Origin of the sequence: Bradyrhizobium sp. UNPA324 (assembly GCF_006658635.1) — a bacterium.
Taxonomy (GTDB): Bacteria; Pseudomonadota; Alphaproteobacteria; order Rhizobiales; family Xanthobacteraceae; genus Bradyrhizobium; species Bradyrhizobium nanningense.
The window spans coordinates 6650302-6707972 of record NZ_LFJD01000004.1 but is presented as its reverse complement, the minus strand read 5'-3'; the positions used below and the strand labels follow the sequence as shown (position 1 = coordinate 6707972).

Genomic DNA, 57671 nt, shown 5'->3' with positions numbered 1-57671 from the left:
CGGCCGCGTTCCTCGCCGTGCCGATGTACCGGACCATGGGCAATTACGGCCTGCTCAACAATCACTGGTCGCTGATCCTGGCCATGGTGACGATCGCCTCGCCTTACGCGATCTGGGTGCTCAAGCAGGCCTCCGACAAGCTGCCGGTCGAACTGGATGAGGCCGCCGTGATGGACGGCGCGACGACGCTGCAGATCTTCCGCCTGGTCTATCTGCCGCTGATGATGCCCTCGCTGGTCGCAATCGGCACCTATGCGGTGCTGCTGGCCTGGAACGAATATCTCTACGCGTTCCTGCTGCTCTCCAACGATCACGAGATCACTCTCCCGGTCGCGCTCGGCAACTTCCTTGCCGCCGACGATTCGCCCTGGGAGCTGTTGATGACCACCGGCTTCATCTACGCACTGCCGCCGGCCGCGGTCTATTACGCCTTCCGCCGCTACATGGTGGGCGGGCTCACCGCGGGTGCGGTGAAGTCGTAGCCTTCTCTTCGTCATTGCGGGCGAAGCGAAGCAATCCAGACTACCTCTGCAGAGGCAGACTGGATTGATCTTTGTCGCAAGAGTTCCTCGCAATGACAGCAAGGGCTACAACGGTGCCGCGCTCTCGCCCTGCGAACTCGACAGTTTCGAGGCGAGCGAGGCGATGACGATGACGACAGCGATCAGGGCGATCACCAGCGTGCAGATCGCGTTGATCTCCGGCTTCACCCCCAAACGCACCTCGGAGTAGATCCGGATCGGCAGCGTCGCCGAGCCGGGCCCGGTGGTGAAGCTCGCGATCACGAGGTCATCGAGCGACAGGGTGAAGGCCAGCATCCAGCCGGCGACGATCGCGGGGGCGATCAGCGGCAACGTCACGGACACGAATGCGCGGACCGGGTCGCAGCCGAGGTCCATCGCCGCCTCCTCCAGCGAACGATCGAGCGAGCCGAGCCGCGACTGCACGACCACGGCGACGAAGCACATCGTCAGCGTGGTGTGCGCGATCGTCACGGTCCAGAAACCGCGCTCGGCGTTCAGGGCGACGAACAGCAGCAGCAGCGACAGACCAGTGATCACCTCCGGCATCACCAGTGGCGCATAGAGCATTCCGGAGAACAGCGTACGGCCGCGGAAGCGTTCGCCACGCGACAGCGCGACGGCGGCGAGCGTGCCGAGCAGCGTGGCAATGGTCGCGGAGGCGACCGCGACCCGCAGGCTCATCCAGGCCGCCTCGATCATGGCGCGGTCATTGAAGAACGCGTGATACCAGCGCAGCGACCAACCGCCCCACACCGTCACCAGACGCGAGGCGTTGAAGGAATAGATGACGAGAATGAGGATCGGCAGATAAAGGAACGCCAGTCCCAGCGCGAGCGAGGCGATGTTGAAGCGGGAGAGACGGGAGACCTTGCGCATTGTCTCAGCGCCCCAGTTCCAGTTGCCGCCTCTGCAGCCGCTCGTACAGCAACAGCGGCACCAGCAGCACGACCAGCAGCACGATGGCCGCGGCAGAGGCGACCGGCCAGTCCTTGTTGGTGAAGAATTCGAGCCACAAGGTCTGGCCGATCATCAGCGAATTGGAGCCGGCCAGAAGGTCCGGAATGACGAATTCGCCGACGATGGGAATGAAGCACAGCAGCACGCCGGCGCCGACGCCGGGCAGCGACAGCGGGAAGGTGACGAGCCAGAACACCTGCCACGGCGGCGCACCGAGATCGGCGGCTGCCTCCTCCAGCGCCGGCTCCATCTTGGCGAGCGTGGCGTAGAGCGGCAGGATCATGAACGGCAAATAGGAATAGACGATGCCGATATACATCGCGCTGTCGGTGGAGAGCCAGACCACGGGCTGGCTGACCAGATGCAGTGCCAGCAGGATCTGGTTGAGCAGGCCGTCGTGCTGCAGAATGTTGATCCAGGCATAGATGCGGATCAGGAACGAGGTCCAGAACGGCACGATCACCAGCACCATCACCACCGCCTGCCAACTCTTCGGCAGCCGCGCCATGCCATAGGCGATGGGATAGCCGATCAGCAGCAACAGCGCAGTCGCCGTGACGGCGACGGTAAGGCTGCGCACATAAGCAAACACATAGATATCGTCGGAGGCGAGCAGCCTGAAATTGTCGAACGACAGCGCAGCAAGGGCCGCCTTGAGCGCGTCCCATCCCGCCGTCACGTCGAACACCGGATCGTAGGGCGGCTGTGCGATCGCGGTTTGCGACAGGCTGATCTTCAAGACGAAGGCGAACGGCACCAGGAAGAACAGCACCATCCAGACATACGGCGCGATCGCGGCAAAGCGCGCTGGCCTTGCGAAGATGCGGCGGGCGCTCATGATTGCAGCACCACGCAATCATCGGGCGAGAACCAGGCGACGATTTGCTGGTCCACGCTGTAGGCGTCGACATCCAGCCGCGCGCTGTTGGCGACGGACGCCTGCACCGTTCCGCCGGTTTCGAGCTTCACCTTGTAGGTGGTGCTGCCACCGAGATAGCAGACGTCGGCGATCACGCCATCGAGCCGGTTGATCGCCGTCTCATAGCCGGCCTCGCTCACCGGGCCGCGCCGCGACAGCTTGACCTTCTCGGGGCGGATCGCGACCGCCAATTTTCCCGCGCCGACCGGCTCGCGCGGCTCAGCCACCACCAGCGGCCCCGCATCGCGCGTGCCAATGACCAGGCGATGACCATCGCGCAATTTGGTCTCGCCGTCGAATACATTGACGTCGCCGACGAACTCCGCGATCCAGCGCGAGCGCGGCGCCTCGTAGAGTTCGCGGGGGCTCGCGACCTGGGCGAGCTTGCCGGCGTTCATCACACCGATCCGGCTCGCCATCGTCATCGCCTCCTCCTGGTCGTGGGTGACGATGATGAAGGTCGTGCCGAGCCGACGCTGCAATTCCATCAATTCGCCTTGCGTGCTCTCGCGCAGCTTCTTGTCGAGCGCCGCAAGCGGCTCGTCGAGCAGCAAGAGCTGCGGCCGCCGTGCCAGCGCGCGAGCCAGCGCCACGCGCTGGCGCTGGCCGCCGGAGAGCTGGTCGGGCTTGCGCTTCTCCAGCCCTTCGAGCTTCACCAGTGCGACCATCTCGGCTACCCGTGTGGCGATGTCGGCACGCGCCATGCCGGCGCGCTTCAGGCCAAAGGCGATGTTGTCGCGCACGGAGAGATGCGGAAACAGCGCGTAGTTCTGGAACATCATGTTGATCGGCCGCTCATGCGGCAAGGCCTGCGCGATGTCCTTATCCCCGAGCAGGATGCGCCCCTCGTCCGGCGCCTCGAAGCCGGCGAGCATGCGCAGCAGCGTGGTCTTGCCACAGCCGCTCGGGCCGAGGAGCGCGAAAAATTCGCCGGCCCTGATGTCGAGCGAGACACCATCCACGGCGCGGAACGTCCCGAACGTCTTGGCGACGCCCTCGATGCGCAGCAGCGGCTGGCCGGGGGCTGCTTCTCGATCGGCCGCACCTGTCGCGGCGTGCGTTTTGGGCAATTCGTCGGTCATGTTCCCTGCCAACCCCAATTCCGCCGCACGCTAGCGGCCGATCGGCTTTTGCTCAACCGGGTCGGGATGGATCGTTCACACCCGCCATGAACGCGGCGAGCGTGTCGCGATCCGCCGCAGACATCGTCAGGCCAAGCTTGGAGCGGCGCCAGAGGATGTCCTCGGGAAAGCGCGCCCATTCGCAGGCCATCAGGTAGCGCACCTCGGCGCCGGTCAGTTCGGGGCCGAAGGCCGGGCCGAGTTCGTCGCGGGTCTTGGCCTCGCCAAGCACGGCCGAGAGCCGCGAGCCATAGGCCGCGACCAGGCGCCGGGCCTCCCCCTCCGAGAGAAAGCGCCAGCGCTCGCGCGCAAGGTCGACTTGGGTGTCGAAACGGTCCCAGGCGAAATCGCCGCCGGGCAGCGCCGCGCCAGCGGTCCAGCGCGGCGACATCGGATAGAACGGCGTCAACCTCGTCACGGCCCGCTCCGCCCGGAGGCGCGAGGTCGTGACGTCGCCGCCGAACATCGTGATCAGCGGCGCCTTGCGCCGGCGCGCGTGGAACAGCGTCGTGCCGTCGCCTCGCCGTGCGGACGCAGGCGTCAAATTGACGCCGGAGACGGTCCGGATCACGTCGGCCGGGGCGACACGCTCGCGGAAATAGCGACTGGCCGCCTCGCAGAGATAGCTGATATCGGCCCCTCGCATCGCGACGATGGCGGGATCGCCGGTGAAGTCATGCGTGACCGTTCCGATCAGCGTGAACTGCCGCTCGAAGGGAGATGCGAAGATCAGTCGTCCGTCGCTGTTCTGAAAGACGTAGACGTTGTCCGAATCGAACAGCTTGGGCACGATGATCTGGCTCATCTGCATGGCCGCTGCGGCGGGCTGCGGCTGGCGCAGCACCGTCTCCGCGACCATCGAGGCCCACGCCCCGGTGGTGTTGGCCAGCGCCCGGGCCGTGATCGTGCGGCGATGGCCGCGATCGACCATCGCTAGCCGCCATGTGTCGGTCCGATCGGCACGGACGCAGCGCGCACCGGTCCGGATCGCAGCGCCGCGTTCGGCCGCGTCCAGCGCCGTGAGCACCACCAGGCGGGAATCGTCGACGACGCAGTCCGAATATTCGAAGGCCGTGCCGAACGGCCGCTTCAGCGCGTTGCCGACCGGATGATGGGTGATGTCGATGGTCGCAGATCCAGGCAGACCGCTCCGGCTGGTGAGGCTATCATAGAGGAACAGGCCGGCGCGCAGCAGCCAGGGTGGACGCTCGTCGGAATGCGCCGGGATCACGAAGCGCATCGGCCGGACCACATGCGGCGCAATCCGGAGCCAGATCCGGCGCTCGGCCAGGGCCCGGCGCACCCGCCAGAACCCTCGCCGCTCCAGCACCGACAAATCGCCGTGGATCAGCCGCGGTGTCGCCGAGGACGCCGCGCCGCCGAGATCGCCCTGCTCGAACAGGACGACCCGCAGACCGCGGCCGGCTGCATCGCGCGCGAGGCTGACACCGTTCAGACCACCGCCGATGATCGCAAGGTCGTAATCCGCCATGAGGCCGTCGAGAAGGAGCGAAGCGCCCCATCATCACTAAAGCATGATCCGGAAAAGTGCGCAGCGGTTTTCCGAAAAGATCATGCTTGAACAACAACCTAAAGCGCGATGACGATTCATCCTAATCGCGTCGCGCTTTAGAGCCATTTCCGTTCCGATGAAATCGGAACGGGGCTCTCGATTCATATTCTGACGCGTTTTCTTGACGCGGACCGGTGTCCACTTCGCTCGAAAACGCTCTAGCCGGTCTTGAGCGCAAGCTCCATGACCTCGGCGCGACCGACGAGACCGGCATACTTCCCGATCGGCAGCGGCTTACCGAGCAGATAGCCCTGAACGCCGTCGCAGCCCTCCTTGGCGAGGAAGGCGAGCTGCTCGACCGTCTCGACGCCCTCGGCGATGATCGACATTTCGAGGCCGTGGCCGAGATCGATCACCGCACGGACGATCGCAGCCGATTGCGGGTTGCGGCCGAGATTGATGATGAAGGCCCGGTCGATCTTGATCTTGTCGAACGGGAACGCCTGGAGGTAGCTCAGCGAGGAGTAGCCGCTGCCGAAATCGTCCATGGAGATGCGCACGCCGAGCGCCTTCAGGCGACGCAGCAGCGCGAGGCCCCGGTCGAAATCTTCGATCAGCACGCCCTCGGTGATTTCCAGCTCGAGCCGGCCGGGTGCAAGGCCGGTCTCGATCAGGATCGAATGGACGAGGCCCACCACGTCGCCGTGCATGAACTGCGCCGGCGACAGATTGACCGCGACCTGGAGCGGCTTCGGCCAGGACGCCGCCTCGCGGCAGGTCTCGCGCAGGATCCACTCGCCCATCTCGACGATCAGGCCGCTCTCCTCGGCGATCGGGATGAATTCGGCCGGCGAGACCTGGCCGCGCACCGGATGCTGCCAGCGGCACAATGCCTCGAAGCCGATGATCTCGCTCTCGGCAACGCTGTGGCCGGCGACGCCTTGCGGCTGGAAGGCGAGCGAGAGCTCGCCGTTCTTGATCGCCATCGACAAATCCTGGTGCAGCACGCGGCGATCGCGGATCTGCTGATCCATCTCCGGCTGGTAGAGGCTGATCGTGCCGCGGGACTTCTGCTTGGCGCGGAACAGCGCCGCACCGGCATTGGCGAGCAGCGAGGCGCCGTCAGTGCCGTTGTGCGGGAACACCGCCATGCCGGTGGTGGCGCCGGCGCGGACCGCCCGGCCGTCGATCTGGAATTCCTTCGCGACGGCTTCGCCGAGATGCTGCGCCAGCGCGAGGCCGGAATCCGGCTGCTTGCCGTCGATGATGAGGCCGAATTCGTCGCCGGACAGGCGCGCGACCACGCCGCCGCGGGCGGAGTCCTGAAGCCGCTGGGCCACCTCGATCAGGAGCTTGTCGCCGAGTGCATGGCCGAAGACGTCGTTGACCTCCTTGAGGCCGTCGAGGTCGACGCACAGGACGGCGAACTCCTCGTCGGTACCTTCGCAGGCCTCGATCATCTGGGTCAGCGCCTGAAGGAACGCGGCACGGTTCGGCAGATCGGTGAGGCCGTCGTGATAGGCCATGTGCGCCATGCGCGATTCGGTCTGCCTGCGGTCGGTGACGTCCTCGTGGGTCTTGATCAGATATTGCGGCTCGCCGGCATCGCCGAGCACGGTGGCGCGGCGGGTCAGGAACAGTCGCAGGCCATCCTTGGTCGAGATCGGATGTTCCTCGGTGATCATCCCGCGTTTCTTGATCGCGGCCTCGTCGCGCGCGATGATCAGCTTGGCTTCCTTGGGGTTGAAGATATCTGACGCGGTCAGGCCCGTGGCTTCCTCGCGCCGGCGATTGAGGATCGTCTCCGCGCTGCGATTGGCGAGCAGATAGCGCCCATCCTTGACCTGCTCGACGATCAGCGCCACCGGGATGTTGTCGACCACCAGTTCGAGGAACTTCTTGGTGCTCTCCAGCTCCTTCGACAGCGAGCGGCGGTCGGTGATGTCCTCGAACACGAGCATCAGAAATTCGGGCTTGTTGCTCTCGTTGCGGACCACGATCCGGATCGAGGCGACCATGCGCCGCTCGCCGCCGCGATCGACCTCGAATTCGTTGCGGAACTGGCCGTCCGGCGAATCGAGTGCTGCCCGGTCGGTCGCCTCGATGCTACCAGCCGAGGCGGGTTCGAACAGCTCGCGCGCATTCTTGCCGACGACGTGGTCGCGCGAGAAGCCCCAGAACCGCTCATAGGCGCTGTTGGCGAAGATATAGCGGCCATCCTCGATGTTTTTCGCGGCCACGCAGGCCGGGACGTTGTCCAGCAGCGTTTCGAGGAATTGCTTGGTCGAGGCGAGCTGTCGCGAGAGCTTGCGCTGCTCGCTGACGTCGAGATGCGTCGCCACCGAACCGCCGTTGGGCAGCACGAAATATTTCACCAGGATGGCCCGCCCGTCCGGCAGTTCGGTGATCAGGCCGTTGGTGCTGGCCGCCTTCTCGTAGAACTCGTCGTCGGAGGCGACGCCGAGCACCCCGCGCTTGCGTCGCAGCTCGAGCAGCTCATGGCCGCTCATGTTGGCCCAGACATCCGAGCGCGTCAGGCCGTAAATCTCGAGATAGCGGTCATTGCAGAAGATGATGCGGCGCTGCGAATCCGTCATCACCACGCCCTGATTGAGATTGTTCATGGCGGAGGAGACGAAGGCATTGCGCCGCAGCTGCAAGCGCCGGGTCCGGCGCAACGAGGAATGGATCCACAGCGCGATCGCGGCGAGGAAGGCACAGACGACGATGCCCGCGATCAGGGCTTCCCAGACCACGTTGGGATCGAGCTCACCAAGAAAGCTCGGCGCGGCAAGGCCGTCCGACAGCGCAAAGGCGCGCGCGGGCGCAACCGTGCCGGCCAGACACACAACGGCCTGCACAGCAATCGGAAGCGTGCTGCCCTCGTGCCAGTTCTTCTCAGCCATCAGCCACCCGCGATTTCAACGTCGGATTGTCTGGCTTCACGGGTTTGGATCGGGTAAACGCCTGTACGCGCAACAGAAAAATGTGACGTGAAATACGCCAATTGCCCTGACATGATAAATTCTTCCTTAACGGAAAACGGCCGGGCGCCATTCTTCCCGGGCCTGATGCCACCGGCGCTCCCAGCGGACATGCTGCACAACCATGGATAGGGTCGATTGCGTCGTCATCGGAGCTGGCGTGGTCGGGCTCGCGGTGGCCCGAAAGCTGGCGCAGGCCGGGCGCGAGGTCATCGTGCTCGAGGAGGCCGAGGCGATCGGCACCATCACCTCCTCGCGCAACAGCGAGGTGATCCATGCCGGCATCTACTACCGCGCCGGGAGCTGGATGGCGCGCATGTGCGTCGACGGCAAGCACGCGCTCTACCGCTACTGTGCCGAGCGCGGCATCCCGCACAAGAATTGCGGCAAGCTGATCGTCGCGACCAGCCCGCAGGAGACCGCGAAGCTGCAATCGATCAAGGCGCATGCCGAGGCCAATGGCGTGCTCGACATGCAGCTGCTGGCGGGCGAGGCGGCACGCGCGCTGGAGCCGGCGCTGGCTTGCGATGCCGCGCTGCTGTCGCCCTCAACGGGCATCATCGACAGCCACGCCTACATGCTCTCGCTGCGGGGCGAAGCCGAGGCATCAGGCGCGGCTTTCGCGTTTCACACCCCGCTGATCCGCGCCAAGGCGGCCGGCGGCGCCATCGAGATCGAGGCCGGCGGCGAGGCGCCAATGACGCTGCAATGCAGCCTCCTCGTCAACGCCGCGGGGCTCTCGGCGACGAAGGTGGCGCGCAACATCGACGGCATGCCGCTGGACCGAATTCCGCCGGCCTATCTCGCCAAGGGAAATTACTTCAGCTGCAATGCCAAGGCGCCGTTCTCGCGCCTGATCTACCCGGTGCCCGAACCTGGCGGGCTCGGGGTGCATCTGACGCTGGACATGGCAGGCCAGGCGCGCTTCGGCCCCGACGTCGAGTGGATCGAGACGATCAACTATGAGGTCGATCCGTCGCGCGCCGAGCGCTTCTATCCGGCGATCCGCAAATATTGGCCGACGCTGCCTGACGGCGCGTTGATGCCGAGCTATTCGGGGATCCGGCCGAAGATCGTGCCGCCCGCGGTGGCAACGCAGGACTTCTTGATGCAGGGGCCACGCGATCACGGCGTCGCGGGCCTGGTCAACCTGTTCGGCATCGAATCGCCCGGACTGACGTCATCGCTGGCGATCGCAGATCACGTCGCCGAGCTCGCAGACGTCTAAAACCGCGCAAACATCTTTGCACGGTGCGCCCTGTAGCAGGGATGAGCGCAAAGGCTCCCATCCCTGCGGATAAGGGTTCGATCAACTCTACACTGTTACGGGGGTTGCTAGTGGAGCGTGTCGCCGTGCTTCAGACGCTCGATCTGGTCCTTGACCATCAACTTCCGGCGCTTCAACTCAACAATTTGCAGGTCGTCTGTTGAAAGGTGCACGAGAGCGTCGTGCAATTCGTTTTCGAGAAGTTTGTGCTTCCGTTCCAATTCAACGAGATGTGCCTGAATTGTCATTCGAAACCTCCTCGGTAGGGTTGAACCTTAGGATTCGATCCGGACAATGAAGTCTACATCACCGATTCGTTCTGTCGATGGGTATCCGTCGTCGCAGCTTCATTTTTGAAAATTCATATGTAACGAAGCGTGAGTAAAGGAACCACGCGGGAAAAATCCATGATATCAATGCGCTCGCGCAACCCATCAGCGCCCCCCGCAGAAATATGTTGCGGGAGATCGGCGAGCGAGGGTCGCAGATCGCTTGCGGTCACGCCGCGCAAGGGCGATAATTTCCACAGGGCATCCACAGCCTTAGTCTCACGCCTTATCGGTTTTCGGCCACCGCAGACATGACCAATGAAGATGAGCGTGAGCTCGAAGCCGAGCTCACCCGGTTGCAGCAGGAACACCGAGATCTCGATGCGGCGATCGATGCACTGCATCAATCGCCCGCGCCCGACCTGTTGCGGTTGCAGCGGTTGAAGAAGCGCAAGCTGTTGTTGCGCGACCGCATCGCCTTCATCGAAGACCAGATTACCCCTGATATCATCGCTTGATCCGTGAGCTGCTTGGCGCGGCGGTTCGCGCATGAATCCGCTTGACTCGAAAAGAACAAAATAGGAACATTTGGGCACCCCAACCGCCCCAGGAAACGCCCCAGGACAACTGAAGGAACAATGCAGATGTCGACAGCCGCCCTTCTCGACAACAGCCATTATGAGGAGGCCTGCGACCAGGCCATCGCGATGTGCGACGGCAATCTGCGCAGCACCATCAAGGCGCTGATCATGGCCAACGAATATCTGGAAGCCGAACTCGAGGAATTGCAGGCGGCGATCTCCGCCGGCTGCATTCCGGAAACCTCGCGCAGCAAGATGCGGAGCAAGAGCAGCGCCGCCTGAGTTTCAAAGCGCGATGGAGATCGCGCTTTTATTTCGTGCATGATCTTGTCGGAAAACCGCTTCACACTTTTCCGGATCATGCTCCATCGGAGCAACGCCATGTCGGATGTGACCTATTACGTTGCAATGCCCTTCTTGATCGACGCCGACGGCTCGCCTGTCGCCGGCGCCGCGGAAGAATGCCAGAGTTCGACGGCCGCGTTGCGGCGCGCCGAGGCCTTGTCGCGCGGCGCAGGCCACATCGGTGCGGTCGCGTTCAGCCGCAGCGGCGATCCCATGACCGGCGAATTCGGTGACGCCACGCTGCTGCGCAAATTCGGCAACGTGCCGGAAGATCTCGCCACGCTGTAAGAATCAGCTGCCGACCAGCCAGATCCGCGGCTCGTGCCGCCGGTGCGCCTTGCGCACATACATGGCGGCATCCGCCTCCTCGAGGGCGCGGGCCGCATCGGAATGCGGTCCCAACGACGCGACGCCGGCGGAGGCGCCCGCGGTGACGTGCTGGCCGCGAAAGACGAAGGACAATTCGTCGATTGCCTGTTCGAAGGCGGCGGCCTTCGCCTTGGCATCGGTCTCGCTCAGATTCCACAGCAGCAGCGCGAACTCGTCGCCGCCGAGCCGGCCGACCACGTCGGAGGCACGGACCTGCCTCGCCAGTGTGGCGACAATCGCCTTGAGCACCTCGTCGCCGGCGGCATGACCGAATGAATCGTTGATCGGCTTCAACCGATCGACGTCGAGCACGATCAGCGCCCCGCTGGCGCGGTAGCGCTTCATGTAGGCGATGGCGCGCGCGAGCTCGCGCTCGAAGCCGCGCCGGTTGGGAATCTCGAGCAGGAAATCGGTATCGGCCGCAGCTTCCAGCTCCGCGACCCGGCGCTGTGCATGCTTGAGCTTGGTCCGCAAGCCCCGGATCGTGGCTTTGACGGTTGCCTTGGCTCCATCATCGCCGGACGCCCCGCGCCGCGGCGGCTTCGCCGGACGCCTGGTCAGCCGCTTCGGGGCGGCTTTGGAACGGCCGGCGCTGTTCTTCCGGCCCGCTTTGGCCTTCGCAGCGCTCGCCCTTTTTGGTTTCTTCATGGGCATCCTGCTCAATGAAGGCTTGCGGGGATTCACCAAGACAGGATAGTGGATTCCCTTCTCCTTGCCACCGCCTTGCGAGCCGCCGGCCGGAACCGTTAATCTGGCCTATCCTTCTGTTTTTCGGGCACAATTAACGTCATGACCGCGCCGATCGCCATCATCATGGGAAGCCAGTCGGACTGGGACACGATGCGGCACGCCGCCGACACGCTTGCTGCGCTCGGCATTGCAGCCGACAGCCGCATCGTTTCGGCCCACCGCACCCCCGACCGGCTGTTTGCTTTCGCCAAGGGCGCCAAGGCCGCGGGGTACAAGGTCATCATCGCCGGCGCTGGAGGCGCTGCGCATCTGCCCGGCATGGCGGCGGCGCTGACCGAACTGCCGGTATTCGGCGTTCCCGTCGAATCCAAGACACTCAGGGGCCTCGATTCGCTCTATTCGATCGTCCAGATGCCGGCCGGCATCCCGGTCGGCACCCTCGCCATCGGCAAGGCCGGCGCGACCAACGCCGCGCTGCTGGCAGCGTCCGTCCTGGCATTGTCCGACCCGGCCTTGTCCGATCGCCTCGCCGCCTGGCGCAAGGCTCAGACCGAGGCGGTCGCCGAGCGCCCGGAGGACAAGGCGTGACCGACAGCAGGCACGTGAAGCTGAAGCCCGGTGACACCATCGGAATCCTCGGCGGCGGACAATTGGGCCGGATGCTGGCGATGGCTGCGGCGCGGCTCGGCCTGCGCTGCCAGGTGTTCTCGCCCGATCCGGACTCGCCGGCCTTCGACGTCGTCTTGAACGCGACCTGCGCCGAATATGCCGATGTCGAAGCGCTCGAGCTGTTCGCGGGCGACGTCGACGTCATCACCTACGAATTCGAGAACGTGCCCTCGGCCGCTGCGATGGTGCTGGACGCGCGCCGCCCGGTGCTGCCCAATCGCAAGATCCTTGAGACCACCCAGGACAGGCTCGCCGAGAAGGATTTTGTCACGCGCCTCGGGATCGGCACCGCAGCCTACGCCGACGTCACCTCCGTCGCCTCGTTGCGCGAGGCGATCGCCAGGATCGGCCTTCCGGCCGTGCTCAAGACCCGCCGCTTCGGTTATGACGGCAAGGGCCAGGCCATCATCCGCGAGGGCGACGACATCGCCAAGGTGTGGACCAGCCTCGCCACCAAATCGGCGATCCTGGAAGCCTTCGTGCCGTTCGAGCGCGAGATCTCCGTGATCGCCGCTCGCTCGGTCACAGGCGAGGTCGAGTGTTTCGACGTCACCGAGAACGAGCACCGCGACCACATCCTGAAGATATCCCGCGCGCCGGCGCCGATCCCGGCTGCGCTTGCCGAGGAAGCGCGCAGCATTGCCGGAAAGATCGCGAGCGCGCTCGACTATGTCGGCGTGCTCGCCGTCGAGATGTTCGTGCTCGCCAATGGCACGGGACCGAAGGTGCTGGTCAACGAGATCGCCCCGCGCGTGCATAATTCCGGGCACTGGACGCTCGATGGCGCGTCGGTCTCGCAGTTCGAGCAGCACATCCGCGCCATCGCCGGCTGGCCGCTCGGCAAGCCGGTCCGGCACGGCGAGGTCGTCACCATGACCAACCTGATCGGCGACGAGATCAACGACTACGAGAAGTGGCTGTCTGTGCCGGGCGCGACCGTGCACATCTATGGCAAGGGGGCGCCGCGTCCCGGCCGCAAGATGGGCCACGTCACCGAAATCGGGCCGTCGCAAGGCAGGTGAACCAGAGCAAGTGAGGGGACCGCAGCAATCGCTGCGATCCCGCTTGGCAATCTGTTGACGCGTTTTCTAGACGCGAACCGGTATCCGCTTCGCTCGAAAACGCTCTCTACGCCGTCTTCACGCCGGCGACGATTCCTGCGGGCTCCTCGCTGAGCCAGCGATAGATCGCCCCGCCCAGCGCACCGCCGATCAGCGGTGCGACCCAGAACAGCCAAAGCTGCGCTGTCGCCCAGCCGCCGACGAACAGCGCAGGGCCCGTGCTGCGCGCCGGGTTCACCGACGTGTTGGTGACGGGGATGCTGACGAGATGAATCATCACCAGCGCGAGCCCGATCGCGAGCGGTGCGAAGCCTGCGGGCGCGCGGCCATGCGTGGCGCCCATGATGATGAACAGGAACATCATGGTCATCACCACCTCGGTGAGGAAGCACACGATCATGCTGTACTGGCCGGGCGAGTGCGCATCATAGCCGTTGGATGCGAAGCCCTTGCTGACGTCGAATCCGGGAGCCCCGCTCGCGATGACATAGAGGAGCCATGCAGCCACGATCGCACCAGCCACTTGGGCGATCACGTAGGGCAGGATCTGCCCGGCGGGGAAACGGCCGCCGGCAGCAAGACCGACGGTGACCGCGGGGTTGAGATGGCAACCCGAGATATGGCCGATCGCATAGGCCATGGTGACCACGCTGAGCCCGAACGCGAGGGAGACACCGACCAGGCCGATTCCGACCTGCGGAAAGCCGGCGGCGATCACCGCGCTCCCGCAACCTGCGAATGTGAGCCAAAAGGTCCCAATGGCTTCGGCAGCGTATTTCTTGATATCCATGTGCAGTCCCCTGCTTTCAAGATTCCGGAACAAAGCTCCGGAAACGGCCCCACCATTGGCGTCAAATCTCCCAAATCAGGGCCGCACGGAGATATTTTGCCTCATTTAATGGCTGAACTTGGCCCGAATTCCCGCTTGGCCGGTGGACATCCAGGGTTTTGTCTGGTACATCCGCGCCCTCAAGGTTAAGGGCTTGCGCGTTTCGCCATCCCCTTCGTCTTACCAGAATTCAAATCCGATCCACTGAAGAGGATGCCGCGTGCAGGTTCTCGTTCGCGATAACAATGTCGATCAAGCCCTCAAGGCGCTGAAGAAGAAGATGCAGCGCGAGGGTATTTTCCGCGAGATGAAGCTCCGCGGTCACTACGAAAAGCCCTCCGAGAAGAAGGCCCGCGAAAAGGCCGAAGCCGTGCGCCGCGCGCGCAAGCTGGCCCGCAAGAAGCTGCAGCGCGAAGGCCTGCTGCCGATGAAGCCGAAGCCGGTGTTCGGTGCCGGTCCCGGCGGTGATCGCGGCGGTCGTGGTGGCCCGGGTGCAGGTCCGCGCGGACCGCGCTGATCTACCGGATCTTGCAAGACTTCAGTTTCCGATGACGCGGGCCACTGGCCCGCGTTATTGTTTGTGAGCGGTGCCTTCTGGGACGGGCACGACCGGTGCGGCACGAGCGCGAGCGAACCGTAGATGGCCTCCCCTTTTCCCGAGCGCGGCTTGGCGCGGCGACGCCAGATCTGGTGGCCGTTCGCGCTGGCTTTGATGGGGATTGCGCTATGCGGCTGCTCCTTCGATCTGGGATCGTTGATGCCGGAGAAGGACAAGCCGCAGGAGGCACCCAAGGAAGCCGCGCCCGCTGAGAGCGCGGTGAGCGCCGCCAACGTCACCGAAGCTCAGGCTCACACCGCAAAGGCGCAATCCCTGGCGAAGTCAGGCGAGACCGCGGCAGCGCTCGAGGAGTTCAATCGCGCCGTCGGGCTCGATCCCTACAATGCCCAGGCGCTCTATGGCCGCGCGCTGATCTATCAGAGCAAGAACCAGCACGACTTCGCGATCGCCGATTTCAGCGCTGCGAGCGGGCTCAACCCGCAGAAGGTCGAGCCGCTGCTCGGCCGCGCCACCAGCTATCTCGCGCTCGGCAAGGTCAAGGAGGCCGCAGCCGATCTGGATGAGGCCTCCGAGGCGGATCCGCACAACGCGCAGGTCTGGACCACGCGCGGACAGGCCTATGAACGGCTGGGCGACAAGGCCAAGGCGGCGGCGTCCTACACCAGGGCCGTCTCGCTTCGTCCACGCGACGACACCGCACGCAGCGGCCTCGCCCGCGTCGGCGGCTGACGGCTTGGGCGCAGGCAGCTACTGTCGTCTTAGTCGGGGGTGGCGCTCTTCGGCAGCACGGAGTGGAACATCGACTTCATGCCCGACAGCATCTCGTCGGCCACATTGGTCTTCTTCGGCCGCGGCATGGAGGCACCGGCATCGGCGCGCAGGTCGAGGGGCGGCGCAATCACCGGCACGGGAATATCAGCCGGCGGCGTTATCCGATTCGGATCATCGTTGCCGACCGAGGCGGTGTAGGGCGGATTGGCCGACGAGGAGCCATTATTGCCATAGGCCTCAGGTGAGGGCGTCGACACCGTAATCGGCGGCGGCAGCGGGCGGACCGCGGACGGCTCCATATTGATGACCCGCGGGGCCTCCGGCGCGCGGGAGGCTTCCCGCACCGCAGGCTCGGCTGACCTCTCGGCTGACTTGGCCTCTGACGGCCGAACCTCGGCCGGCTTGGTTTCGGAAGATCTGGCCTCGACGGACTTGCCTTCAGACGACTTGCCTTCAGACGACTTGCCCTCAGGCGTCTTGCGCAGGCGCTCGATCGCGGCACGCACGAGATCGTTGGCATCCGGGGTCGCAGCCGGCGCCGAATTGGCCTCTGCCACCGGGGCAGCGGGAGCGGGTACACCCGCGGCAGGGGTCGACGTCGGCGTAGCCTTGGCGGCCGCCTTCTCGCGCGCCGACGGCTTGCCACGCGGGCTCGCTTCGGCCGGTGTCACGTCCGCAGCCTTGTGCTCGACGGCCGGCTGATCGGCGGCCTTCTCAGCCGCCGGCTTGTCCGTCACGCTCTTCTCGGAGATGCCTTTCGCCTTGACGCCGGGCGCCGGGAGATTGGCGACATCGGCGGGCTTGCCGTTCTTGCCGGCCTCGGCAGGAGCCACAACGGCCGCAGGGGTATCAGCCGCCGGCTTGGCGTTGATGTAGTGGTTAACGATGTACGCCCCGATGATCGTCGCGAGCACCGAGGGGAAAATATCCATTGAAATTTTAGCGAGGTATTTCAGCATTCCGGCCACTCCCCGCGCGATCTGATGCGGGAACTTTGGGGCATTGTAAGGGATCAACTGCGACGGATCGATGGCAAGTGGTAGGGTCGGATTTACGGCTTTAGCTCGATCTCAAGGAACACGATCTCGGTTGAGGTTTCGTTAAGTACGTCATGTTGGACGCCCGCCTTGCGGAAATAGGATTTCCCGGCCGCAAGCTGCGCCTTGGACCGCTCGCCGCCGGGGGCCACGATGGTCATCTCCCCCGCCACGACGGGAACAATCACGTAGTCCATGCCGTGGGTGGTGATGCCCCGTGGCGCTGCCCGGACCGAGGCGCCACTCGGTCACCCGCACCTCCTCGTTATCGACCTGAACCTCGGATCTGGCGGCAAGCATCGGGAACTCTCCTGGGGCGCGACCCGGACCCTGTAGGGCCGCGGACGCGCAAAGTGGGTCAGGGCACGAAAACCATGAACACGTAGACGGCAAATACCACCATATGGACCAGCCCGAACAGGACGTTTGTTCTGCCCGTGCCGAAGGTCAGCATGCTCAGGAAGAAGGTCAGGAGCAAAAGCACGCTGCCCTGGGCGCTGAGGCCGAGTTCGAGCTCCTTGTCGAGCGCGTAGGTGGCGACGCCGACGGCCGGGATCGTCAGCCCGATGGTGGCGAGCGACGAGCCGAGCGCGAGGTTGATGCTCTTCTGCAGGTCGTTCTTGCGGGCCGCAGCTACGGCCGCAACGCCTTCCGGCATCAGGATCAGGAGCGCGACCAGAAGGCCGGCATAGGCCGGAGGCGCGCCGATCTTGACCGCAACGGCATCGACCACCAGCGAGAACTTCTTGGCGAGCAGCACCACCGCCAGCAGCGCAATCAGCAGCAGCACGACGCTGAGCACGAACATCCCGCCCGGCAGGTGCAGCTCTCCGCTGTCCCCGTCCGCCCGTTCATGGACGAAGTAATCCTTGTGCAGGACCGTCTGGGTGTAGAGAAATACCCCGTACAGCGCGAGCGTGACCACGTCGACGAAACCGAGTTGCGCTGCCGAATAGACCGGCCCGGGCGTGCTGGTCGTGTAGTTCGGCATGATCAGCGTGATGGTCGCCAGCGCGAACAGGACGCTGAGATAGACGTTGGCGCCGGAGAGCTGAAAACCCTGCTCGCGATAGCGCAGGCCGCCGATGAAGATGCAGAGCCCGACGAGGCCATTGCAGACGATCATGACCACGGCGAACACCGTGTCGCGCGCCAGTTCCGGCGCGGGCTTGTCACCCAGCATGATCGTGGTGATCAGCGCCACCTCGATGATGGTCACCGAGAGCGTCAGCACCAGCGTGCCGTAGGGCTCGCCGACCCGTTCGGCGATCACTTCGGCATGATGAACCGCAGCGAACACCGTGCCGAACAGGATGACGAGCAGCACGGTCGCGAAGACGAGCCCGCTCAGCGAGAGCGTGAACACGTAGTTCGTCGCGCTGACGGCTGCGAACAACAGCACGGCCAGCGCCGGAAAGATCCAGGCCGACCGGGGCATCGGATTATGCGCGCTCATCCACCGGCTCCAATCGTTTCAGCCGAGCAGTAGCAAATCGGCCGGCAGATTCAATGCCAGCGCAGGATCGGCGCGACCGGCAGCAAGGTCAGCAGCAGGAACAGCGGGATCAGCACGGCACCGGCCCGCAGGAGATAACCGAAGAAGCTCGGCATCTCGATGCCGTTCTCGCTGGCGATGCTGCTCACCATGAAGTTCGGCGCGTTGCCGATATAGGTCAGCGCTCCCATGTAGACCGCTCCCATCGAGATGGAAGCGAGCGTGCCCGACATCTCGTGCATCAGCGTTTGGGCATCGCCGCCGGCGAGCTGGAAAAACAACAGATAGGTCGGCGCATTGTCGAGGAACGCCGACATCAATCCGGTAAACCAGAAATAGGCGACCTCGCGCGGCGTGCCGTCCGGTGCCGTCACGGCTGCCAATAGCCCCGCGAAGGCGCCGTGGTGACCGGCGTTGAGCATGGCAATGACCGGAATGATGGCGACGAAGATGCCCGCGAACAGCTTTGCGACCTCGCGGATCGGCTCCCAGGTGAAGCCGTTGGCCAGCCTGTGCTCGTCCGGCGTCAGCCACACTGACAGCGCCGCAATGGCCAGCAGCGCCAAATTGCGCGCGATATCCTCCAGCTCGAGCTTCGTTCCGAGAACATCGAAGGCAATGCCGGGCTTCCACATCGCCGACATCAGCAGGCTCGCGACGATGGCAGCTATCAGCGCGAGATTGACGAGGCCGCGGATGCGGACCGGCTTGGCGGGGCCGGCCTCCCCGAGCAAAGGCTCGCTGCGGAAGCGCCAGACGTCGATGGCGGCGAAGATCGCGAGCAGCAATCCGGCCACGAGCGCGGTCTGCAGCCAGATGGTCCGTGTGGTCCAGAAGAAGTCGATGCCGTGCAGGAAGCCGACGAACAGCGGAGGATCGCCGAGCGGGCTCAACGCGCCGCCGACATTGGCAACCAGGATGATGAAGAAGACGATGACATGGGCGTTGTGGCGCCGCGGCCGGTTGGCTCGGATCAGTGGACGAATCAGGATCATCGCGGCCCCCGTGGTGCCGACGATGCTCGCACCCAGCGTGCCGAGCGCGAGGATGCCAACATTGGTCGCCGGCGTGGCCTTGATGTCGCCGGTAATGAGAATGCCGCCGGCCACGACATAGAGCGAGAACAGCAGCACGATGAAGCCGAGATATTCGGCGAGCATGGCGTGAACGAGCGCCGCCAGCGTCGCCATGCTGCCGGCAAAGATCACGAGCGCGACGAGCGCCGCCAGCGACCAGGCAGCGGCGATCTTGCCGTAATGATGGTGCCAGATCTTCGGAAGCAACAGCGGCCCCAGCGCGATCGACAGCAACAGGCCGGCAAAGGGCAGCGCATAGGGCCAGCGCATCGCCGCACCATCGAGCCCGGTTGCGGCCCATGCCTGCTGCGGCAACAAGGTGAGGATGGCGACGAGGCAGACGCCCCGGAGCCGCATGACAGGTCGTTTAATATCCAATGAAGCGCCTTGCCGTTTCGACCGCACCGAAACTATCGAGATTGTCATGTCCGCCGCCCGCAAAGCGAACGAACTGCTTCGGTTCATGCGCGAGCGCGAACAGACGCTCCCCGAACAGGATCGAAATGGCAAGATCATTGGTGCCATGCATCACCAACAGCGGCACCGTGACGCGTGCGATCCGTTCGTCGGAGCGAAACTGGTCGCGCATGAGAAGGCGCACCGGCACGTACCGGAATGCCAATGCGGCAATGTCGGCCGTCGAGGTGTACGGCGCCTCCAGGACCAATTTGCCGATGGCGTGTTCGGTGGCGAGCCCGACCGCCACGCCCGTCCCGAGCGAAAAGCCCCAGGCGACGATTCGTTCCGCCTCGTAGCGGGTGGTGGTGAAGGCGTAGGCAGCGGCGGCATCGCGCAGCAAGCCCTGCTCGCTCGGCGCGCCGCTCGAGCCGGCATAGCCGCGATAGGACAGCGCGACGAGGCCGGTGCCGTCAGCAATCATCGCCTTGAAGCGGCTGACACGACCGGCAAGAAAGTCGCCATTGCCCGGGAAGTACAGGATCACGGGACGGCCGGCCCTTGCCGGCACGTGCCAGGCGATGACCTTCTCGCCGTCCGATGTGGGTCAGGACGTGCTCCTCCGCCTCGGGACAATCCGCCGCATCAGGAGAGGTCCGCCTGGCAGTCGGTATGGGGAACAGCATCTCGCGCTGCCGGACATACAGCACGACGAGCCCGGCGAGATAAACGGTCGCGAGCAGGACGATGGTCCATTTGGCGATGGTGATCATTGCGCGGCCGGCCCCGGTTTGAACTCAGGACTTGCGACGGCTCCGCAGCAATTTCATGACGTCAGGCCGAAGGCTTGCCGGTACGTCGCGACAGCCGCACGCCGCCTTGTGGGCGGCGTGCCATTTGAGGCGCTGCTCGCGCGTCGCCTTGGGCGGCATGCGATGGGACCGGTGCCACTCCTTGTTCAGGGCCACGGTCCGCTTCTTCCGCGCGCTACATCGCCTTGACGATGTTCTCGGTGACCTTCTTGGCGTCGCCGAGCAGCATCATGGTGTTGTCGCGATAGAACAGCGGATTGTCGATACCGGCATAACCGGAGGCGAGCGAGCGCTTGATGAACATCACCGTGCCGGCCTTCCAGACCTGCAGCACGGGCATGCCGTAGATCGGCGAGGTCTTGTCCTCTTCGGCCGCGGGGTTGGTGACGTCGTTGGCGCCGATCACGAAGGCGATGTCGGCCTGCGCGAATTCGGAGTTGATATCCTCGAGCTCGAACACCTCGTCATAGGGCACGTTGGCCTCCGCCAGCAGCACGTTCATGTGGCCGGGCATACGGCCTGCCACCGGGTGAATGGCGTATTTCACCTCGACGCCTTCCTTCTTCAGGATGTCGCCCATCTCGCGCAGCGCGTGCTGGGCCTGCGCCACCGCCATGCCGTAGCCGGGCACGATGATGACCTTCTGCGCGTTCTTCATGATGAAGGCGGCATCGTCGGCCGAGCCGAGCTTGGCGGGCTTCTGCTCGCCCGTACCGCCGCCGGCCGCGGCGGTCTCGCCGCCAAAACCGCCGAGGATGACCGAGATGAAGGATCGGTTCATCGCATGGCACATGATGTAGGACAGGATCGCGCCCGAGGAGCCGACCAGCGCGCCGGTGATGATCAGCGCGGAATTGCCGAGCGTGAAGCCGATGCCGGCCGCGGCCCAGCCGGAGTAGGAGTTCAACATCGAGATCACGACCGGCATGTCGGCGCCGCCGATCGGGATGATCATGAGCACGCCGAGCGCCAGCGCCAGGATGGTGATCATCCAGAAGTCGAACGCGCTGCCGGTCAGCACGAGGCCGACGATGAAGAACACCAGCGCCGCGGCGAGCGCTATGTTGATGACGTGGCGGAACGGCAGAATGATCGGCGCACCGCTCATCCGCGCGGACAGCTTCAGGAACGCGATCACCGAGCCGGTGAAGGTCAGCGCGCCGATGGCGACGCCGAGCGACATCTCGACCAGGCTCTGCGGATGGATGTTGCCGGGAGTGCCGATGTCGAAGGCCTCGGGCGCATAGAACGCGCCCGCGGCAACGAGCACCGCGGCCATGCCGACCAGCGAGTGGAAGGCCGCGACCAGTTCCGGCATCGAGGTCATCGGCACGCGGCGGGCGATCACCGCGCCGATGCTGCCGCCGATGGCGACTGCGAGGATGACCAGCAGCCAGGCCAGGCCGTCGGCCGGCGGATGGCTTGCCAGCGTGGTGGCGACCGCGATCGCCATGCCGATCATGCCGAACAGATTGCCCTGGCGCGACGAAGCCGGGCTCGACAGCCCGCGCAGCGACAGGATGAACAGCACCCCCGCCACGAGATACAAGAATGCAGAGAGATTGGCGCTCATCTCAGGTCCCCATTAATCCTTCAGCCCGAGGTGGCCGCTCACTTCGACTTCTTCTTGTACATCGCCAGCATGCGCTGGGTGACAAGGAAGCCGCCAAATATGTTTACGCAGGCGAAGATGAGCGCGACGAAGCCGAAGCCGCGGGCCCATCCCGAGCCGCTCGAAACCATGCCGACGCCGACCGCGAGCAGCGCGCCGACCACGATCACCGAGGAGATCGCGTTGGTCACGCTCATCAGGGGCGTATGCAGCGCCGGGGTCACCGACCACACCACGAAATAGCCGACGAAGACGGCGAGGACGAAAATCGACAGCCGGAAGATGAAGGGGTCGACGACCTGTGCAGCATGCTCCATGGCGGGTCTCCTTAAACCTTCGGCTGGAAGTTCGGGTGGATGACGGCGCCGTCTTTCGTGAGCGCGGTGGCCTTGACCAGCTCGTCGTCCCAGTTGACGGCGAGCTTCTTCTCTTTCTTGTCGACCATGGTCTCGATGAAGGAGAACAGGTTGCGCGCGTAGAGGCTGGAGGCCGAGGCCGCAACGCGGCCCGCGACGTTGGTGTAGCCGACGATCTTGATGCCATCGAGGTCGACGACCTCGCCCGGCTTCGCGCCCTCGACATTGCCGCCGCGCTCGACGGCGAGATCGACCAGCACCGAGCCCGGCTTCATCGACTTGACCATCTCGGCACTGACCAGCTTCGGCGCCGGCCGGCCCGGGATCAGCGCGGTGGTGATCACGATGTCCTGCTTCTTGATGTGCTCGGCGGTGAGCGCGGCCTGCTTGGCCTGATATTCCCTCGACATTTCCTTGGCGTAGCCGCCGGCGGTCTGCGCGTTCTTGAACTCCTCGTCCTCGACGGCAAGGAACTTCGCGCCGAGCGATTCGACCTGCTCTTTCGTGGCGGGACGCACGTCGGTCGCGGTCACGACGGCGCCGAGACGGCGCGCGGTCGCGATGGCCTGGAGGCCGGCGACGCCGACGCCCATCACGAACACCTTGGCCGCAGGCACGGTGCCGGCCGCGGTCATCATCATCGGGAAGGCGCGGCCGAAGGCCTCGGCACCCTCGATCACGGCGCGGTAACCGGCAAGGTTTGCCTGCGAGGACAGCACGTCCATCACCTGCGCGCGGGTGATGCGCGGCATCAACTCCATCGCGAAGGCGGAGACGCCGGCATCGGCGATCGTCTTCAGCGCGGCCTCGTTGCCATAGGGATCCATGATGGCGATCACGAGCGCACCGCGCTTGTACTGCGCGAGCTCCGAGGCTTCGGGACGCTTCACCTTGATGATGATGTCGGCATCTTTCAGCGCGTCGGCGCTGACGGTGGCACCCACCGCAGTGAATTCGGAATCCGGCAGGCCCGATTTGAGGCCGGCGCCCGGCTCGACGGCGATCTCGGCGCCCAGCGCCTTGAACTTCTTCACCGTATCAGGCGAAGCGGCGACGCGCGGCTCCGACGGATCGATTTCCTTGGCAACGGCGATCTTCATAGGTCCTCCGGCGGCGCGGGACAGCGCGCGCGCAAACTTGAGCGTTACTCCCGCGGCGTTCGATACCGGTTTTAGCACCGGCTTGGATGCAAATATTCTGGGCAGCTGCTGCCGCTGGCGTGTGCAGCTGCCGATCGATCAGGTCAGGAAGATCGCCATCAGGATCACGATGAGCGCGACCGAGGCCGTGCCGTACTTCACCAGCTTGATGAAGCCCTCGTAGGTCTGCTCGTGGGCAACGTAGTCGTTGCCATCGGCGGTGCTGTACGCCACTTCGCTATGATCAGCCATGGAATGTCCCCAGTCGAAAGTTCAATTCTTAGGCTGGGATACCGCAAAGTTTCGGGCAGGGCAACGGCAGGCAGGCGCGGTTTTCCTGCAAATCAGGTCATTTGGAATTCCAATTGCCGGGAATTCGCACAGGCCGGTCGGCACCCGCTGGGCGGCGGCCCCGGGGTGCGACGAGCCGAAGGCCTATCAGCGCAGGCCGAGCGCGCGGCGGACTGCCCTGATGGGCTCCAGCTTGCTGTCGCTGAAGTTTCGTTTCGCGCAACGTTCTCCAGGAACGTTGACCACGATCGCGTCAGCGCCAGCGCCCTCGGCGAGGAAGCCATGCGTCATATGAAAGCCAAGCGCACGATAGACCTCGAACTGCTCCTCCGAGAAGAACTGGTCACCCGTGGTTTCGTGCGGGAAGGTGTCATTGCGGCGCGCGTAGTCGCGGATGTAGTCGTTTTCGTCTCCGGTCAAGGACGATTTGACGTAGACGAGATAACCGTTTTCCCCCGCGCCGTAGTCGATGGTGCCGACGGCGACGTGCGGCCCGCCCGCCGAGCGCAGGGCTGAGCTCGAGGTTTTGGCTGCATTGCACTTCATCCACTCGAGGGTGGTGTTGCGGATGGGCGTCCAGGGCAGGTCGATGATAATTCCGAGATCGATACGCGCATAGCGCTGCAGCGTCACCAACGACGAAAAATTCATCGGCGCATCAGCCTCAGCGTCAACGGCGATGATCACCTTGCAGCGTCGCCGCAACAACTCGTAGACGCCCAGATTCTCGATGTGCCCGCCGTCAGTCAGATAAACCGCATCAGCATTCTCGTAGAGCCGACCCGAGATTTCGGACCATAGAAACAGAGGGATCGAGTGGTGCTGCGGCTTGTCCTTGGTCGAGACCCAGCGCGGATTCTTCAGCCAGTATCCCAGGCGCACGTTGAGCAAGGCCAACGTCGGGGTCAGCGAGCGGATCGAACCCGACCCCATGTTCGAGGAGGCAGCGGCTCCCGAGATCGCCATCGCGGTTGCCAGATCGAGGTCCGGCACGACCTTCTCGAGCGCTCGTGTATTGGCATAACCGGTCGCCTCGCTGCCGACGTGCAGCGGCGAGAACATGAAGAAGTCGGCATTGCGTCCCCTCCGGTTGGCGAAGTCGGATCCCTGGATGTTCAGGGCGGCGTTGATGATGTGATACGGGGAGGCCAGGCTGCATTTTTTCGATGTCGTGATCGTCATCGCTCCCGCTCGATCCACCCCGTAGACGATCTCATGAAGCAGACCGCTCAGCTTCTCGTCGTCGAGTGGAAGAAAGTCCCTCCCCTGATCGAGGCTCGGCTCGTTCCGCGACGGCTCGCCATCGGCGTAATAGAGCGGGTTGAACAAGAAGGCTTTGCTGAGGCGATCGCGATAGAGCCGGTGTAGCGAATTGGCGTTCGGCCCAAGAACCCACGACAGGCCGAACAGGATCGAACCGGACAGCAAGTAGAATAGCGCCATCCGCAAATTGACGCTGTTGCCAAACTGGTACGTCGACCACTTGAATGCGTCGGGGGACTGCAGTGAGGCAATCGAAAACAGCCATGCGGGGATATGCGTAATCGGTCCCACCGGCTTCGCGACGGCTGGCTTCTTTTCGCCGTTGCTGATCTCGGCGGAGAATTTACGCGCCGCCGAGTCGAATTGAACATTGCCCTTGACGTCGAGACTGGCGGACGGGAGCGCGGGCTGCACACCTACCGGCCCCCATTCCTCGATCATGGGATATTGACGATAGACGGCGTCGAGGGTCTTGTCGTTCGCGATGCCCCAATAGCAGAGATAGAGATATCCGACCCAGATCAGCAGCGGGAGTGCCAGTCCCGCGACAAGCACGGCGGCTTTCGCCACATGGGCGAGCAGGCGTGAGCCCAGGTCCGAGGCGCCGGCGCCCTTCAGCAGGTCGGCGAATTGCTGCCGGAACACCGTAACGGCCGCGGCAACCGGCGCAGTGATGGCCGCGAGCGACTGGACCCATTTGATTGCAACGCCCGCAACGATGGCGCCGGACTGAGCCGTACTGGCTTCCGCAACTTCGAACATCTGAGCGATCATGAAGGGCTGGAATTCGAAGAAGCAGATGGCGGCAAGCAGAACGAGATAGGTCGCGCCGGCAGTCGACGGATAGCCGCGGAATTCACCCCCCTTGGTCGGCGAAACCGATCGCAGCACGGCCCAGCCGAAGAAAAGCACGAGGCCGAGCAGGACGGCCGCAAGCGAAAGGCCGAAGTGATCGACGTTCAGGCAGCTGGCGATCGCGCAGATGAGTCCCATCGCAAACGCAAGACCAGCAAGGTAGCGAAACAGCTCGCGCCGCCCGGCTTTGAAGAGGCGTCCGACCAACAAAAGCAGCAAGGCGGCAACGAGCCCGACGAGAAAATAGGCGGGCATCAATCCCAGGCTGGAGAGCGGACCGAGGCTCTGGCTGTCGTCGACGCTTAGCCCGAAGAAATTTGTCGTATAAAGCGATGAGCGTGCGGCGTTGGACAGGATCGTGATCACAGCAACGAGCAGCACGACGGGCAAAGTCAGGCTCAGATTGGCGACGAGCCCGCGCACGACGATTGCAACGCCGGTGAGCAAGTCGCGTGCGCCGGCCGGAACGAGGTAGTTCGAGTAGTTTCGAATATGGCCGACGGCAGGCGTATCGCTGATCTCGTTGGCGTTCTGGGCTCCGGGTGACGGCCCGCTTCCGAAGACGAAATTTTGCGCGCGTGCCATGCTCGCGGTGAACGAGCAGCCGGTGTACCCGCCGCCCGAGACGGTCGAGAGATAGTCGATGTGCTTGACGAGTCCGTGGTGATTGAGGGCCTGCAAGACGCCGAGGCAGACTGCGGAAGATCGAATTCCACCGCCCGAGAAGGCAAGGCCAACCGTCTCGACGGCCTTTTCGTCGCCGGGATAGGAGACAGGTTCAATGCCTTCGGCGCGCCGCCGGTTGTTGATGGCTGCGAGCTCGCGCTTCACGATCTTCCGGTGCTGACACCCCCACGACTGCTGTTGTTCGACCGCCCTTGGGGGCTCTGTCTTTGGGTCCCGAGCACCGGTCCTGGCCATGTTCGCCTCCCTGGCCGAGCATCCCCACGACGATGAACAACAATCACAGATGTATTTCGAGCCGGAATGCTCCTCCAACGATTAGTCTGCCCCGGCGTGCAAACGTTCAAATGTTCAGGGCAGGTTCCATACAACTTGGCAGGCAGGTCAGCGGGCCGGGCTTGTGCGCTGCGGCACCGAAATGCACCTAGCCCTGTCAGCCCATCGCCTCCAGCTCGTCGATCATCCCGGCGATGACCGACAGGCCGCCGTCCCAGAATTTGGGATCCTTGGCATCGAGCCCGAACGGTCGCAGCAGCTCGGAATAATGCTTGGTGCCGCCGGCCGCGAGCATGTCGAGATAGCGCTCGGCAAAACCCTCGGCCGCGTTCTCGTAGACGGCATAAAGCGAGTTCACGAGGCAATCGCCGAAGGCATAGGCGTAAACGTAGAACGGCGAGTGGATGAAGTGCGGGATGTACATCCAGTAGTTCTCGTAGCCCGCTTTGATCTCGATCGCCGACCCGAGGCTCTCGCCCTGCACCGACAGCCAGATCTCGCCGAGCCGCGTCGCGGTGAGCTCGCCATTCTTGCGTTCGGTGTGGACTGCACGTTCGAAGGAATAGAACGCGATCTGCCGCACCACGGTGTTGATCATGTCCTCGACCTTGCCGGCCAGCAGCGCCTGGCGCTGCTTGGCGCTCTTGGTCTGCGCCAGCAGCCGCCGGAAGGTCAGCATCTCGCCGAACACGCTTGCGGTCTCCGCCAGCGTCAGCGGCGTCGGCGCCATAAGCGCGCCGTTCTTCGCCGCCAACACCTGATGCACGCCATGGCCGAGCTCGTGGGCGAGCGTCATCACGTCGCGCGGCTTGCCCTGATAGTTCATGAGCACATAGGGGTGCGCGGACGGCGTGGTCGGATGCGAGAACGCACCCGGCGCCTTGCCCGGCCGCACCGGCGCGTCGATCCAGCGATCGGTGAAGAAGCGCTCGGCGATGTCGGCCATTTTTGGCGAGAAGCCGCGATAGGCCGTCAGCACCATGCTTCGCGCTTCCGGCCAGCCGATGACGTCGGTCGCGGCAAACGGCAGCGGCGCGTTGCGGTCCCAATAGGCCAGCCGCTTTTTGCCGAACCACTTCGCCTTCAGCGCATAATAGCGATGCGACAATTTTGGATAGGCCGCGCGCACGGAGGCCACCAGCGCATCCACCACCTCGCGCTCGACCCGGTTGTTGAGGTGCCGGGAATCCGCGACGTCCTGGAAGCCGCGCCAGCGGTCGGAGATGTCCTTGTCCTTGGCGAGCGTGTTGGTGATCAGCGCAAAGGTGCGCTCATTGGCCTTGAAGGTTTTTGCCAGCGCCTCGGCCGCGCTCTTGCGCTTTGAGCCATCGCGGTCCTGCAGCAGGTTGAGCGTCGGCTCGATCGCAAGCTCCTTGGACCCGACCTTGAAACGCAGGCCGGAGATGGTCTGGTCGAACAGCCGGTTGAAGGCGGAATAGCCGGTCTGCGCTTTCTCCAGGAAAAGCTGCTCGAGCTTGTCGTCGAGCTGATACGGCTTCTCCTTGCGCAGATCCTCGATCCACGGGCGGTAGTACGCGAGCTCGGGGGCTTGCATCGCGCGGTTCAAAATATCGTCATCGACGCGATTGAGCTCGAGCGCAAAGAACAGAAGATGCGTCGACGCGGCCGTCAATCGCTCCGAGACATCGCCGTAAAACTTTGAAATCGCAGGGTCCACGCTGTCGCCGGCGTGGACAAGCCCGGCATAGGAGCCGAGGCGGCCGGCGAGATCGTCGATCGCCTCATAGCGTCGCACCGCCTCCGCGAGCCATTTTCCGCCATCTTCGTTTGCTGTCCCTGTTGCCAGCTTGCCCTTGTAGTCTGTCTCGAACGCGACGCAGTCGGCATCCATCTTTTCGAGATCGCGCGCCACCTGCGGCGCATCGATCCCGGAATAGAGATCGGTGAGGTTCCACTCCGGAAGCTTACCGGTCTTGCTCGCGGGCTTTGCGAGTGAGGTCTTGGAGGGCTTTGTCTTGGCTGCGGATTTCTTGACGGCAGATGTCTTGACGGCGGATGTCTTGGCGGCAGGCTTGCGGAGAGCGGGCTTCTTGAGGGCAGACTTCTTGAGAGCAGGCTTGTTCAGAGCAGACTTGGAGCGCGAATTCATTGTGTGGGAAACCTGTGTTCAACAATCGCGGCGGCGGGCTGGGGCATCAAGGTTTAAGAGTGCGTTAATCGGCTTCGGCCAGAGTGCCCCGATTCGAGACAGATAGTAGTAGCGTGCGGGGAACACCATGGCTGCCAGTATTTTGATCGCCGACGACGACGCCGTAGCCCGCCGGCTGGTCGAGAACATGGTGCAGAAATGCGGCTATGAAACGGTCGTCGTGGATTCCGGCGACGCCGCGATCGCCGCCCTCACCGCTCCCGATGCTCCGGCCATCGACGGTGTCATCCTCGATCTCGTGATGCCCGGCCTCGACGGCATGGGTGTACTGGCCAAAATGCGCGAAGCGGGCCTCAGCGTCCCCGTCATCGTGCAGACCGCCCATGGCGGCATCGACAACGTGATCTCGGCGATGCGCGCAGGTGCGGCCGATTTCGTGGTCAAGCCGGTGGGCCTCGAGCGACTTCAGGTCTCACTGCGCAATGCTCTCAACGCCTCCGCGCTCAAGGGCGAATTGCAGCGCATCCGTCACAGCCGCGAGGGCCGGCTGACCTTCTCCGACATCATCACGCGCGCCGAGGCGATGGCGGGCGTCATGCGCGCCGCCCAGAAGGCAGCGAACTCCGCGATTCCGGTTCTGATCGAAGGTGAGTCGGGCGTCGGCAAGGAGATGTTCGCGCGCGCCATCCATGGCAGCGGCGAGCGCAAGGCAAAGCCGTTCGTCGCCGTCAATTGCGGTGCGATCCCCGACAACCTCGTCGAATCCATTCTGTTCGGCCACGAAAAGGGTGCTTTCACCGGCGCCACCGAACGGCACATGGGCAAGTTCGTCGAGGCCCATGGCGGGACGCTGTTTCTGGATGAGGTCAGCGAGCTGCCGCTGACTGCGCAGGTCAAGCTGCTTCGCGCGCTCCAGGAAGGCGCCGTCGAGGCGGTCGGCGGCCGCAAGCCCGTCAAGGTCGACGTCCGTATCGTCTCGGCAACCAATCGCCGGCTGCTGGAGCGGGTGAAACAGGGTCACTTCCGCGAGGATCTGTTCTACCGCCTGCACGTGCTGCCGCTGACGATTCCCTCGCTCCGGGCTCGGCGCGAGGACATCCCGCGTCTGCTCCGACATTTCCTGGCGCGCTTTGCCGCCGAGGAGAACCGCCAGATCACCGGCATCAGCGGCGAGGCCATGGCGCATCTCGCCCAGCTCGACTGGCCCGGCAACATCCGCCAGCTCGAGAACGCGGTCTACCGTGCAGTGGTGATGAGCGAGGGCGACCAGCTCGGCCTCAGTGATTTCCCTCTGCTCGCCTCGCAACAGTACTCCGGCGCGGAGATTCCGACGGCCCCGCTGATGCTCGAGCCGGCGGCGACCCCTTCGGTCGTGTCAGGTAACGAAATACCGATCGCGCCGCTCCCGGCCGTTGGAACTCTCGCCATGCTGACCCCGACCGGCGATGTCCGCGCACTCGAGGACATGGAGAACGAGATCATCCGATTCGCGATCTCGCATTATCGCGGCCAGATGTCCGAGGTGGCCCGCCGCCTCAAAATCGGCCGGTCCACGCTCTACCGCAAACTCGACGAGGCCGGGGTTCCCGGACATGGCGGGAAAAGCGGCGAGGAGACGCACTGAGCTTGATGCGAACGGAGGTTCGCGGGGCGATGCAAGACCGGCTGTAAGCCGTTCGCATGACGACAGAATTTGGTTGCGTCTTGAACCGTGACTTGGAAGTGACAGACATAGGGAAAAGCGCGTGGGGCCAGCGCACAATCCGTTGCCAACAGGCTCCCTTGAAGTCAGTTTGGCGTGAATTGTTCCGGTTGGCGCTGGCTGCAAAACCGGGGCCTGTATATCGTCTGCGTAGGAATCGTTGCGTGCAGGCGTGCAACTTTCGAGAGGCCGGCGCGATTTAGCCGAAGCTCAATTGGCGATAACGAAGCTGTTCCATGGGGGACAGTTCACCCGAGGGGTGCGACACAATGCGTGACTGTTTGAACCACCGTGCGGGTTTCGACCGTGTCTTGATGACGGTCGCGGCAACCTTCCTCACGGTGTCGGCCAGCTCAGCTCTGGCGCAGGATCAGGCGCGCAGCAGCGCTGCCGAGCTCGCGATCGAAGCTGCGATCCCGCGCCCCGAGCCGGCCAACGTCCCGCCCCCGACAGCAGCCGACATCAAGCTCGACACCACCGCCACCGTTCAGGACTCCGCCAAGGAGCCGGCAAAGGAGCCTGTGAAGGCTGACGTCGCCCCCACCCCGGACAAGGTCGAGGCCAAGCCTTCCGACGTCGCCACGACACCCGCCACCGAGGCGCCGAAGAGCGAGACCGCCAAAACTGAGCCAGAGAAAACCGAGCCGGCCAAGGCCGACACAGCGACGGCAACGCCGGCTGCGCCCGCGGCACCCGCTGCGGCTCCGGCCGCCGAGCCGGTGAAGGCTGCGAGCAACGTTCCCGCCGCCGACCAGCCAGTCGCCGACAAGCTCAAGGACATTATCGGCGCCAAGACGTCCCGCCATTTCGACCGCAAGAACGAGCGCGCGGCGATCGAGAAGTTTTATGGCGCACGCGACTTCGCGCCGGTTTGGACGCAAGGCGGTAGCCTGACCGCTGCGGCCAAGGGCGTGATCGCGCGGCTGAAGGACGCCGCTTCCGACGGCCTCAATCCCGCTGACTATCCAGTGCCGGATTTCGCCGGCGCCACCACGCCCGATGCGCTGGCCGATGCCGAGCTCAAGCTCACCGCCAGCATGTTCGACTATGCGCGCCATGCCCAGAGCGGCCGCATGCATTGGTCGCAGGTCAGCGCCGACATCCTCTATCCCGAGCACCCGGTCGATCCGAACGAGGTGCTCGCCAAGGTCACGAGCGCAACTGACGCCTCCACCGCGCTCGACAGCTACAACCCGCCGCAAAAGCTCTACAAGGAGCTGAAGGCCAAGCTCGCGGAGCTTCGCGGTCAGGGCAACGGCCCGGTGATCGAGATCGCCGACGGTCCGGCGCTGAAATACACCCCGGCCGGCAAGAAGCAGGCTGAGATCGTCGTGGAAGATCCGCGCGTGCCGCAGCTGCGCGCCAAGCTCGGCCTCGCCGAGAACGCCAGCGACACCCGCTATGACGCCGCGCTCGCCGAAGCCGTGCGCAAATTCCAGAGCGGCGCCGAGATGAAGGCGACCGGCATCCTCGACGACAAGACGGTCAAGGCGCTCAACACCCCGAAGCGCGACAAGCAGATCGACGTGGTGCTGGTCAACATGGAGCGCTGGCGCTGGCTGCCGCGCGACCTCGGCGCGCCATCGCTGGGCGATGCCTATGTGATCCTCAACATTCCCGACTATACGCTGAAGGTGATGCAGCGCGGGCAGCAGGTCTGGACCACCCGCGTCGTCACCGGCAAGCCGGGCACGCATGCGACCCCGCTGCTGACCGAGACGATGAAGTACATTACGGTCAATCCGACCTGGAACGTGCCGCCGTCGATCGTCTACAACGAGTACCTGCCGGCGCTTCAGCAGGACCCGACCGTGCTCCAGCGCATGGGCCTCAAGCTCGAGCAGAACCGCGACGGCTCGGTGCATATCTCGCAGCCGCCCGGTGAAGCCAACGCGCTCGGCCGCATCCGCTTCAACTTCCCGAACAAGTTCCTGGTCTATCAGCATGACACGCCGGACAAGAACCTGTTCGCCAGGGAAGATCGCGCCTTCAGCCATGGCTGCATGCGCGTGCAGAACCCCGATCAGTACGCCTCGGTGCTGCTCAACATCACCATGCCGAACGAGAAATACACGCCCGAGCGCGTGCGCAGCATGTATGGCAAGAGCGAGATCGACCTGAAATTCCCGACGCCGATCCCGGTCAACATCACCTATCAGACCGCGTTCGTGGACGATGCCGGCAAACTGCAATTCCGCAAGGACGTCTATGGCCGCGACGCGACCATGATCAACATCCTGAAGAACAATCGCGGCAAGGATCTCGAGGCCGTCGTGGCCCATTCGCAGCCGAGCTATTCGCGCCCGGCAACGACCCTGCCCTCAGGCGTGGCGGTGGCCAACAATGGCGGCGGCTTCGGCTCGTCCGGCCCGAACTTCTTCGAGCGGCTGTTCGGAGGCGGGGCCCCGACCCCGCCGCCGGCTCCGGTCGGCCGCCGGTCCCAGCGGGTGTTCACGCGTTAAGCCTCTCGCGGCCCCTGTTTTCCGAGTTCTGCAACGATATCAACGGCCCCGTCCCATGGATGGGGCCGTTTAACGTTAACCATTGTCGACCTGGATCCGGGCAGCGGGCGTTTTTTTGCCACACTCAACCGGTTAGGATCGTATTCTGACTTGGTTTGGGGGCGGGAAGGTCAACCTCGAATTAACCTTCTCGCTTTAAGAAAGCGTTCATCCTCTTCGCGCTGCTAACGGGGTTGGCGGGAGAGTCCATTTGAACGCTCGTCGACTGGGTGGGCTCATACGTGCTGACTGGTCTCGCACGCCAATTCGTTGTGCTGTCGTTGTCCCATGCGGGAGTGAAGGCCGGTTCGCGGATCGGCCTCGCTGCCGTATTGCTGCTTGCGGGCGCAGGCTCGGTTCATAATGCCGCCGCGCTGAACGAGACCAAGACCCTCTCCTTCCACCACACCCATTCCGGCGAAGACCTCACCGTCACCTTCAAGCGCGACGGCCGCTACGATGAAGCGGCGCTGAAACAGCTCAACCATTTCCTGCGCGACTGGCGCACCCAGGACGAGACGGTCATGGACCGTCACTTGTTCGACATCCTCTGGGAAGTCTACCGCGACGTCGACGCGAAGCAGCCGATCCAGATCATCTCCTCCTACCGCTCCCCCGCCACCAACGCCATGCTCCGCCGCCGCTCCTCCGGGGTGGCGCGCTTCAGCCAGCACATGCTGGGACATGCGATGGACTTCTACATTCCAAGCGTGCCACTGGAGCAGATCCGCTTCGCCGGCTTGCGCCTGCAGCGCGGCGGCGTCGGCTTCTATCCGACCTCCGGCTCGCCCTTCGTGCATCTGGACACCGGCAGCATCCGGCACTGGCCGCGCATGACGCATGACCAGCTCGCCCGCGTCTTCCCGGACGGCAAGACGGTCCATCTGCCGACCGACGGCGTGCCGCTGAAGGGTTATGAGTTCGCCAAGGCCGAGATCGAGCGACGCGGCAGCGGCGACGATGCCGGCAGCAAACCAAACTTCTTTGCCGCGCTATTCAAGGGCAAGTCTGCAGCTCCGGCCGCCAGCGACGAGGACGACGAGGGCGCGCCCGCCCCGGCCGCGAAGCCGGCGGTACCGACCGTCGCCGCAGCAGCCAAGCCCGCCGAACTGGTGCCGACGCCCCGCGCCAAGCCGCAGATCGCCGCTGCGATCCAGCTCGCCTCAGCCGATGCGCAGCTGGTTGCGCCGCCCAAGCCGAAGCCCGCGCCGGTGGCAGACAAGCCCGCGGCGGGCAAATCGGTTGACGGCAAGCCGGAGACCCCGGCCGACATCATCAATGCCCGCGGCTTCTGGGATGACATCCCGGCCGCGCCGCAGCAGGCGACGCCGGCCCAAGTGGCCGCATTGAAGGCCCGCCAGGCCCTTGCCGCCGCCACCGATCCGCAGGCCACCGCGAGCGTGTCCAACTCGGCTCTTCAGGCGCTGGCCTTCGCGCCGGCCGCCTCGCCGGTTGACCGCGCCAATGTCGTCGCCGCCTCCGCGCCGATCCCCCGTTCTGCCCGCCCCGCATCGCGCAGCCTCGCTCAGGCGACCGAGATCAACTCGGTGGTCGGCAAGAGCACCGACGGCATGATCGCCACCGCGACCCGCCTCTCCGCCGCCAAGGGCGAGAGCGTCTGGCTCAAGATCGTGATGCTGTCGCCGAGCGCCAGCCGTGCGATGTCGGTCACGCTGATGGGCGAGCTCGATACGGCGGCGCTGCGCGGCTATTTCGTCAAGCCGAAAGCCGTGATCGCGATGGGTTTTGTCGACGACCCGATGCAGGGCCTGTCCTGTGACAGTTTCTCGGGCAGCGCCACCGCAAAACTCCAGACGACGTCGTTCGTCGTGCGGACTGCCGCGCTGCGCTGAGCGCTTGGACCCGGCAAAGCTCCCCTGCCTGTTGTTTCCTCCACGCATCGATCATGCCGGCAGACCAGCCTTGACGAGCCCGGCTTCGTGACGCTCGCGATCGATCGCGCGCTTGTAATGCAAGGTTGCAAGGTACGCGGCCACAGAGAATCCAGGTTCGCGCTTGGGAACCTCAGCGGCGTGAGCACCAGCCGCGACGGCATTGTTCATTTGCGCGAATATGGCTGCCAGGAACGCGTGATGAGTGTGATCGGGTCGCGTGATCCTTGAAAACGCCTCGGCAGCCTCGGCGTATCTTTCCGCGCAATAATACGCACGACCAAGATGGCTCCAGAACCGCTCGGGATGATGAGGATTGAGGCGCATCGCTTTCCTGATCCAGTCGATGCCCTCCTCCGGTAGGCCAAGCCAGGTCAGGAGCTCTCCCTGCTGCACGACGATAAGGTCATAGTTCGGGTTGAGAGCTAGCGCACGCTCCTGATGATAGGTGGCTTTTTCATAGTCGTGGCGCGTCAGATTGAGCGCGGCAAGGATCCGGTGCACATCCGCATCATTGTCGTCGAGTGCCAGCGCGATCTCGAGTTCGGAAGCCACCTGCTCAAAGGTTGCGTCACGGTCGGCACACCAGCCATAGATCCAGCACTGGCCGAGCACACATGCCTTCCAGGCGTGAGCGTGGGCGTAGTTCGGATCCATCGCGAGTGCCCGTTGGAGCAGGATCTGCGCCTGAGCATTGTCCTCGCGGGTCGAACGATGATGCAGCAGCTTTGCAGCCAGCACGCATTCGTAGGCCCGCATGTTCTCGGTCGGCTTGCGCTTGGTGCGGTCATGTGCTGCCGCTTCCACGCGGCCTGGCAACGTCGCGACGATTGCGCGGGTCATCTCATCCTGGATCGCGAAGATATCCTGGAGCTCGCGATCGTAACGTTCGGCCCAGATATGGCGATCAGTTTCGGCATCGATCAATTGCACGGTGACGCGAACGCGCCCCCCGGCTTTCCGCACGCTACCCTCGATGACGTAGTCGACGCCGAACTCCCGGCCGATGTCCTGGACCTTTACGGCCTTGCCCTTGTAGACGAAGGTTGAGTTTCGGGAGATCACGAGCAAGTCGTGGAAGCGCGAAAGCTCGGTGATGATGTCTTCCGTGAGACCGTCCGCGAAGAATTCCTGTTCCGGATCGCCGCTCATGTTGGCGAACGGCAACACTGCGATGGATGGCTTCTTCGAGCCAACGGTCGGCGCAACAGCCGTTGTCGCTTGGGGCAGGCTTGCAAGCCCCTCCGACAGCCGGACGCGGAAGACACGGATCGGGCGAGCGATGTTCTTGACAGTCTGCTCGCCGAGATCGTCGAATTGGACTCCGTCCAATCGTTCGCCCAGCTGGTCGCGCACCGCGCCTGAAACGCAGATTCCTCCAGGCTCGGCGAGCGCCTCCAGCCGCGCCGCGACGTTCACCCCGTCACCAAAAATGTCATCCTGATCGACGATGACGTCGCCAAGATTGATCCCAATACGGAATTGTATCCATCGCGCTGGCGGGACGTCGGCATTGCGCCGCGCCATACGGCGCTGAACCTCGGTGGCACATAGCACGGCGTCGACGACGCTGTGAAACTCGGCGAGCATGCCATCGCCGGTCGTCTTGATGATGACGCCGCGATTCTTACCAATGGCGGGATCGATCAGCTCGACCCGATGGGTCTTGAGGCGCGCAAGGGTACCCGCCTCGTCGACCTCCATAAGTCGGCTAAAGCCGACCATATCGGCAGCGAGGACCGCGGCGAGCCTTCGCTCTGGTCCCGGCACATCCATCGCTCGGTCCCTTCACCGAGCAGTCTAGCAGATGAAAAGATCTCGCCCAAGTCCAATGCGATGCAACGCCACCCGGGCGGGACGCCTCAGATCATCCCCAGCGCCTGCATGTAGGTCTCGAGAATCGTCTCGGCCTCGGCGCGCTCGTTCGGGTCCTGCTTGCGCAGGCGCACGATGGTGCGCAGCGCCTTGACATCGTAGCCGTTGCCCTTGCTCTCGGCATAGACGTCGCGGATGTCGTCGGAGATCGCCTTCTTCTCTTCCTCCAGCCGCTCAATGCGCTCGATGATGGATTTGAGCTGGTCCTTGGCAAATTTCGTCGCGGGCTCGTCGTCGCGGACGGCGGCGGAGGTGGCCATCTAGGTACTCCCAATGAAACTGGCAAAACGAGGTGACGCCGGCATCCTCACCGCGCGTGCTGGCTAGAACCCTTAGGGTTGGTGCCGATTGCGTTCAAGGCACCATCGTGCTCGTCCACAGCGCGCCCACACCTTCCTGCGGCAGAGCGAAGAAAGCTGTTGTGTGATGCGACTCAAGGCTTGCGCGAACTCAGTGCCCGTGGCCGTGGGGATGGACCTTCTTCATGGTCTCGAGCTGCTCGGGCGTGGCCGAGCCCTGGTATTTCGCTTTCCAGGTCTCATAGGGCATGCCGTAGACGGCCTCCCGGCTCTCATCCTTGCTCATGGCGACACCTTGAGCGTCGGCGGCTTCCTTGAGCCAGTTGGACAGGCAGTTGCGGCAGAAGCCCGCCAGATTCATCAGGTCGATGTTTTGGACATCCGTCCGCGTCTTCAGATGATCGACCAGGCGCCGGAAAGCGGCCGCCTCGAGCTCCGTTCTGGTTTTGTCGTCGATTGCCATAGCTGTATTCATCCCTTGGGCCCGACCCGATGGAGGTCACCCTTACGGGATCAGGTGGGCCCTGTCACAGATTTTGCCATATCCCGGCGCAAACCGGCCCGACGACGGAATTGCGCTCTCTTGGGGCGGTTCCCCGGCCCTACGCCAAATCGTCAATGATCTGGTATAGCTACCGCAACAATGATTGCCGAATCTCCCCTCCCCCCGCTTCGTCTGCTCGCCCGGTTGGTCCCGGTGCTGGTGATCGCCTGGCTGTGCCTTTGCGCCAGCCCGGCCTCCGCGGATTTCCGCCTCTGCAACAACACCTCGAGCCGGGTCGGCATTGCGCTCGGCTACAAGGACGCCGAGGGCTGGACCACCGAGGGCTGGTGGAACATCTCCTCCCGCTCCTGCGAGACCCTGCTGCGGGGAACGCTGGTCGCCCGTTACTATTACATCTACGCGATCGACTATGATCGCGGCGGCGAGTGGTCGGGGCAGGCCTTCATGTGCTCGCGCGACAAGGAGTTCACCATCCGCGGCACCGAGGATTGCCTCGCGCGCGGCTACGACCGGACCGGCTATTTCGAGGTCGACACCGGTGAGCAGCGGGCGTGGACGGTGCAGCTGACCGACGCCAACGAACAGCCGGCGCAGCAACGCGTACCTGGTCTACCCGGTCCGGTTGGCCCGGGCGGGGTTCCGGGTTTGCCCAATAGCCCGCCCGGTGGTACGCCCCCCGCCGCACCCGGCCTCCCGCCAGGTGCCGCCCCGCCCCCGTCTGGAAATAAGCCATGAGGCGTCTTCGCCGTATCAAGATTCTCGCGACCCTGGGACCGGCCTCTTCAGATCTCGCGATGATTCGCCGCCTGTTCGAGGCCGGCGCAGACCTGTTTCGCATCAACATGAGCCACACCCCGCATGACAAGATGCGCGAGCTGGTGGCGACGATCCGCAACGTCGAGTCGAGCTATGGCCGGCCGATCGGCATCCTGGTCGACCTCCAGGGCCCGAAGCTCAGGCTAGGTGCCTTCGCCGAAGGCTCGGTGCAGCTCCAGAACGGCCAGACCTTCACGCTCGATTCCAACAAGGCGCCCGGCGATGCCACGCGCGTCCACCTGCCGCATCCGGAGATCCTGGCCGCACTCAGGCCGGGCCACGCGCTGCTGCTCGACGACGGCAAGGTGCGGCTGATCGCAGAAGAGACCTCGAAGGAGCACGCGGTGACGCGTGTCGTGGTCGGCGGCAAGATGAGCGACCGCAAGGGCGTCAGCCTGCCCGACACCGACCTGCCGGTCTCCGCCATGACGCCGAAGGACCGCGCCGACCTCGAGGCGGCCCTCGTCACCGGCATCGACTGGATCGCGCTGTCCTTCGTGCAGCGCGCCGACGACGTGCTCGAAGCCAAGAAGATGATCCGCGGCCGTGCCGCGGTCATGGCCAAGATCGAGAAGCCGCAGGCGATCGACCGCCTCGCCGACATCATCGAGGCCTCAGATGCGCTGATGGTGGCGCGCGGCGACCTCGGCGTCGAGCTGCCGCTCGAGCGCGTGCCGAGCCTGCAGAAGCAGATGACGCGCATGGCGCGCCGCGCCGGCAAGCCGGTGGTGATCGCGACCCAGATGCTGGAATCGATGATCCAGTCACCGGTCCCGACCCGCGCCGAGGTCTCGGACGTCGCAACCGCGGTCTACGAGGGCGCCGACGCCATCATGCTGTCGGCGGAATCGGCGGCCGGAAAATTCCCGGTCGAAGCGGTCTCGACCATGAACCGCATCGGCGAGGAGGTCGAACGCGACCCGACCTACCGCTCGGTGATCATGGCCCAGCGCCCGGCGCCGGAATCCACCGCGGGCGATGCCATCGCGGATGCCGCGCGGCAGATCGCCGAGACGCTCGACCTGCCCGCCTTGATCTGCTGGACCTCATCGGGCTCGACCGCGGTGCGCGTGGCGCGCGAGCGGCCGAAGCCGCCGATCGTGGCGATCACCCCGAACATCACCGCCGGACGCCGGCTCGCTGTGGTCTGGGGCGTGCACTGCGTGGTGGCCGAGGACGCGCGCGACCAGGACGACATGGTCGGCCGCGCCGGCCAGATCGCGTTCCGGGACGGCTTCGTCCGCGCCGGCCAGCGCGTGATCATCGTCGCCGGCGTCCCGCTCGGCATCCCCGGCACCACCAACATGGTGCGCATCGCCTCGGTCGGCCCCGAAGGCGACGCGAATATGTAGGTCGCCACGACCCGGCCAACGCAAATATCGAAAAACAACCCCATGCAAAGTAGCCGGAGCTTCCGGCGAGCTTGCTGGGGTTTTGCGAAAAGGCTCGTTGCGTCAACGACCTGAGCGCGATCAGGCCGCCGCCTCGATCGCGCGGCCGATTTTACGCGCCAACCAGCGTCTTCGTCGTCGGCAGCAGCGTCTGCTGCACCACCAGACCCCTGGCGCGGGCGTCCATGACGCCGACCGCGCGCAGGGCCAGCAGCGTCACGGTCTGCACCGCATCGCGCATCTTGACGGGGTCATCGAGATTGTCGGGCGCCAGCGGCCCGACCAGGGCCTCATGCAGCGCGCCAAGCAAGGCGGTGGCGGCGAGCGCGGTGTCCTGCGCCGGCAGGTGACCGGCCCGCACCGCAGCGTCGATCCGCCCAGCAATCTCGCCCGCGATCTCGCGCCGGCTGGCCAGGCGCGAGGCACTGACGTCGACATCGACGGGCTCGGCCAGGATGCCCCAGGCGAGCCTGCGCTGCGACAGGGTATGGACCGCCACGGTTGTCACGGCCGCGGCCAATGCCGAGGACGGCCCCGGCGCGGCATCGGCCGCCCGCCGGATTGCCGCGAGCTCGTCCCGGGAGACCTCGGCAATGAGTTCAGAGATCAGCTCGGCCTTGGAGGGGAAGTAACGGTAGACCGTGCCGGCCGCGACATTGGCCCGGACCGCGACCGGCGCGATCTGCACCGCCGCCATCCCGCCTTCCGCCGCAGTCTCCCGCGCCGCCGCCAGAATTGCGCTGCGCCGCGCCGCAAGGCGCTTCACCACTTGATGCGTCCGCCGATAAACCATGGCGCGCTTCCTGTCCCACACGCCAGCCGCACGCCCTGCGGCCGAACGCTTCGTCACGTCAAAGATGCAAATCGCCCCGCAAGGACTGAACAACTATTCAGGGTAGATGACAAGATGGGAAATGCGTGGAGCGTCACGGCGACCGGCTGCAGCGCCGGCGCTGATCGCGACGGCTGATTGGGCCTTGCTCGCGCCACCTCGCCACGGACCCTGCTTGCCGAAAGGAATGCCGCCCGCAGGGGCGCTGGGATTCGCGAGACGAGATGCTATGGCGCGATGTCCACCTGGAAGGACCGCCGCTCGATCTCGGCACCTTTTCGGCGAAGGACAAAAGTTGCCGTATAGGCGCCAGGCGGCCAGGCGGAGCCTCCGCGCTTCCTTCCGGCCGAGACGAAATATTGGGCCTGATCTCGCGGCAGCTTCGGTGCGCGATATTCCGCGATGAGTTGCCCCTCAGGCGACCTCAGCTCGATGGCTTGCTCGTCCTCCGCCTGAAGCCCGATCGCGCGAACATACGCAACCAGAGCGGCAGAATGAGAGCCGGGCAGAGATTGCTTGATCTCTCCGGTCTCGATCTCGTCCATAGTCACCGCTCGGTCAGCAAAGCCGACATTGATGATCTCGGTCGGCCGATAGTTCGAAACGGAGTCGAGCGTTGGCTGCCACAACGAACGACCGGAATTGCATTCGCCTTTCGCGGCGCCCTCAGCGAAGGGATCCACGACTGTCCCGTCATGCCTCACCGTGAAATGCAGGTGTGGGAACTCGGTGTTTCCGGACAGACCCACCAGACCAAGCGCCTGCCCGGAGTTGACCCTGTCGCCGGGCTTCACTCTGAGACTGCCTTTGGCCATGTGGCAGTATTGCGTGCTCCAGCCGTTCTCATGTTCGACGACTGCGCCGTTGCCACACTCCCTTCCGGCGATTGCAGCTTTGCCGACGACCTTGACCGATACGTCATCCATGCCGTCGCGCGTGTGCGCAACGCGCCCGAAGCGGCAGCAACGACCTCGACGCCTTTTCTCTGATCGGCCAGATCGGGTAGCCGGATGTCGGTGCCGTCGTGGCCGTCATAGGTTCGATGACCGCATCGAAAGTCCAAGGTCTTGTCCGAGGGATCATGGTCAACGTAGTTCTGGATGAAGCACGTCGTTCCCAACTCGCAAGCAACCGGCCAAGCGAAAAGCTGCAGCTCGGAGCTGTGAGATACCGACGCGCAAATGGTGAGCATGCAAACAGCCGATGCAGCCACACGCGTTCTCATCAGATCTATCCGTCTTCAATGAGGTTGGTGCCGCGGGAAAGTAAGGATTGAGCAATCATTCAAATGGGTGAGGCACAAATGCGTGGGACGCCACCAGGAGAGGTCGCTACCAACACATAAAAGTACCACGCCACGGTTGTAAGATCGATAACCACACTTCTTACAGCGATCTTAATGCGGGTCCGTAACTGTACGGAGGCAATGCAATTCCATCTCGGTACACCATGCTCGACACGGACGCCCGGACCGCCTGGCAGCTTTTCCACCTCAACTGGCTTCCGATTCTCGGGATGGGGACCCTGCTGGCGCTCGGCCTTCCCGCGACCGGACTCAGTCTCGAGCCGGTCGCCTCCGGCGTGGTCGTGGCGATCGCCGCGGCGCTGATCGCGATCGCCTATGGCCACCGGATCGTCAAGGGCGACCTTGCGGATCCGAAGCTGGTGTTTTCACTCGGCGCCATCGGACAGCTCATCCTCATCTGCGCCATCGTCGGACCACTGACTTACGTCGCGGGCAAGCTGAACTGGCCGCTGCAGGACCAGGCGCTGCTGGCGATCGACCGGGCGCTGGGCCTCGATCCGGAACCGATCGCGCGCTACGTCAACGATCATCCCTGGCTCGCAAACGGCCTTGCGCGCGCCTACGGACTGATCAAGTATCCGCTGCTCGGCGTTCCCGTCGTGCTGGCGCTGACCGCGCGCTATGTGCGGCTGCAATTATTCATGCTCGCGATGGGCCTGGGGCTCGGGGTCACCATCACGATCTCGGCCGTGGTGCCTGCGATCGGCACCTATTATGCCTTGCATCTGCCGGCCGCGCATTTCCCCGAGATCAACACCGCGGTCTATGCCGGGCAGCTGCGCGATATCCTCGCGCTCCGGGACGGCAGCCTGCACGAGCTCCGGCTGTTCTCCCTCTCCGGAATCGTCTCGTTTCCGAGCTTTCACGCGGCGTCTGCGGTGCTCTACATGTGGGCGCTGTGGCCGGTGCGCGGCCTCGGCGGCATCGCGGCCGCACTCAACCTGGCGATGATCGCGGCGACGCCGGTGATCGGCGCGCATTACATCATCGACGTCGCTGCCGGGGTCGGCCTTGCGGCAGCCTCGATCTGGGCCGCGAAATTCTGCCTCGACCGGAGCCGCGCGCCACACGGGTCTGCAGCGCCCGCTTCGTCGGCTGCACTGGCGAGCATTGTCCAGGAGAACTGACAAGCCTCGTCCAAAAGAAAAGAGCCCCGTCAAGGACGGGGCTCTCGAAATTCTCTGGTCGTCCGGCTCTACTTGAGGCCGGTCGAGATCGCGGTGAACTTGGTGTTCAGCGTGCTGCCGAGGTTGTTGACGACGGTGATAATCGCCAGCGCGATGCCGGCGGCGATCAGACCGTATTCAATGGCGGTGGCGCCGGATTCATCCTTCACGAAACGCGCAACGAGGTTCTTCATAGAGTGCTCCAAATGAGTACACGAGGCTTACAACTGATCTGGTCTTTTCGGCTTCCCAGCGCCGCCCGACCATGGAACCGACCGTAGGGGCAAAGAATTGCGCCGCAGTTAATTCGACTGCGTAAACACCGAGCGGATCGCGTGTGTGGGCCGATGGTAAATTGGAATCTAAAACAATCTGTTAAATTGTCGGGACATGAAGCCGGCGTGGTGCTGCAGGTTTACCCGAAGTTATGACCGCCGTGATCCAATGCCGCCCGCTCGAGCTGAAGCGCGACGAGATCAATCGATCGTCGCGGTTCGGGGTGTTGTTTGAGCGTGATCCTGTCGGAAAGCCGCACAACACTTTGCGCCAACGCGGCCCTTTCGGGTCCGGATCATGCTCGACCGACAAGAACAACAGGACGACGAAGCGGCATGTCCCTTTCCTTTGCCAACGGCATCGCGGTGCAGGGCCGCGCGAGGGCCCTGGTGCCGTTGTGCGCCGGTGCCGGCGCCTATCTGTTAATCCTCTACCTCGGCGACATGCGGCTGCAGGATTCCGACACGTTCTGGCAGATCAAGATCGGGCAATGGATCCTCGATCACCGCGCCATGCCCACCGTCGACTTCTATTCCTTCACGCGAACGGGCGTGCCGTGGAATTCGACGTCGTGGCTGTCGCAGGTGCTGTTCGCTTCCTCCTATGCGCAATGGGATTGGGCAGGTCCCGTCATCCTCACCGCGGCCGGGGTCGCGCTCGCGGTGGCGATCTTCGTCTATCTGATTGGCGCGCAGATCGAGGCGCCACGCGCCGTGCTGTTCGCGATGCTGGCGCTGCTGCTGTCGACCCACCACGTGCTGGCGCGTCCGCATATCCTGGCGCTGCCCGTCATGGTGGCGTGGGTTGGCCTCTTGATGGCGGCCGCCGACCGCAGGAGCGCGCCCTCTTGGTATTGGCTGCCGTTGATGGCGCTCTGGGCCAATTTGCACGGCGGTTTCGTGCTGGGCCTCGCGCTGATCGGCCCGATCTCGCTCGAGGCGGTCGAGCATGCCGAGAAGGGCCGGCGGCTTGCCCTGTTCATGCGCTGGGTGCTGTTCGGAATCGGCGCGCTGATCGCGAGCTGCTGCACGCCCTACGGCTGGCGGACGTTACAGGGCGCCACCAGCATTCTCGGCCTTGGCGAGCTGCTGTCGATAATCTTCGAATGGATGCCGGCGAACTTCACCACGTTCACCTCGTTCGAAGGCGCCCTGCTCGGCCTGATCGCATTCGGCTATTATCGCGGTCTCGTGCTGTCGGCGCCCCGGATCTTCCTGATCCTGTTCCTCACCTGGAGCGCGCTGACCCATGTCAGGAGCATCGAGACATTTGCGTTCCTGGTGCCGCTGGTGCTGGCAAAGCCGCTCGGCGAGATGTTCCCGCGCCCGCCGGCTGACGCCGCGGGTGCCGATCGCTGGCCGGCCCGCTATGTCACCGTAACAGGGGCGCTGATGATCGTGGCGGCAAGCTGGACCTCGACGTCGCTCTACATGGCGCGCCACCACTTCAGCTTCACGATGGCGCAGACGCCGGTTGCGGCGGTCGACCTGCTCGAGCAGCGCAAGGTGCAGCGAATCTTCAACGCCTACGAATTCGGCGGCTATCTGATCTCGCGCGATATTCCGGTCTTCATCGACGGTCGCGCCGAGCTCTACGGCGAGAAATTCGTCATGGACTTCTTCAAGGCGACGGAAGGCAAGAAGCCCGAAGTGCTGCCGCGCCTGCTCGACGAGTACAAGATCGACGCAACGCTCCTGGTCGCCGATGCGCCGGGCCCGCAGATCCTCGACCAGCTCAAGGGCTGGAAGCGGATCTACGCGGACGACATCGCCGTCATTCATGTACGAGACCAGGCGGACAGCGCGGCCGCGACGCCTCCGAATCCGGCAGGCCGGCCTTGACCATCCCGACGCGTCTCGGCTCGGATCGATCGGTGGCGATTGCCGTTCTGGCAATGCTGGCGGCCGTCTCGTTTCTTCCGGTGCTGCTGACTCCCATTCCCGCGATGGTCGATTATCCCAATCACCTCGCCCGCATGTACATTCTGAGCCAAAGCGGCACCCCCGATGCCAATCCGCATTACGTGGTGGCCTGGGCCTTCTATCCCAACCTCGGCATGGATCTGCTGGTCCCGCAGATGGCGCGGCTGACGAGCGTCGAGAGCGCCACGCGGCTGTTTCTGCTGCTGAGCCAGTTGCTGATCGTCTCCGGCGCGCTGCTGCTCGAATGGGTCCGGAAGGGGCGGGTCCAGCTTGCCGGCTTCGCTGCGCTGGCTTTCCTCTACTGCCTGCCGTTCAGCTGGGGCTTCGTGAATTTCGAGTTCGGGCTCGGCCTCGCGCTCTGGGGTATCGCCTTCTATCTGATGTCGGCAGAAGGCCCATGGCCGCTGCGTTTCGTCGCCAATTTGATCTTCGTCGCTGCGCTGTATGTGGCGCATTTCTTTTCGCTCGGCATCTACGGCGCGACCCTTGGCCTTTTCGAGTTGTCGCGCATCCGCCAACGGCAAGTCGCCTATCCCGTCGCGGCCGCGCGGCTTGGCGTATTGGCCGTCCCGGCGCTTGCGCTGTTCGGGATCATGCATCTCGCTGCGGGCTCGATCGGTAACGAAGGCACGGACTGGTTTCTCGGATTCAAGCCGGTCTGGCCGCTCCGCATCATGAATGGCTACAATCTGACGATCGGAGCCGCGACCGGACTGGCGCTGATGATCGCGTTGCTTTTCGCCGCAAGACGCGGCGTTCTCAGGCTCGATCCGGCCGGAAGCTGGCTCGCGATCGGTTTTGCGCTGCTCTATCTGGTCATTCCCTCAAAACTGTTCGGAACCTCGTTTGCCGATCTTCGCGTGATCCCCGCCGCGGCTCTGATCCTGCCGGCCTTCTGCTCCCTGTCGCTGCCGAGCCAGGCGTGGAGAATGGCTGCGCTCGCAGGAATCAGCGGCATCGCACTGCTCAATCTCGCCGTCGTCCTCGCGGTCTGGCTGCCTTACCGCGCCGACTATGCGGCAATCATCGCCTCGTTCGACAAGCTAGATCGCGGCTCCCGCGTCCTGGTGGCCAACACGGGGGACGCTGGCGACCCGCCCTTCGCCGACCTCACCTCGTATCCGATGTATTATGCGCCGACGCTGGCCGTGCACTACGCCAACGCATTCGTGCCCAACCTGTTCACGGAGGTGGGCAAGCAGCCTCTGCGGCCGCGTGAGGCCGTGCGCCGTCTTGCCACCCCCGACGGTGGAGTGTTGCCAGTGAGCTTGCTCACCGCGATCGCGACGAGCCAGCCGTCGGCGGAGGTGCCGTCGTTCATACGGACCTGGTCCGAGGATTACGACTACCTGTATGTTCTTGGGCCGCGGGCCGCAAACCCGCTGCCGACCTTGTTGGATGTGCTGGACACCTCGGAGCGATTTGCTCTCTACAAGATCCGCCACAAGTCCTAGACCGAAGCCGCGGCTGCACCTGTGTGGTTAACCGGACTTCACCTCCCCGTCCGCCCTGCCAGCAACTTCCCCGTGGCCTAGACCCTTAACGGTTGCGGCAAGGCGACCTTAACCCCGGAACGATAGACTTGCGCCCCTGCAACCCCCAGTCGGAATCCTTCGCATGGCGGCCAATTCCAGATCGATCCGCTACAGCCTCGTCATCCCCGTGTTCAACGAGGAAGCCGTATTGCCGGTCCTGCTGCATCGGCTCGACCTCGTCCTATCCCGGCTCGACGGGCCGGCAGAAGCGATCTTCGTCGACGACGGCAGCAGCGATTCCAGCTCGATCGTGCTGCAAGCGCTCGCCAAGCGTGACCCGCGTTTCCGCTTCATCGGCCTGTCGCGAAACTTCGGCCATCAGATCGCCATCACCGCCGGCATGGAAGCCGCGCAGGGTGAAGCGATCATCATCATGGATGCCGATCTGCAGGATCCGCCCGAAGTGATCGAGCAATTGATCGCGAAGTGGAAGGAGGGCAACGACATCGTCCACGCCCGCCGCCTGTCGCGCGAGGGCGAAAGCCATTTCAAGCGCGCGACCGCGCATCTGTTCTACCGGCTCCTCGGCAAGATGTCCTCCGTCGCCATTCCCGCCGATGTCGGCGACTTCCGCCTGATCGACCGCAAGGTGTTGGAGGCACTTCGGCAGATGCCGGAGCAGGATCGCTTCGTACGCGGCATGATCGCCTGGCTCGGCTTCCGCCAGGCCGAGGTCGCCTTCCACCGCCTCGAGCGCGCCGCGGGCGAAACCAAATACCCGTTGTTCAAGATGGTCCGCCTCGCGGTGAACGCCGCGCTCGGCTTTTCCGACCTGCCCTTGCGGCTGGCAATCTGGTGCGGATTGACGGTCTCCGGCCTGGCACTGCTCTACGGCGGCTGGGTCGTTCTGCTATGGCTCAGCAAGGACAGCCACCTTGTGACCGGCTGGTCTTCGACGATCGTCCTCGTGTCCTTGCTGTGTGGCATCAACATGCTGATGACGGGCATCGTGGGGCTTTATGTCGGCCGCATCCATGCCGAGGTGAAGCGCCGCCCGCTCTATGTGGTGCAGACCCGAGCCGGCTTCGATCGCGACGAGGCGGCGGCCACACCCGCAATTCGCGCCGTCAACGAGTGACCCCGCGCGTCACCGAGAGCTTTCCCGCGGCTCACTTGGGACGATACCGCCTGACTTATCTTTGCGGCGTATCGCGCCGCTTATGCACGATCGCCACATCGTCGCTGTAGACGCGCTGCCACTCGGGCAGCCGGTCGAGCAGCGCGACCGCCGGTGTGCGCGGCGCAAGCAGCGTTGCGCCGATGTTGTACTCATCGAGCAGCTTGAGGAAATCTCCGAGGTCGGTCAGCGCCAGATCGCGATTGTAGCGTTCGATGAACGGCCCCCCGTACAATTCGGCGCGACCATCGATGAAGGTGGGAATGCCGGCGAAGATCAAATAACCGCCGAACGAATAATCGTTGAGCACGCGCGCCGGCCCGGCCAGGCCGCCTTTGTCTACGGCGGCCTCAGGGGTGATACTCGGAGCCGGCCGTAAGTCACGCGCCAAGCCTACCGCGCTGATCGCGACGAATACACAGAGTGCGGCCAGAGTCAGCCCGCGCGACGAACCGGCCACATCGCTTCCGGCCGGTCCGCCGAACGTCCGCCCCAGGGGAGCCGCCAGATAGAGCGGCGCCAGCATGGCCAGCAGATCCGCATTGCGGATTTGCGCCAGCGCGAAATGGAGCAGGCCCATCACCACCAGGACCCGAACGACCGGCAGCGTCACGCCGCGTGAGAGCGCGAAGATGCTCCCCAGCAGCAATATCTCGAAGCCACCGATATGACCGAAATCCTGCGGCCGCCATTCCCCGATCCAGGCGAGCGCGGAGCCGATGCCGAGCGTCGTCAGCGGCATCAGGAGCGGCTCCGGCCCGTGCGGCGTCAGGCAAGACGCCGCCAAGGCGAGTGCCGTGAATGGCAGCCAGTGCAGCAGCACGCGCGGCCATTGGCTTGGCTCTTCGCGCAGCAGCGCCTCGAGCACCACGGGGCCAATCAGCCCAAGCGCCAGCACCCCGCTGCCGTGCAGATTAGCCCACAGGATCAGCAGCGGCAGAGCCCAGTAGGGCGGAGGGCCGCCGCGGTCCATGCAGCGAACCAGCGCCGCCGCCCAGGCCACCATCAGCGGCAGCACGAGGACATGCGGCCGCGCCAGCATATGCGGCGCCAGCAGGACGATGGCTGCTATCACCATCAACAGCGTCAGAATTGGCGGCAGCTCGCGCAGCAGGACGTGCGTGAACAGGCCGAACGCAAGCGCGATCGCCGCGGCCGCGATGGCGACGACGCCTGGCCAGCCCGCAAGCGCGTAGGCAGCGGCATAGATGACCTCGGACAGCCATTCGAAGGTGATCCAGGGCGCGCCGTGCTTCGAAAAGGAAAACGGGTCGCTTGCCGGCAGGGTGCCATGCGCGATGATCCAGCGTCCGAGCGCGATGTGGGAATAGCTGTCGGGATCGCCCAGCAGCCGCGGCCCGGCAACCAGCAGCAAAGCATAGACGACGAGCCCCACGGCCCAAGGCAGCGCTGCACGTGCCGAAAACGGTTGAACCGCGCTGTGGACGACCTGGTCAGTCATGGCGGGCCAAACTAGGACGCAAGCGTTAAGTTCTTCTTTAGTGTTTCGCGCTTTTGCCCCGGGCGGATTCTGGGCTCCGCCCCTGCCGCCCGCTTCCGGCGCAGCGCGCTTCGCTCGCGCCTCGGACGCGCAGCACCAGCGCACCGCCAGCCAACAAAAAACGCGGCGTTTCCGCCGCGTTTTTCAATCTCATCTGCCGCCCCGCGATCACGCCTGCGGCTGCGGCTCCAGGCCGGGATCCGCATCGGGCCGCGGGCGCGGCGACTTGCCGGCCGGGGGCACCGCGGAGGCGCGCGGCGTGGCCGGCTCGAGTACGGATTCGCGGTTCGGCTTCTTGCCCTTGAGCAGATCGACGATCTCGTCGCCGCTCAGCGTCTCGAACTCGAGGAGACCCTTGGCCAGCGCCTCGAGGTCGGCATGCTTCTCGGTGAGGATGCGGGTTGCTTCCTTGTAGCCTTCCTCGACCAGACGGCGGATCTCGGAGTCGATCTTCTGCACCGTCGCCTCGGAGGCGTTCTGCGTCCGCGACACCGACATGCCCAAGAACACCTCATCCTGGTTCTCACCGTAGGAGACCGTGCCGAGCTCTTCCGACAGGCCCCAGCGCGTCACCATCATCCGGGCCAGGCGCGTCGCCTGCTCGATGTCGGAGGCGGCGCCCGAGGTCACCTTCTCGCGGCCGAAGATCAGCTCTTCGGCGACGCGGCCGCCCATCATGATCGCGAGCCGCGAGGTCATCTGCTCAAGAGACATCGACAGCTTGTCACGCTCGGGGAGCTGCATGACCATGCCGAGCGCGCGGCCGCGCGGGATGATGGTCGCCTTGTGGATCGGATCGGTCGCGGGCACGTTGAGGCCGACGATGGCGTGGCCGCCCTCGTGATAGGCCGTCAGCAGCTTCTCTTCCTCGGTCATGACGAGCGACTTGCGCTCGGCGCCCATCATCACCTTGTCCTTGGCCTCCTCGAACTCGGCCTGCGTCACCATCCGCTTGTTGCGGCGGGCGGCGGTGAGCGCAGCCTCGTTGACGAGGTTCATCAGGTCGGCGCCGGAGAAGCCCGGGGTACCGCGCGCGATGGTCTTGAGGTTGATATCCGGCGCCAGCGGCACCTTGCGGACGTGAACTTTCAGGATCTGCTCGCGGCCGACGACGTCAGGATTGGGCACCACGACCTGGCGGTCGAAGCGGCCCGGACGCAGCAGCGCGGGATCGAGCACGTCGGGACGGTTGGTCGCGGCGATCAGGATCACGCCCTCGTTCGCCTCGAAGCCGTCCATCTCGACCAGCAACTGGTTCAGCGTCTGCTCGCGCTCGTCATTGCCGCCGCCGAGGCCTGCACCACGGTGACGACCGACGGCGTCGATTTCGTCGATGAAGATGATGCAGGGCGCGTTCTTCTTGGCCTGCTCGAACATGTCGCGGACGCGGCTCGCGCCGACGCCGACGAACATCTCGACGAAGTCCGAACCTGAGATGGTGAAGAACGGCACGTTGGCTTCGCCCGCGACCGCACGTGCGATCAGGGTCTTGCCGGTGCCGGGAGGGCCGACCAGCAGCACGCCGCGCGGAATGCGGCCGCCGAGGCGCTGGAATTTGCCGGGGTCGCGCAGGAATTCGACGATCTCCTGCAGGTCCTGCTTGGCCTCGTCGACGCCGGCGACGTCCTCGAAGGTGACGCGGCCATGGGCTTCGGTCAGCATCTTGGCGCGCGACTTGCCAAAGCCCATCGCCTTGCCGGCGCCGCCCTGCATCTGCCGCGACAGGAAGATCCAGACGCCGATCAGCGCGATGAACGGCAGCCAGGAGACCAAGAGCGAGACGAACCACGGCACGTTGTCGCCTGGCGGCTTCGCGGAGATCTGCACCTTACTGTCATACAGGCGCTTCACCAGCGTCGGGTCGTTCGGCGCATAGGTCTGGAAGCTGGAGCCGTTGGTGAAGGTGCCGTGAATGTCCGGGCCCTGGATCACGACGTCGCGCACATTGCCACGGTCAACCTCGCTCAAGAGCTGCGAGAAGGCGATGTCCTGCGAGGAGGCTCGCTGACCCGGATTCTGGAAGAGCGTGAACAACGCCAACAGCAGCAAAACAATGATGACCCAGAGGGCGAAATTGCGCAGATTGGCGTTCATCGATCTTCCTTCGTGGTCGCGCGGATCGCGGCCTGGTCCTTCAGGAGTTACCTTCGGGTGTTACTTGGGCAAGCTGGAGAAAATCCCCAAGGAATCCTCTCGGTTAGACGCATACAATTTAGGTGCCGCCCGGGTCGCTGCCAAGGGAACGAGATGGGACTATTTAGCCCATCTTAGAGCGATTCCCGCTGAAATAATGGCGCTTGAGCCGGGGTTTTTCCTGCCTGGTTAAGGTGTCCTGACGGTGTGGGGCCGAAATGGCTGGTGTCATGATCCGCCCTCGCCCGCGCCTATTTCGCCCTTGCGGCGCCGGGCCGGCGCCGGCGCGATCTGGATACGCCCGCCGGCAAGGCTGATCAAGGCTCCCCCAAGCGTCTGCTTCAGGATCGGGCGGCGATCGGTGCCAGCGCGGAGACTTGCCGCAATGGCCTGATCCAGCACGGACATCAGGGTTTCGACCTTGCCGAGTTCCGCAGGCCCTTCATGCCCGAGCGCGTTGATGGCCCGCAGCAGGAGCCGTAGCCGGACCTCGTCCGGCAGGGCGGCAAAGGCCGAAGCCTCGAAGCTTCGCTGCCCCGCCTGCGGCGCATCGCCGCGATCCCGCAAACGGAGGAAGCGCTCGGCGCCGTCGGCCAGCACCTCGACCGCCGCATTGGCCCGCGCCAGCCTGGTCGCGAGCCGCGCCAGATTCCTGATATCGCCGCCCTCGGCCGCGAGAAGCGGCAGCAGCGCGCGCAGCCGCGGCCGGGTGAAGGCGGTGTCGCGGTTGGTGGGATCGTCGGCAAAGCCGACCTTGGCCCGCTTCAGGGTCGCGATCAGCTGCGACTTCGAGACGTCGAGCAACGGGCGCGCCAGCACGATTCCGTCGCGCTCACTGAAGGAAGCCATTGCCGAGAGGCCGGCAAGTCCGCTGCCGCGGAGCAGCCGCATCAACAGCGTCTCGGCCTGGTCGTCGCGGGTATGGGCGGTCAGCACGTGGCTGGCGCCGACGGCACGCGCGGCGTCTGCGAGTAGGCGGTAGCGGGCCTCGCGCGCGGCCGCCGGCAGCCCCGTCCTCGGCTTGGCGCCGCGCCAGCGCAGGGTCCGGTGCGGCAATCCGAGCTCGGCGGCGAGCCGCTTGACCTCGCGCGCCTCGCGCGCCGCCTCGCGTCGCAAACCGTGATCGACCGTGACGACGGTGAGACGCGGTGCGCGCGCAAGGCTGCGCTGCCAGCGCGCCATCAGCCACATCAGCGCAACCGAGTCCGGCCCGCCGGAGACGGCGAGCACCAGCGCCGGTGCGCTCTTCAAGCCAGCGAAGAGGCGGCTCGCCTCGCGTGTCGAGATCGGAGAATTGTCGTCGTCTGACATGACGCTGCCCAGCAATCGCCAGCGAATGGCGGGCGCAATCTAGCGCAGCGCCATCCGCGTTGTCAGGACCCAGGCGTCAGCACTTCACCCGCTTCTGCTCGCGGTCGACCGCGGCTTTGACGCCGGCGGAGGCGCGCGGATATTTGCGGCCGACCTCGCCGAAGGCGGCGCAGGCGGCCTCCTTCTCCTTCAGGGCGGCGAGCGACTGGCCGAGCCGCAGCAGCGCATCCGGCGCCTTGGCCGATTTTTCGTATTTGGTGGTGACGGCGAGGAAAGCTTCCGCGGAGTCGCGATATTGCTGGCGCTGGAAATAGCTCTCGCCGAGCCAGTATTGCGCGTCCCCGAGCAGTGGGTCGCTCGGATATTTCTGCGTGAAGTTCTTCATGGTCTGCTCGGCGAGCGCATAGTCCTTGCGTTGCATGTAGCCGATGCCGAGGTCGAACTCGTCGCGCGGCGTCGCCGAGGGCGGCAGGGTGGTCAGCCCGGGGCCGCCTGGGGCCGGATAGCCCTGCTGGGCCGGCGGATTGCCGGGCTGGGTCGCTTGCGGCTGATAGCGAGGGCTGGTGTTGGCGAGATCGAGCGGCTCGCCAGCGCCGCGGCCGCCGGGCGCTCCGACCGGACTGCCCGCCGGCACCGGCTGCTGCCCGCCGCCGAGCGCGCGCGGCGCGCCGGGCGCATTCGGGTTCTGGTTCGGATCGAACGCATCGCCGCGGCGGCTTCTGCCGGGGGCACCTGGCTGTGGCTGCTCCTGAATGATCGGAGCGGGAGACGCGATCTGCGGCTGCTCGTAATTAGGCTGGGCCGGCTGCTGCGGCCGATGGACCGGCGCGACCTGCGCGGGCGGAACAGCGGCGACGTTAGGCTGGACCGGCGCCTGTCCGGGCGCGACCTGCGCGCCGCCCTCGAGCGCCCGCAGCCGCTCTTCGAGCTGGCGGTTGCGGTATTGCAGCTCCTCGTTCTGGCCGGTGAGCTGGCGCAGCTGGTTCTCCAGCCGCTCGATCCGCATCTCGGGATCATCATCGGTCTGGGCGAAGACGGGCGTGCAGCACAAGGGGAGCAGCGCGGCGAAGGCCACGGTGCCGGTAAAGACCTTAAATCTGGATGACATCTTGCCCTGACGACGAAAGCGAAATGGCCTGCGACGGAACATGCGACGCGCCACACATTGAAGGGGAGTACGCCAAAAATGTGTCTGGCACCACGGGGATTCTGTCACAGAATGCTGAAACGAAACCGGCGCCCGAGAGGGCGCCGGCATAATCGGTTTCTGAAGATGAACGGCGCCTGACTGAGTGTCAGTATCTCGGCGTCAATATCTCGGCGTCACGAGCTCGCGTTCAGCACGGTGACGGCGCGACGGTTCTGCGACCAGCAGGAGATGTCGTTACAGACGGCGACCGGCCGTTCCTTGCCGTAGGAGATCGTGCGCATGCGGTTCGGATCGATGCCGCGCGAGGCGAGGAACGAACGCACCGACTGGGCACGGCGGGCGCCGAGCGCGATGTTATATTCGCGGGTGCCGCGCTCGTCGGCATGACCTTCGATGGTGAAGGAGTAGCGCGGATAGGTCTGGAGCCACTGCGCCTGCTTCTCCAGGGTCACGATCGCCTGCGGGGTCAGATCGGTCTGGTCGCTTTCGAAGAACACGCGGTCGCCCACGTTCACCACGAAGTCCTGCTGACTGCCTGGCGTCGCCGCATTGGCCATCGCATCCGTCGCAGCATTCTTGTTGGCACAGGCGCCCATCGACAGCGCGACGGCGAGCACTGCGGCCAGCTTCAATCCCTGGAGGATACGCATAGGATGTTTCATTCCGGAGCCTCCACGCTCACGTTCGTCCACTGCTGTCCGGTCTACAGGGGGTTGGTTAAGCGAACGTTCCGTCAACCTTGACGGAACCTTGCCTCAGCCGATCAAATGCCCCCAACCAGCGAAAAGCACCCATCATGGTTAATGGGTTGTAAATGTGGCGCGAGGGTGAAAGCAAGTCGGGCCAGTCAGCAAAACGCCGATTTTGGCCGGAATTTTGGGCCGTGTTCTCGGCGAAACCGTCGCTACGAGCCGGTGGGAAGCAGGATTGGCGCTGGACTTAGGCTTGCGCCGTACTTGCGACAAGGACCGGACGAGGCGTTGCGGTGCGGACGCTGCCACGTTGAAACAGCATCCGCCGCTCGAACGCGCTCGAACGCATGATCGGAAAACGAGTCAGGATCTTTTCCCGGACCTTGGGATAATCCGAGGCCATGAGCACGGCCTTCTTCGTCGGCCAGCCCGGAAACGAACGCGGCTCAGTGAGAGTCTCGGATAGGAACACGCGGCGGTAGAACGCCTGATGATCGGTCCGTACCATCGAGAGTCCGACATCGGCATTGAAATGCTCACAGGCAACGAAGGGAAGCCGGACAGTCAGATAAGGCAATTCCGGGAACCGCTGTTGCATCTCCGGATCGGCAACGAATCGACACGGATCGACAAAAACCTCGCCCCGATCCAGGCGAGGATGCAGGACGTCGCCGAACACCTCCGTGGTGTAGGACATCCGCCATTCGGACGTCAGAACGTGGATGCGAACGGAACTGCAGAGTTCGTCGTCGACGTAGACGCCGAAATTCCAGACATTGGGCGCGTCGTCGAAACGATCTGTCACCCGCCGCGACTCTGACGGCGGGATCAATCCGGCCTGCAAATAGGCGCGATACCGCATCAGATGAAGGCGATCCTCATCCTCCGGCGTTTCAATGAGCCGATAATCGACACGCTCAAACAGGGCGGCTCCGCGTGGAAGAAGCGCCGTCTGCGGTTCGGCCCCGGACTTCATCAACAACCTCTACGCTCCGAGCAACTTCTGCGAGTAGGTCGAGATTAATAGTTTCTTAATCAAAATGCAAAGCGTTAGAAACGTTAGGGTTAACCCCTTTGCCTCCGTAGAAGCCCGGGAAAACATGACTTGGATGAAGATCGAGAGGAAAATCAGGCGATCGATCGCCCCGATATCGCAACCAGCTGGTCCTTGCCGCCGCGAACGCCGTAGGAGGCATTGAGCAACTGACGAATGCGCACGGCCGGAACGGGCCGGCTGAACAGGTATCCCTGGGCTTCGGTCACCGTGCCATCGGCATTGATGAGCTCGAGTTGCTCGTTGGACTCTATTCCTTCGACCACGACCGACATGCCGAGGTCGGCGGACAGGCGCGCCACGCCTCGCAACAATGTCAGCGGACGGTCCGAGTCGATGCCTTCGAGGAAGGAGCGGTCGATCTTCACCTTCTGCATCGGGAAGTTGTGCAGGTAGCTGAGGCTGGAATAGCCGGTGCCGAAATCATCGAGCGAAATGCGAACGCCGAGGGCATGCAATTGCGACAGGATGTCGTGCGTGAGCTGGGTATTGCGCAGCAGCGAGGACTCGGTGATCTCGATTTCCAGCCGATGCGCCGGAAGCCCCGAGACCTCGAGCGCGTAGCGGATTTCGCTCAGCACGTCGCGCTGGTGGAATTGTTGCGGCGAGAAGTTGACGGCGACGCTGACGCTCTCCGGCCACTTCATGCATTCCATGCAGGCGCGGCGCAGGATCCAGCGGCCGAGATCGACGATCAGGCCCATGTCCTCGGCGACCGGGATGATGTCGACCGGCGAGACCGTGCCGCGCACCGGATGATTCCAGCGCAGCAGCGCCTCGCAGGTGGTGATCTTGCCGGACTTCAGATTGACCAGCGGCTGATAGAACAGCTCGAATTCCTCGTTGGCGAGCGCCTTGCGCAGATCGAGTTCGAGAATGCGGCGCGCCTCGACGGTCGCCGCCATCTCGTCGCGGAAGAAGCAGAAGGTGCCGCGGCCGTCGGCCTTGGCGCGATAGAGCGCCATGTCGGCATTCTTGAGCAGCGTGTCGGCACTGACGTCGCCCGGGGAGGTCAGCGCGATGCCGACGCTGGCGCCGATCTCGACCAGATGATTGTGAATACGATAGCGCTCGCTCAGCCGCTCGACGATACGGCGCGCAAGCGCCGCGGCGTCCTCGGACGAAGAGATGTTCTGCTGGAACACGACGAACTCGTCGCCGCCGAAGCGGGCGACGAAATCCTCGGGGCGCAGCATCTCGCGCAGGCGGTTGGCGACCGCGCACAGAAGCTGATCACCGCAGGGATGACCCAGCGTATCGTTGACTTGCTTGAACTGGTCAAGATCGACGAAGAGCAGAGCCGACAGATGTTCCGAATGCCGCGCGACTGCGAGCAAACGCTCGATCTCGTCGCGAAAATTGACTCGGTTCGGCAGCGCCGTGAGATCGTCGTAGCGGGCCAGATGGCTGATCCTGGCCTCAGCGTTGCGGCGCTCCGTGATGTCCTCGAGCAGCAAGACCGCACCGCCATCAGCCATGGGTTGGACGGTCCACGACAGCGAACGATTCCTTTGCGGATCGGGATCGGTGGTGATGATTTCCTGCGCCTGCCCGGTTTCGATGTCGGCGATGATCGCCTCGCCGCTGGCGGCCGAAATCGATCCCGCTTCGACGCACGCGGCGATGATGTCGCGCGCAGTCGTGCTGCTCTGGGCGAGATTGTCGGGCAGGCTCATCATCGCGCCAAAGCGGTGGTTCATCACTGCGAGCTGGCCGTCGATGCGAAACATGCAGAGGCCGTGCGGCATGTTGTTGAGAGCCGTGTCGAACTGGCCGGCGAGCGCGGCCTCGCGCTCGCGTGCGACAACGGCGCGCAAGAATATCCTGTGCAGGTTGCCGGAGAGTCGCATGACCGAGAGGAGGAA

General features: G+C 64.5%; 49 protein-coding genes and 2 pseudogenes (1 of these 51 running past the window's edge). 19 read left to right on the top strand and 32 right to left on the bottom strand.

Annotated elements, in window-relative coordinates; translation table 11 throughout:
• On the top strand, nt 1–482 hold the 3' portion of the coding sequence (locus UNPA324_RS32185; protein WP_128917815.1) for a carbohydrate ABC transporter permease. It extends 370 nt beyond the left edge of the window; the window shows 482 of its 852 coding nt (coding positions 371–852); its start codon lies beyond the left edge, outside the window; its stop codon occupies nt 480–482.
• A gap of 105 nt (nt 483–587) precedes the next feature.
• Here the strand turns inward: UNPA324_RS32185 and UNPA324_RS32180 are convergent, their stop codons facing one another.
• The 5 genes from UNPA324_RS32180 to UNPA324_RS32160 all read right to left on the bottom strand — a co-directional run bounded on the left by UNPA324_RS32180 (nt 588) and on the right by UNPA324_RS32160 (nt 7940).
• Nucleotides 588–1400, bottom strand: coding sequence for an ABC transporter permease (locus UNPA324_RS32180; protein ID WP_128918208.1), 813 nt, complete (start codon nt 1398–1400; stop codon nt 588–590).
• Between the two features lie 4 nt (nt 1401–1404).
• Nucleotides 1405–2319, bottom strand: coding sequence for an ABC transporter permease (locus tag UNPA324_RS32175; protein WP_128918209.1), 915 nt, complete (start codon nt 2317–2319; stop codon nt 1405–1407).
• Nucleotides 2316–3482, bottom strand: coding sequence for an ABC transporter ATP-binding protein (locus tag UNPA324_RS32170; RefSeq protein WP_128918210.1), 1167 nt, complete (start codon nt 3480–3482; stop codon nt 2316–2318). Before UNPA324_RS32170 ends, UNPA324_RS32175 begins: the two co-directional genes overlap by 4 nt.
• A 52-nt stretch (nt 3483–3534) precedes the next feature.
• Entirely contained in the window at nt 3535–5013 is a 1479-nt protein-coding gene (locus UNPA324_RS32165) for a glycerol-3-phosphate dehydrogenase (RefSeq protein ID WP_128918211.1), read from the bottom strand.
• Nucleotides 5014–5252: 239 nt separating this feature from the next.
• On the bottom strand, nt 5253–7940 hold the full coding sequence (locus UNPA324_RS32160) for a sensor domain-containing protein (RefSeq protein WP_128918212.1): 2688 nt from the start codon (nt 7938–7940) through the stop codon (nt 5253–5255).
• A gap of 202 nt (nt 7941–8142) precedes the next feature.
• Between UNPA324_RS32160 and UNPA324_RS32155 the strand changes: the two genes are divergently transcribed.
• Complete coding sequence (locus UNPA324_RS32155; RefSeq protein ID WP_128918213.1) at nt 8143–9246, top strand: NAD(P)/FAD-dependent oxidoreductase; 1104 nt, start codon at nt 8143–8145, stop codon at nt 9244–9246.
• A 107-nt stretch (nt 9247–9353) separates the two neighbouring features.
• Here the strand turns inward: UNPA324_RS32155 and UNPA324_RS32150 are convergent, their stop codons facing one another.
• Nucleotides 9354–9533 (bottom strand): YdcH family protein, encoded by a 180-nt coding sequence (locus UNPA324_RS32150; RefSeq protein ID WP_028138361.1) that lies wholly within the window; start codon nt 9531–9533, stop codon nt 9354–9356.
• Nucleotides 9534–9865: 332 nt separating this feature from the next.
• Between UNPA324_RS32150 and UNPA324_RS32140 the strand changes: the two genes are divergently transcribed.
• From UNPA324_RS32140 to UNPA324_RS32130, 3 genes are all read left to right on the top strand, one after another.
• Complete coding sequence (locus UNPA324_RS32140; protein ID WP_008546179.1) at nt 9866–10072, top strand: YdcH family protein; 207 nt, start codon at nt 9866–9868, stop codon at nt 10070–10072.
• A 126-nt stretch (nt 10073–10198) separates the two neighbouring features.
• Nucleotides 10199–10417 carry a hypothetical protein gene (locus UNPA324_RS32135; RefSeq protein WP_128918214.1) on the top strand — a complete coding sequence of 73 codons (219 nt, stop codon included), beginning with the start codon at nt 10199–10201 and terminating at the stop codon, nt 10415–10417.
• Between the two features lie 99 nt (nt 10418–10516).
• Complete coding sequence (locus UNPA324_RS32130; RefSeq protein ID WP_128918215.1) at nt 10517–10768, top strand: hypothetical protein; 252 nt, start codon at nt 10517–10519, stop codon at nt 10766–10768.
• Nucleotides 10769–10771: 3 nt separating this feature from the next.
• On the opposite strand, the gene UNPA324_RS32125 is transcribed toward UNPA324_RS32130, so the two are convergent.
• Nucleotides 10772–11410 carry a GGDEF domain-containing protein gene (locus UNPA324_RS32125; RefSeq protein WP_246667312.1) on the bottom strand — a complete coding sequence of 213 codons (639 nt, stop codon included), beginning with the start codon at nt 11408–11410 and terminating at the stop codon, nt 10772–10774.
• Between UNPA324_RS32125 and UNPA324_RS35880 the strand changes: the two genes are divergently transcribed.
• From UNPA324_RS35880 to UNPA324_RS32115, 3 genes are all read left to right on the top strand, one after another.
• Nucleotides 11340–11546: a hypothetical protein gene (locus UNPA324_RS35880; protein ID WP_246667316.1), complete on the top strand. Its 207-nt coding sequence runs from the start codon at nt 11340–11342 to the stop codon at nt 11544–11546. The genes UNPA324_RS32125 and UNPA324_RS35880 overlap by 71 nt on opposite strands.
• Nucleotides 11547–11638: 92 nt before the next feature.
• Nucleotides 11639–12127, top strand: coding sequence for a 5-(carboxyamino)imidazole ribonucleotide mutase (purE, locus tag UNPA324_RS32120; RefSeq protein WP_128918217.1), 489 nt, complete (start codon nt 11639–11641; stop codon nt 12125–12127).
• Nucleotides 12124–13230, top strand: coding sequence for a 5-(carboxyamino)imidazole ribonucleotide synthase (locus UNPA324_RS32115; protein WP_141938000.1), 1107 nt, complete (start codon nt 12124–12126; stop codon nt 13228–13230). Before purE ends, UNPA324_RS32115 begins: the two co-directional genes overlap by 4 nt.
• 106 nt (nt 13231–13336) lie before the next feature.
• Here UNPA324_RS32115 and aqpZ read toward each other — a convergent pair whose 3' ends face one another.
• A complete protein-coding gene (gene aqpZ, locus UNPA324_RS32110) occupies nt 13337–14059 on the bottom strand; it encodes an aquaporin Z (protein ID WP_141937998.1) in 723 nt (240 codons plus the stop codon).
• Between the two features lie 259 nt (nt 14060–14318).
• On the opposite strand from aqpZ, the gene rpsU reads away from it, so the two are divergent.
• Both rpsU and UNPA324_RS32100 read left to right on the top strand, forming a co-directional pair.
• Nucleotides 14319–14615 (top strand): 30S ribosomal protein S21, encoded by a 297-nt coding sequence (rpsU, locus tag UNPA324_RS32105; RefSeq protein ID WP_008546194.1) that lies wholly within the window; start codon nt 14319–14321, stop codon nt 14613–14615.
• Nucleotides 14616–14738: 123 nt separating this feature from the next.
• Nucleotides 14739–15386 (top strand): tetratricopeptide repeat protein, encoded by a 648-nt coding sequence (locus tag UNPA324_RS32100; protein ID WP_141937996.1) that lies wholly within the window; start codon nt 14739–14741, stop codon nt 15384–15386.
• A gap of 29 nt (nt 15387–15415) precedes the next feature.
• Here UNPA324_RS32100 and UNPA324_RS32095 read toward each other — a convergent pair whose 3' ends face one another.
• The 11 genes and pseudogenes from UNPA324_RS32095 to UNPA324_RS32045 form a co-directional block, all read right to left on the bottom strand.
• Nucleotides 15416–16387, bottom strand: coding sequence for a hypothetical protein (locus UNPA324_RS32095; RefSeq protein ID WP_141937994.1), 972 nt, complete (start codon nt 16385–16387; stop codon nt 15416–15418).
• Between the two features lie 92 nt (nt 16388–16479).
• A pseudogene (locus UNPA324_RS32090) lies at nt 16480–16765 on the bottom strand (cupin domain-containing protein).
• A 58-nt stretch (nt 16766–16823) separates the two neighbouring features.
• Nucleotides 16824–17921, bottom strand: a complete 1098-nt coding sequence (locus UNPA324_RS32085) for a calcium:cation antiporter (protein ID WP_141937992.1) — start codon at nt 17919–17921, stop codon at nt 16824–16826.
• Between the two features lie 50 nt (nt 17922–17971).
• A complete protein-coding gene (locus UNPA324_RS32080; protein WP_164936106.1) occupies nt 17972–19393 on the bottom strand; it encodes a sodium:proton antiporter in 1422 nt (473 codons plus the stop codon).
• A gap of 10 nt (nt 19394–19403) precedes the next feature.
• Nucleotides 19404–20205, bottom strand: a pseudogene (locus UNPA324_RS32075) (alpha/beta hydrolase).
• A gap of 214 nt (nt 20206–20419) precedes the next feature.
• Nucleotides 20420–21817, bottom strand: a complete 1398-nt coding sequence (locus UNPA324_RS32070; protein WP_128918223.1) for an NAD(P)(+) transhydrogenase (Re/Si-specific) subunit beta — start codon at nt 21815–21817, stop codon at nt 20420–20422.
• A gap of 38 nt (nt 21818–21855) precedes the next feature.
• Complete coding sequence (locus UNPA324_RS32065; protein ID WP_024337650.1) at nt 21856–22173, bottom strand: proton-translocating transhydrogenase family protein; 318 nt, start codon at nt 22171–22173, stop codon at nt 21856–21858.
• Between the two features lie 11 nt (nt 22174–22184).
• Nucleotides 22185–23312, bottom strand: coding sequence for a Re/Si-specific NAD(P)(+) transhydrogenase subunit alpha (locus UNPA324_RS32060; protein WP_141937990.1), 1128 nt, complete (start codon nt 23310–23312; stop codon nt 22185–22187).
• Between the two features lie 138 nt (nt 23313–23450).
• The gene (locus UNPA324_RS32055) at nt 23451–23603 is read right to left on the bottom strand and encodes an aa3-type cytochrome c oxidase subunit IV (protein WP_018317799.1); all 153 of its coding nucleotides are present in this window, start codon (nt 23601–23603) and stop codon (nt 23451–23453) included.
• A 186-nt stretch (nt 23604–23789) separates the two neighbouring features.
• Nucleotides 23790–26681, bottom strand: a complete 2892-nt coding sequence (locus UNPA324_RS32050; protein ID WP_141937988.1) for a patatin-like phospholipase domain-containing protein — start codon at nt 26679–26681, stop codon at nt 23790–23792.
• 196 nt (nt 26682–26877) lie between these two features.
• Nucleotides 26878–28830: a M3 family oligoendopeptidase gene (locus tag UNPA324_RS32045; protein WP_128918226.1), complete on the bottom strand. Its 1953-nt coding sequence runs from the start codon at nt 28828–28830 to the stop codon at nt 26878–26880.
• Between the two features lie 127 nt (nt 28831–28957).
• Between UNPA324_RS32045 and UNPA324_RS32040 the strand changes: the two genes are divergently transcribed.
• From UNPA324_RS32040 to UNPA324_RS32030, 3 genes are all read left to right on the top strand, one after another.
• Nucleotides 28958–30454 carry a sigma-54-dependent transcriptional regulator gene (locus tag UNPA324_RS32040; protein ID WP_141937987.1) on the top strand — a complete coding sequence of 499 codons (1497 nt, stop codon included), beginning with the start codon at nt 28958–28960 and terminating at the stop codon, nt 30452–30454.
• Nucleotides 30455–30801: 347 nt separating this feature from the next.
• Nucleotides 30802–32994, top strand: coding sequence for a L,D-transpeptidase family protein (locus UNPA324_RS32035; RefSeq protein WP_128918228.1), 2193 nt, complete (start codon nt 30802–30804; stop codon nt 32992–32994).
• Between the two features lie 281 nt (nt 32995–33275).
• The gene (locus UNPA324_RS32030) at nt 33276–34886 is read left to right on the top strand and encodes a peptidoglycan L,D-endopeptidase MepK (RefSeq protein WP_246667266.1); all 1611 of its coding nucleotides are present in this window, start codon (nt 33276–33278) and stop codon (nt 34884–34886) included.
• A gap of 51 nt (nt 34887–34937) precedes the next feature.
• Here UNPA324_RS32030 and UNPA324_RS32025 read toward each other — a convergent pair whose 3' ends face one another.
• From UNPA324_RS32025 to UNPA324_RS32015, 3 genes are all read right to left on the bottom strand, one after another.
• Nucleotides 34938–36701 carry an adenylate/guanylate cyclase domain-containing protein gene (locus tag UNPA324_RS32025; RefSeq protein ID WP_141937983.1) on the bottom strand — a complete coding sequence of 588 codons (1764 nt, stop codon included), beginning with the start codon at nt 36699–36701 and terminating at the stop codon, nt 34938–34940.
• Nucleotides 36702–36787: 86 nt separating this feature from the next.
• A complete protein-coding gene (locus UNPA324_RS32020) occupies nt 36788–37060 on the bottom strand; it encodes a DUF2312 domain-containing protein (RefSeq protein WP_008546273.1) in 273 nt (90 codons plus the stop codon).
• 190 nt (nt 37061–37250) lie between these two features.
• Nucleotides 37251–37562 (bottom strand): DUF1244 domain-containing protein, encoded by a 312-nt coding sequence (locus UNPA324_RS32015; protein WP_128918231.1) that lies wholly within the window; start codon nt 37560–37562, stop codon nt 37251–37253.
• A 180-nt stretch (nt 37563–37742) separates the two neighbouring features.
• Between UNPA324_RS32015 and UNPA324_RS32010 the strand changes: the two genes are divergently transcribed.
• Entirely contained in the window at nt 37743–38339 is a 597-nt protein-coding gene (locus UNPA324_RS32010; protein WP_128918232.1) for a DUF1036 domain-containing protein, read from the top strand.
• Nucleotides 38336–39772, top strand: coding sequence for a pyruvate kinase (gene pyk / locus UNPA324_RS32005; protein ID WP_128918233.1), 1437 nt, complete (start codon nt 38336–38338; stop codon nt 39770–39772). The genes UNPA324_RS32010 and pyk overlap by 4 nt, the downstream gene beginning before the upstream one ends.
• 151 nt (nt 39773–39923) lie before the next feature.
• On the opposite strand, the gene UNPA324_RS32000 is transcribed toward pyk, so the two are convergent.
• Together UNPA324_RS32000 and UNPA324_RS31995 are read right to left on the bottom strand one after the other, a co-directional pair.
• A complete protein-coding gene (locus UNPA324_RS32000) occupies nt 39924–40604 on the bottom strand; it encodes a TetR/AcrR family transcriptional regulator (protein ID WP_128918234.1) in 681 nt (226 codons plus the stop codon).
• Between the two features lie 266 nt (nt 40605–40870).
• The gene (locus UNPA324_RS31995) at nt 40871–41569 is read right to left on the bottom strand and encodes a M23 family metallopeptidase (protein WP_141937981.1); all 699 of its coding nucleotides are present in this window, start codon (nt 41567–41569) and stop codon (nt 40871–40873) included.
• Between the two features lie 523 nt (nt 41570–42092).
• Here UNPA324_RS31995 and UNPA324_RS31990 point away from each other — a divergent pair.
• Nucleotides 42093–43076 (top strand): phosphatase PAP2 family protein, encoded by a 984-nt coding sequence (locus UNPA324_RS31990; RefSeq protein ID WP_128918236.1) that lies wholly within the window; start codon nt 42093–42095, stop codon nt 43074–43076.
• Nucleotides 43077–43144: 68 nt separating this feature from the next.
• Here UNPA324_RS31990 and UNPA324_RS31985 read toward each other — a convergent pair whose 3' ends face one another.
• On the bottom strand, nt 43145–43309 hold the full coding sequence (locus tag UNPA324_RS31985; RefSeq protein WP_126258786.1) for a Flp family type IVb pilin: 165 nt from the start codon (nt 43307–43309) through the stop codon (nt 43145–43147).
• A gap of 417 nt (nt 43310–43726) precedes the next feature.
• Here UNPA324_RS31985 and UNPA324_RS31980 point away from each other — a divergent pair, with 417 nt between their 5' ends.
• The 3 genes from UNPA324_RS31980 (at nt 43727) to UNPA324_RS31970 (ending at nt 47926) form a co-directional block, all read left to right on the top strand.
• On the top strand, nt 43727–45232 hold the full coding sequence (locus tag UNPA324_RS31980; RefSeq protein ID WP_141937978.1) for a hypothetical protein: 1506 nt from the start codon (nt 43727–43729) through the stop codon (nt 45230–45232).
• Nucleotides 45233–45264: 32 nt separating this feature from the next.
• Nucleotides 45265–46767: a hypothetical protein gene (locus UNPA324_RS31975; protein WP_141939145.1), complete on the top strand. Its 1503-nt coding sequence runs from the start codon at nt 45265–45267 to the stop codon at nt 46765–46767.
• A 163-nt stretch (nt 46768–46930) separates the two neighbouring features.
• Complete coding sequence (locus UNPA324_RS31970; protein ID WP_141937976.1) at nt 46931–47926, top strand: glycosyltransferase family 2 protein; 996 nt, start codon at nt 46931–46933, stop codon at nt 47924–47926.
• A gap of 55 nt (nt 47927–47981) precedes the next feature.
• Here the strand turns inward: UNPA324_RS31970 and UNPA324_RS31965 are convergent, their stop codons facing one another.
• From UNPA324_RS31965 to UNPA324_RS31935, 7 genes are all read right to left on the bottom strand, one after another.
• A complete protein-coding gene (locus tag UNPA324_RS31965; RefSeq protein ID WP_141939143.1) occupies nt 47982–49427 on the bottom strand; it encodes a hypothetical protein in 1446 nt (481 codons plus the stop codon).
• A gap of 207 nt (nt 49428–49634) precedes the next feature.
• A complete protein-coding gene (gene ftsH / locus UNPA324_RS31960) occupies nt 49635–51560 on the bottom strand; it encodes an ATP-dependent zinc metalloprotease FtsH (protein WP_128918239.1) in 1926 nt (641 codons plus the stop codon).
• Nucleotides 51561–51827: 267 nt separating this feature from the next.
• Nucleotides 51828–52910, bottom strand: a complete 1083-nt coding sequence (gene tilS / locus UNPA324_RS31955; protein WP_141937974.1) for a tRNA lysidine(34) synthetase TilS — start codon at nt 52908–52910, stop codon at nt 51828–51830.
• 76 nt (nt 52911–52986) lie between these two features.
• Nucleotides 52987–54018: a tol-pal system protein YbgF gene (ybgF, locus tag UNPA324_RS31950; RefSeq protein ID WP_181769592.1), complete on the bottom strand. Its 1032-nt coding sequence runs from the start codon at nt 54016–54018 to the stop codon at nt 52987–52989.
• A 215-nt stretch (nt 54019–54233) separates the two neighbouring features.
• Nucleotides 54234–54722 (bottom strand): peptidoglycan-associated lipoprotein Pal, encoded by a 489-nt coding sequence (gene pal, locus UNPA324_RS31945; protein WP_018641585.1) that lies wholly within the window; start codon nt 54720–54722, stop codon nt 54234–54236.
• 277 nt (nt 54723–54999) lie between these two features.
• Complete coding sequence (locus UNPA324_RS31940) at nt 55000–55728, bottom strand: N-acyl amino acid synthase FeeM domain-containing protein (protein WP_141937970.1); 729 nt, start codon at nt 55726–55728, stop codon at nt 55000–55002.
• A 152-nt stretch (nt 55729–55880) separates the two neighbouring features.
• On the bottom strand, nt 55881–57671 hold a 1791-nt coding region (locus tag UNPA324_RS31935; RefSeq protein WP_141939141.1), incomplete at its 5' end, for a putative bifunctional diguanylate cyclase/phosphodiesterase.

Coding starts and splice junctions, on each gene's coding strand:
- UNPA324_RS32160 (WP_128918212.1), bottom strand. CDS start 7,940: ATGGCTGAGAAGAACTGGCACGAGGGCAGCACGCTTCCGATTGCTGTG.
- ybgF (WP_181769592.1), bottom strand. CDS start 54,018: ATGTCATCCAGATTTAAGGTCTTTACCGGCACCGTGGCCTTCGCCGCG.
- UNPA324_RS32065 (WP_024337650.1), bottom strand. CDS start 22,173: ATGGAGCATGCTGCACAGGTCGTCGACCCCTTCATCTTCCGGCTGTCG.
- UNPA324_RS32165 (WP_128918211.1), bottom strand. CDS start 5,013: ATGGCGGATTACGACCTTGCGATCATCGGCGGTGGTCTGAACGGTGTC.
- UNPA324_RS32010 (WP_128918232.1), top strand. CDS start 37,743: ATGATTGCCGAATCTCCCCTCCCCCCGCTTCGTCTGCTCGCCCGGTTG.
- UNPA324_RS31980 (WP_141937978.1), top strand. CDS start 43,727: ATGTCCCTTTCCTTTGCCAACGGCATCGCGGTGCAGGGCCGCGCGAGG.
- UNPA324_RS32175 (WP_128918209.1), bottom strand. CDS start 2,319: ATGAGCGCCCGCCGCATCTTCGCAAGGCCAGCGCGCTTTGCCGCGATC.
- UNPA324_RS31995 (WP_141937981.1), bottom strand. CDS start 41,569: ATGGATGACGTATCGGTCAAGGTCGTCGGCAAAGCTGCAATCGCCGGA.
- UNPA324_RS32050 (WP_141937988.1), bottom strand. CDS start 26,681: ATGGCCAGGACCGGTGCTCGGGACCCAAAGACAGAGCCCCCAAGGGCG.
- UNPA324_RS32045 (WP_128918226.1), bottom strand. CDS start 28,830: ATGAATTCGCGCTCCAAGTCTGCTCTGAACAAGCCTGCTCTCAAGAAG.
- UNPA324_RS32080 (WP_164936106.1), bottom strand. CDS start 19,393: ATGCGGCTCCGGGGCGTCTGCCTCGTCGCCATCCTCACCTTGTTGCCG.
- UNPA324_RS32020 (WP_008546273.1), bottom strand. CDS start 37,060: ATGGCCACCTCCGCCGCCGTCCGCGACGACGAGCCCGCGACGAAATTT.
- UNPA324_RS32000 (WP_128918234.1), bottom strand. CDS start 40,604: ATGGTTTATCGGCGGACGCATCAAGTGGTGAAGCGCCTTGCGGCGCGG.
- aqpZ (WP_141937998.1), bottom strand. CDS start 14,059: ATGGATATCAAGAAATACGCTGCCGAAGCCATTGGGACCTTTTGGCTC.
- pal (WP_018641585.1), bottom strand. CDS start 54,722: ATGAAACATCCTATGCGTATCCTCCAGGGATTGAAGCTGGCCGCAGTG.
- UNPA324_RS32155 (WP_128918213.1), top strand. CDS start 8,143: ATGGATAGGGTCGATTGCGTCGTCATCGGAGCTGGCGTGGTCGGGCTC.
- UNPA324_RS32135 (WP_128918214.1), top strand. CDS start 10,199: ATGTCGACAGCCGCCCTTCTCGACAACAGCCATTATGAGGAGGCCTGC.
- UNPA324_RS31990 (WP_128918236.1), top strand. CDS start 42,093: ATGCTCGACACGGACGCCCGGACCGCCTGGCAGCTTTTCCACCTCAAC.
- UNPA324_RS32040 (WP_141937987.1), top strand. CDS start 28,958: ATGGCTGCCAGTATTTTGATCGCCGACGACGACGCCGTAGCCCGCCGG.
- UNPA324_RS32085 (WP_141937992.1), bottom strand. CDS start 17,921: ATGAGCGCGCATAATCCGATGCCCCGGTCGGCCTGGATCTTTCCGGCG.
- UNPA324_RS32035 (WP_128918228.1), top strand. CDS start 30,802: ATGCGTGACTGTTTGAACCACCGTGCGGGTTTCGACCGTGTCTTGATG.
- UNPA324_RS32140 (WP_008546179.1), top strand. CDS start 9,866: ATGACCAATGAAGATGAGCGTGAGCTCGAAGCCGAGCTCACCCGGTTG.
- UNPA324_RS32060 (WP_141937990.1), bottom strand. CDS start 23,312: ATGAAGATCGCCGTTGCCAAGGAAATCGATCCGTCGGAGCCGCGCGTC.
- UNPA324_RS31985 (WP_126258786.1), bottom strand. CDS start 43,309: ATGAAGAACCTCGTTGCGCGTTTCGTGAAGGATGAATCCGGCGCCACC.
- pyk (WP_128918233.1), top strand. CDS start 38,336: ATGAGGCGTCTTCGCCGTATCAAGATTCTCGCGACCCTGGGACCGGCC.
- UNPA324_RS32130 (WP_128918215.1), top strand. CDS start 10,517: ATGTCGGATGTGACCTATTACGTTGCAATGCCCTTCTTGATCGACGCC.
- purE (WP_128918217.1), top strand. CDS start 11,639: ATGACCGCGCCGATCGCCATCATCATGGGAAGCCAGTCGGACTGGGAC.
- UNPA324_RS31940 (WP_141937970.1), bottom strand. CDS start 55,728: ATGAAGTCCGGGGCCGAACCGCAGACGGCGCTTCTTCCACGCGGAGCC.
- UNPA324_RS32095 (WP_141937994.1), bottom strand. CDS start 16,387: ATGCTGAAATACCTCGCTAAAATTTCAATGGATATTTTCCCCTCGGTG.
- UNPA324_RS32170 (WP_128918210.1), bottom strand. CDS start 3,482: ATGACCGACGAATTGCCCAAAACGCACGCCGCGACAGGTGCGGCCGAT.
- UNPA324_RS31965 (WP_141939143.1), bottom strand. CDS start 49,427: ATGACTGACCAGGTCGTCCACAGCGCGGTTCAACCGTTTTCGGCACGT.
- UNPA324_RS32100 (WP_141937996.1), top strand. CDS start 14,739: ATGGCCTCCCCTTTTCCCGAGCGCGGCTTGGCGCGGCGACGCCAGATC.
- tilS (WP_141937974.1), bottom strand. CDS start 52,910: ATGTCAGACGACGACAATTCTCCGATCTCGACACGCGAGGCGAGCCGC.
- UNPA324_RS32015 (WP_128918231.1), bottom strand. CDS start 37,562: ATGGCAATCGACGACAAAACCAGAACGGAGCTCGAGGCGGCCGCTTTC.
- UNPA324_RS32070 (WP_128918223.1), bottom strand. CDS start 21,817: ATGAGCGCCAATCTCTCTGCATTCTTGTATCTCGTGGCGGGGGTGCTG.
- ftsH (WP_128918239.1), bottom strand. CDS start 51,560: ATGAACGCCAATCTGCGCAATTTCGCCCTCTGGGTCATCATTGTTTTG.
- UNPA324_RS32025 (WP_141937983.1), bottom strand. CDS start 36,701: ATGGATGTGCCGGGACCAGAGCGAAGGCTCGCCGCGGTCCTCGCTGCC.
- UNPA324_RS32055 (WP_018317799.1), bottom strand. CDS start 23,603: ATGGCTGATCATAGCGAAGTGGCGTACAGCACCGCCGATGGCAACGAC.
- UNPA324_RS32150 (WP_028138361.1), bottom strand. CDS start 9,533: ATGACAATTCAGGCACATCTCGTTGAATTGGAACGGAAGCACAAACTT.
- UNPA324_RS31970 (WP_141937976.1), top strand. CDS start 46,931: ATGGCGGCCAATTCCAGATCGATCCGCTACAGCCTCGTCATCCCCGTG.
- UNPA324_RS32180 (WP_128918208.1), bottom strand. CDS start 1,400: ATGCGCAAGGTCTCCCGTCTCTCCCGCTTCAACATCGCCTCGCTCGCG.